A 57671-nucleotide genomic window follows, 5' to 3' on the forward strand; every position below is an offset into this window, starting at 1 on the left:
AATGAAGGGCTCGACATTCGAGCGTACGGACGGCTGGATCGTGTGGGGCATGTTCATTGGCGCGCTCATCATGATCCTGTTCAGTAACAATTTCAAAATTCGCATGCCGAAGCAGAAGCGCCGCTTGGTACAGGGCCTGATCGGCGGCATTATCGCAGGTGCGGGCGCACGGCTCGCGCTTGGCTGCAACTTGGCTGCCTTCTTCACAGGCGTGCCGCAATTCTCGTTCCATGCCTGGATCTTCATGGTCGCGACTGCCATAGGAACCTATGCCGGGGTAAAGATCGTAGGCACTAAATGGTGGAAAGGCAAGCCGATCCTGCAAAAAGGGAATGCCGCGCCTACCATTCAACAAACAAGAAAAGTTCAGCCTTATATCGGCGGGCTTGTTGCACTGGCTTATACTGGACTTATCGTGTACTTCTTCCTAGCAGGCCAAACAATGCTCGGCGTAGCTGCTATCTTCGGGGCTGCCTTCGGCATCTTGATCGAAAGAGGACAGATCTGCTTCACCTCCGCTTTCCGCGATCTGTGGATTAGTGGACGCGCAACGATGACCAAGGCTATTATCGGCGGGATGGCGATCAGCTCTGTCCTAACGCTTATCGTTATTATCGTGAACGGCGTCGAGCCGATTACGAAAATGGCAGCACCAAGCACATTCATCGGCGGCATCCTGTTCGGCATTGGTATCGTCCTTGCAGGCGGCTGTGAGACAGGGATGATGTACCGCCTCATGGAAGGACAAGTCATCTTCCTGCCTGTTTTCATCGGCAACATTATTGGCGCTACTGCTCTTGCGTACGCTTGGGATCATCTTGGCGTATTCGACCTGCTCGTGAAGAGTGGCGCGAAGATTAATCTGATTTCTGTGATGGGTCCAGCTTGGGCGATCATTGTCACACTTGTATTGCTTGCAATCGGTTATGCTATAGCTAGCTACTGGCAAAAAAATTACCGCTTCGGCGTTGGATTCAAAAAAGGAGATGCAAAACAATGACGATTGATTTCACATTGGATCTTAGAGGAGAACCTTGCCCATATCCCGTTATCTACACGTTAGAGACATTGCAGGATATGGAGAAAGGACAAGTATTGCAAGTAATTGCCGACTGTCCAGCCGCCTTCAAGAACGTACCGGAAGAAGTGGTGAAGCACGGCTATACGCTCGCGCAAGACCCTGTTAAGAATGGACAGGAACTTATTTTCTATATTCAAAAATAGTAAAGACATGACAAAGGAGCTGCTCTGCAAGTAGTTAACTACTTCGCCTAAGCAGCTCCTTTTGATTTCTTATCAGTTTCATCTTGCATGAATTCAGCATAATTCAGCCAGCTTGCCGCAGCAACTGTACCTAGGCCGGAATAACAAAAAAACCACTCTGTACTGCCGCTTTACGGATGACAGAGTGGTTCTATAGAATGCAGCAATCTCCAATATTACGCCTTGGACGGAGTCCACATATTCTCGATTTCCTCCAGCGATTTCCCCTTTGTTTCGGGTACAACACGCCAAGTAAAGAAGACGGTGAACAGCGCCAATATGCCGAATATCCAGAACGTAATGGCCGGCCCCGCAGAGCTAAGCATCGGCGGGAACGACTGGGATACGAGATAATCCGCCGCCCACAGCATCATAGACGCAATCGCCGTAGCCTTGCCGCGAATATGGTTCGGGAATATCTCGGACATGATCACCCATACAACCGGGCCAAGCGATATGGCAAAGGCTGCTACGTATACCAGAATGCAGACTAACACCAGCCAGCCGGATGAGTGCCCGGTCTGGAATGCAAGGCCGATAACGAACAAGCATATCGTCATTAAGGCAGATCCGACGAGGAGCAGCGCTTTGCGGCCGACTTTGTCAATCAACCACAGTGCCAAAATCGTGAACACGAAGTTGATGAACCCGACAAGAATCGTCTGTATGAGCGCTCCGTTCGTTCCTGCACCTGCTTGTTTGAAAATTTCAGGTGCGTAATACATGACCGCGTTAATGCCCGTTACCTGCTGAAGCACTGCCAACACGACGCCTACGATCAATGCCAGACGAAGCCCCGGCTTGAACAGATCCTTGATAGAACCTTTTTCCTGTTTGAATGATTCTTTAATATCCAACACTTCTTGGCGAGCCAATTCGTCGCCGTGAATTTTGCACAGAATTGGCAAGGATTCCGCTGCCCTGCCCTGCGTAATCAACCATCTAGGACTTTCTGGCACGAAGAACAACAGTACTAGGAACAGTACGCCTGGCACGGCTCCTACGCCGAACATCCAACGCCATGCATGTTCCACGCCCCAAGCATGATCGCCTGCGCCAGCAATACCCATATTGACGAAATAGACGACAAAAATACCCGTTACGACTGCCAACTGATTCAAGGCAACCAGACGCCCGCGGAACTTCGCCGGCGCAATCTCCGCATTATAGAGCGGGCAGAGCGTAGAAGTAATCCCAATTCCGAGACCGCCGACAATACGCGCTGCGATATAGCCTGAGAACGTTGCTGGAATCGCTGAACCCACTGTGCCGACAATAAACAGAAGCGCAGCTGCAAGAAGTACCTTTTTACGGCCGAACTTGTCCGCCAAAATACCTGTACTTGCTGCCCCGATAATACATCCCACAATTAAGCTGGAAACTGCCCAGCCAACCTGGAATTCGGACAGGCCGAACTTTTCTTTCATGAAACCGATTGCACCAGAGACAACGGCAGTGTCGAAACCGAACAGCAAACCACCGAGTGCGGCTACAATCGATACAAGCGTAACATACTTCATATTTATTTGATTGTGTTCGTCTTGTTGCGTACTCATAACCTTATACCCCTTTGAGTAGAATCAATGATGACTGGAGCTTCATTATAACATCCAGCCTGTCCGATCATGACAGTCAAACCCTTCACTTCCTTGCGGATCATCAGCATAATATCGTTCCCCATCAGAACGAATTCCAAACATTGCCCGCGAACTAGCACATTCTTGTCTGAAAGACAAAAAAGTCCATGCCAACATACGGGCATGAACTTAATTCTCTGTACTGCGATATTCAGTTGGCGTTACGCCTGTTACCTTCTTAAATACACGACTGAAGTAATTCGGGTCTTTATAGCCTACCATATAGCACACTTCCTTCAGACTGTATTGTCCGTCCAAAATAAGCGCCTTGGCCTTGTCAATCCGCAGTCTTGTGACGTAGTCAATAAAGGTTTCACCCGTCTGCTGCTTAAAGACTTTGCTAAAATAATGCGGATTCAAGTGGACATGCTCTGCTACCTCCTCCAAGGAAAGCTCTTCATCGTACCGATCAAGAATATAGGCCGCAGCTCGATCCACGACATTCCCTGTCTGTTGTTCCCGCTCCTCGCGAATCCGCTTGATTGCATGCTCCACATAAGCTCCTTCGGCAGCAGTTCCACGTTCGTACCTATCATCGGGCTGCCAAGAGGCATTGTCCGCAGCCAATTGCAAATCTTCAAATCGGCATAGACTTCCCCAAGAGTTTGGACAAGTCGAGGCAAACACCGCTTCATAATAAGAACGCCGTATCCCCTCGATATGATGCTGAATGGTTCCAACACCGATCATAACGTCCAACCCGCACTGTCTGCGCAGGGAATTTATAATCTCGGTTCCAATGCCGGACACATCCTCCTGCATTGGTTCTCCCTGTATTGTTTCTTTATCCAAGATAAAAATAGCCATATGCTCATGGATAATTGGGCTTGCAATCCAGTTGAATCGATCCTTTATCTGCTCCTTTACTGCACTCTTCACAGCATCGACCGCTAGCTGCCAATTCTCTGCTAATTGCAGCCCTGAAGCCGACTTCATATCCTTTATAGCAACGACAATTGCATATCCCCGATCAAGCGAAAGCTCCAAAATATCCGCTAGCTGCAAGGCATCTGCCATATAAGCCTGATCAGCCATTAAGGCAAGAGAGAGCTCGGTTTCGGCTAATGGGAGCAGCTGAAAGAATTTATCCCGAATGGCAAGCTGCTCATCCCGCTTTCTACGCTCATCCTTGATCTCATCAACGAGCCGCTGAAGAATTGACACAATTTGCTCCCGCTTGGCAGGCTTGACCAAGTATTCCTTCACCCCAAGGGAAAGAGCCTGCTTGGCATAGTCAAAATATTCATAGGCCGTAATCAACACCATTTTCACGAGTGGATTGCGTTCCTTAATCTCCTTCAAGGCATCCAAGCCCTGAATACCGGGCATCCGCACATCCATCAGCACAATATGCGGACGATGCTCATCCGCCTTCTGGATGGCAACACGGCCATTATCCGCATGGATAATCTCGAAGGTGTCGGGCATCATCCTCGTAATAATCCACTCTAGGCCTTCTCGTTCCAATGCCTCATCGTCGGCAATCAGCAAACGATACATCTTCCCCCTCCTTTCTCATCACGACAACTCTCACCGGTCTTTTTCGGATTGCACCACGATGTTCGGAATTCGTATCATTACCGTCGTACCTTGGCCCGGCTCGCTATAAATATCGACCAGATCCGCTCTGCCATAGTACAGCTCCAGTCGCCGAAACACATTATATGTCCCTATCCCTGTAGATTGCCCGCCTCCACCGGAACGAGAATCAGTTACTCCCTCATCCATTTGGAGTAAGGAATTGCGCGTCTCCTCCGACATTCCCATGCCATTGTCCGCGATCGATACCCGCACCCCATCCAGCACATGTTCGATAGTCAAGGTTACGACCGCTCCCGCCTCCATTCCCTCAATACCGTGCACAAATACATTTTCGAGAATCGGCTGCAGGGTGAGCACCGGAACAAGCACATCCAAGGCTGTCTCATCGATTTGCGTTACAAATTGGATGCGGTCACGGAACCGAGCCTGCTGAATCGTAAAGTATTCCTTCGCCTGCTCAACCTCGTCCCGAAGCGGCACGGGTTGATCGAGTTTGCGCAGATTATACCGGAGCAAATTGGACATAGACACTGTCAAATCGCTTGTACGTTCAGCGCCCTCCAGCAAAGCAAGCTTTGCAAGCACATTAAGCGAATTGAACAGGAAGTGCGGGTTCATTTGATTTTGCAGCGCCTTGAGCTCCAGCTCCTTCACAAGTCGATCCTTCTCTAAGCTCGCTTTATCTTTCTCGATCATTTGCAGAAGATCAGCCTGCATACGTCCGAAGGCTTCTGCAAGCGTGCGAAGCTCGTTGTTGCCCTCCACCTGCGGGGGCTTGCTCTGCAAATTACCGCGGGATATCGCTCTCGCCACATTTACCAGCCGCTTGATAGGCTCGGTAATACCTAGAGAAAGCCAATAAGCAAGCGCGATGCTGAGCAGCGTATTAAAGATAAAAATGCCGATTCCCCATTGATTCATCGCTTCTGTATGAGTGAAAATTTGCCGGTAGAACGGCTGATAAAAGCGCAGCTCTTCATCAATGAGCTGATGTCCCTCTTCCCGAATAAAGCCGGCTGTTGCCTCCAACTCCTCATAAAGAGGAACATAACGCAAGGAACTAGGCTCCTCTCGCGCTTGAAGCACAGCGGCCTCCTCCTCGATATAAGTGTCCAACAGATTCCGATAATTGCGGACTGCCGCTCCTGAGGATGGAGGGTTAGAAACCTGCTCTGTTAATTTTGATCGGAGCACAATCAGCCTATCTCGTTCCCGAAGGTATTCCTTGCGCGCACTGTCGCTTTGATCAAGCAGGTATATATTTAAGGCACGCAGGTTGTTATCGGCTTGGCCTGCAATCTGTTTGTACATCAATACCCGTTCCAGCATCACATTATAGCTGTGCTGTACGGTTGTCCCGCTTTGGAAAATAAAAAAGGAAACGCCATTGCTCATAATGAGCAGTGCTGGAATGAAGATCAATAACTTTTTCCGTATATTCATCGTTTGTCTAATACCTTAGTACCTGTATAGTGTGTGTTCGGATATGGATTATGCTCAAAAATACGGTGCAGGACAGATACAGCTTCGAATCCAATGTCTTTCGGCTGCTGCACAAGGGATGCAGCGATATCGCCACGCGCAATTGCACGCTGGGTTGCCTCCACATCATCGAAGCCAAATACAGTGACCCCGCTCTTATGCAGGGCTTGAAGGCCTTCGACAATGCCAACTGCGTCCCATGCACTGAATCCAATCATCGTTCGAATATCAGGATGTTCACTTAGCATGAGCTCGGCTTGTCTCGCGGCTTCGATTCGTGAAATATTCGATGACTGTACCGCTACTATTTCAAAGCCTGGAGTTTGCTCGATAATCGTTCGGAATCCCTCCAGCCGCATCTGCTGATTGTCGGCATGCTCGCTGCCTAGAATAACGCCAATCTTCCCTTGGTGGGCTGAATCACGAACGACCAACTGTCCCATTTGCACCCCTGCCGCTCGATTATCAGTCCCGATATAGGCTAATCTCTTACTGCTCGGGGCGTCTGAATCGACGGTTACAATGGGAATGCCCTGCTCGATTGCTTTGCTCACCAGCTCGTTATATTGTGGTTCGTCGATCCCTTGTGTCAGAATCGCGTCCGGCTTGGATGCAATCGCTTTAGACAGCAGCTTCATCTGTTCGGATGGATTAATGCGTATTGGGCCGGCGTATTCGATATTCATGCCGAACTGTGTGGCCGCCTCCTTTGCCCCCTGCTCCACCGTGCGCCAGAAGGGATTATCCAGCTCCTGAGCAATAAGCACGATATGTTTGAGCGATTGATGCCGTTCCGTATCCTGACCCGATTCAAGCTGCTGCACCAAGCGTTCAACCGCAAATGTGGAGGACAAAAATCGAACAGCTACATAACCGAATATAGCGAATAGGACGATCAGGCCTATCATCCACTTTCGTTTCGCCATGATGCCCCCCTTAATTCTTTTCTGAAATATAGGCTTTATTATACTAATCTGATCGCGAAAATGAAAACTAAGACCATTATGGCATTATTTGTTGTCCTTCGTTTGGCTTTCAGCAATTATTCAGCTAACGCTCAGTTCATGCTCAGTGAGCTTTAATGGATCATTCATCTAAGACAAGTACCCTATGTTTATCGGGAACATCGAATGAGGTGCAGCCCCTTAGAACCGGTAAAGGTGGATTAGAATGATGAGGAAATGGGTGTATGTGACAGCGATATTAATTGCAGCAGGCGCGGCCATCGCAATATATCTGACCCGGCAGCCGGCAGAGCAGACTTCTGCTTCAAATCCGGCAGCTCGAACCGTACAGGCGGTCAAGGGAAATATCGAAACCAAAGTATCTGGTTCCGGACTTGTTGACGTAGCAGAGGTGACCAACGTCAAGGCAGGCTATAAAGGAACCATCAGCAAAATCAACTTCAAGGTCGGCGATCAAGTAAAAAAAGGACAGACGCTCGTTGCGTTTAAGAAGACAGACAATTCCGAGCGAATCAAGCAGACGGAGTTGTCTATCAAGAAGCAGCAGCTGCAAATGCAGCAGTTCCAGAAGCAATACAAAGAAGCGCCTGAGGAAAACCGGGATTCCATTCAGATAAACATGGAATCACTCACCTTAGAAATCGAGCAAAATGAGTCCACGCTTGCAAGTCTACAGGCAGAGGAAGCGGAAAATCATGATGTAGTCGCTCCAGCTTCAGGAACTATTAAGGAAAGCCAGATCGAAGATGGGAATGATGTGAACGAAAATACGGTGGTAGCTGTCATTGCAAACTATGAGAACTTGAAATTTGTAATGTCGGCTGACGAATTAGATATCCCATCCATTAAAACTGGACAGACAGCCAAAGTGACGCTTAATGCCTTCCCGAATAAAGAATTTACCGGAAAGATCACTTCGATTGGAAAAGAAGGCAATAGCTCAAATGGCGTAGCGACTTACGATGTAAATATCGGATTAACCAAGGCAGAAGGGGTGCTTGCGGGCATGTCGGGTCAAGCTGATATCGTTACGCAAGCGAAGCAGGATGTCGTGCTTGTTCCGGTCGATGCAGTCATTACCATGGGCAGTAAACATTATGTGCGTGTACCTGATGAAGATGGGAGTGCTACTTCCCCAGAGAGAGATGCTAAGGAGACCGATAACCAACCAGCCAATGCAAGCAGCTCGTCACAGCAGGACAGCAATGAAACCCCTCGCCTAAATGGAGACAATGAACGCTCTAGTAAAGGATGGTCCAAAGCCAACCGCAGCGGATCTGGCGCCGCTGCTGGTGATGCAGGGCAAGGATATACGAGAAATGGGGGATACCTCGGACAGGCAGCAGGCACAGGAGGTGGTGGTAAGCTCATGGAGGTCGCCATCGGTATCAGCAATGATACGTATGCCGAAATTACGTCAGGCCTCCATGCTGGAGATTCTGTCTTAGTGGCTATCCCGCAAGGCAAAGTTGGTGGAAGCAGCGGTACAGAGCAGAGACAACGCCAGGGCGGCATAAGCTTCGGCGGCGGATTCCCTGGAGGGTCTAGCTTCCCTAACGGGTCTTCAGGAGGTAGAGGTGGTCGCCAATGAAGCAGAATGTATCAGGCAATCCTTGCATCATTACTATATGCGATGTGAAAAAGTCATATCAAATGGGGCCGGAGGAGGTTCAAATCCTCAAAGGGGTTCATCTCGATATTCAACAAGGGGATTTTGTAGCTATTATCGGCCCTTCGGGTTCCGGTAAGTCCACTCTGATGAATGTCATCGGCTGTCTGGATACGCCAAGCTCCGGCAGCTATATGCTGGATGGAGTGGAAGTGAGCCGATTGAGCGACAACAAGCTGGCGGATATTCGCAATCGCAAGATCGGATTTATCTTTCAAAGTTTCCACTTGCTCCCCAAGCTTACCGCCATTGAAAATGTAGAGCTTCCGCTTATCTATCGCGGATTAGGAGCAAAAGATAGACAGGAAATGGCTGTACAGGCACTGCGTCAGGTCGGATTGGAGGACAGGATGGGACACCGGCCAAGCGAATTGTCAGGCGGGCAGCAGCAGCGGGTAGCCATTGCCCGGGCACTGGCTGCGCATCCTCCAATCCTGCTTGCTGACGAGCCTACCGGTGCCTTAGATACGAAAACAGGACAAGAAGTAATGGAACTAATCAAGAAACTCAATCACGAGGGGCATACGATCATCCTTATCACCCATGACATGGAGGTGGCCGCCCACGCAAAACGAGTCGTCTTCATGAACGACGGCGTCCTGACAGAGGAAAGGGGGAATGGACGTGAAGCTGTCGCAAGGATTCAAAATGTCATGGCACAGTATACGCTCCAATAAACTGCGAACCTTCCTTTCGATGCTCGGCATCTTAATTGGAGTCGCTACGGTTATTTCCTTGATGGCCATGGGTCAAGGTTCCTCCAATGCAGTTGAGCAATCGCTGCAAAGCCTTGGCACGAATCAGCTGTCTGTCAATATTATGGGACGGGGCAGCCAAACGACACTAACGTTGGACGATGCGGTTCATTTGGCTGACGATATTCCGGATATCGAGGGACTGGCCCCCACAGTATCCGGAAATGCGACCGTTAAAAATGGCACGACTGAAGCCTCATCCGTATCTGTGGAAGGCATTACGCCAGACTATGAACGGGTCAAGGATTTCAAAAACCAAAGCGGCCGCTATATCGTACCCCTCGATATTACAGGTTATTCCCGAGTTGCCCTGCTTGGCGTAGATACAGCAGCTGAATTATTCAAGGGAGCAGATCCAACCGGACAAACGATATTGCTGAACGGTGTACGGTTTAAAGTAATCGGCTTGCTGGAGCCGAAAGGCAGCTCGCTCGGCGGATCGAATGACGAGAAAGTTCTCATCCCTATCACAACAGCACAGCGCTTGTTCCAGTCGGCTGGCGTGCGCTCTGTTGGCGTTAAGGTCGCACAAGAGGAGAAAATGGGCGAGGTCTCGGCACAACTGGAAGCGAAGCTGACGAACCTGTTCCGTGGCAATACGGACAGCTTCAACATTTTCAACCAGCAAGATGTAAAGGATACGATGAGCTCAATCACGAAGACGCTGTCCACGATGATGGCGGGCGTCGCTTGCATCTCCCTAATTATTGGGGGAATCGGAATTATGAATATTATGCTGGTGTCCGTTACGGAGCGGACACGGGAAATCGGCATCCGCAAATCGCTGGGCGCCAAGAAACGCGATATTCTGCTGCAATTTCTGATTGAGTCCGTCGTTTTAAGCGGAATGGGCGGCTTGGCCGGTATCGGATTGGCTTATGCCGCCTGCTATGCCATGACTCATTTCATGTCCGTCGCAACCGCCATCCAAATAGATATTGTCATATATTCGTTTGCCTTTTCAGCCGTAATTGGAATTGTATTCGGGATATTTCCTGCCAACAAAGCAGCTTCTCTGAAGCCGGTAGATGCACTGCGTCATGATTAGAGAAGGCTTCCTTTCGCAATTGATAAGTAAAAACAGCCTGATTATCCGTTATCGGATATCAGGCTGTTTTTATGTTGATGCTATTTAAGAGAAATTCAAACCGAATAATATCATGCCTCTTAGCATGTCCATTCGCAGGAGCAGCGCTTCCGATTGACATCCGACTTGCCCTGCCGCTTGTTCCAAAGCATTTGCTTGTCCGCAATGTCCACCAGTTCATTCAAGCTCCGGCCTTGATTTGGGAAAGTTGAGCATCCGACGGAAATCGTCAAAGGGGTCTGTTCATCAATGGCTGGAAGCTGTATATGAGATAACAACGCATGCTGCACAACATGTGCTTCCTGATCGTTCGCGCATGGCACCATAATGACGAATTCATCCCCTCCCCAGCGCGCAACCTGCTTGTCTCGAATCTTGAGCTGCAGTAGCTGGCTGCTTATTTTCTTCAGCATCGTGTCTCCGACATGATGACCGTAATTATCGTTAACCGTCTTGAAGTTGTCCACATCAACAAAATAGACTGCCAACTTGCGGTTGGCGCTGACAGCTCTTTTAGAGAGCTTACGGAAGATGCGCTGGGCCGCGCGACGAGTATAGGCCTTTGTTAGCGGATCCGTATCTCGCTCATATCGCAGCTTATCAATATATTTGCCAACTTGCCAAGAAACCACAATAGCAAATGTTGACATAATCATAATAAACAAATGGTTTACGTCATGAATGGATAAATACACATGCAGTGATCCAATTGGAATCAATGACATAATAAACAGCAGTGCCCTGCCCTTACATTTCTTCATGCTCCACCTCGGAATATCGTTAATCAACATTATATTCCAACTCACTGAACATTTACTGAAACCAAGCCTACTACATTTTCTTTCTAAATAAAAGACCATCCACATAGGGTGAATGGTCATCGCGAAGCGTTAACTGCCGCAAAACCTTAGCAGCTTTTATACATCGTACTCCATCTGTCTTCTAGCTTGCGATATGAATTCCAACGGTGTGGGTACCGTCTCAGGAGAATATTCCAAAGCACCTACGATAAGACTCAACTCGATTTTGTACTTACCCGCAAATTCTACATTATTAAAGGAAGCAACCTTCTCCTTCAACCTCTCGATAACGACATTGGCTCCGTCACGGTCGGTGAACAGCAGCAGGCCCCATGTCGGATTCTCTGTATTCAGCATGTATAGCGAGTCGTTCATACGTATGCTTGTCTCACTCAGCTTAGACACATCATAGATCATTTTTGACATTTGTTCTTCACTAACCATTCGCTTCAGTTCGTCCCAATATCTCACCTGTATGACAAGCAGTGTCAGCGGAATATGATATCGCGTGGACAAAGCCATGAACACTTTGGCATCTTTTTGGAATGAGCGGCTATTTTTCAAGTCTGTGCTTTCATCCATCGTCGCCAGAGATGCATTTTTACGTTCCAATTGTTCGTTATCCGCTTGCAATTTTCGATTTCCATGGGTAAGCATAGCACTAACCACGGTAAAGGCCGGCGTCATGATAAGCCAGAAATAATTGTGGGCTCCAACGACTCCTCCCTCCACGACAGTCTGATACAATGTAAACGTCCCATATCCGAATAGAAACACAATATTTAGGACTAACCCTGTCGTCACACTCGTGAAGTACGTAACGATGGCGATGAGGAAGGCTACATTAAGCAGGATCATGTTCATGATGTAGCGGCTCGGCTCACCCACCGTAAATGCAATGCATACAAAGCTCAGCAAAAACCATAGCAAGAAGGCACCATCTGACAGAAGACTACTTTGATTTCGTTTCATCGTCAGCCCCCCGTTTCTTGCGGTATTTGCGAATGATGAAAATGAGAGATACGAGCACGAGCAAACCGATAAGCATAGTAGCTACCATAAAGCCCAGAACGTCTCCACGCTGCAGTACCTGATCCATAATCGAGGTAGCTTGCTGCTCTGCCTGCTTCTTGAAGCGGAAGGCGTGGATGTCGCCGTCCTTGTTCGTGGCTACGCCATCTCCGTATATTCTCCACTTCGCGTTATCACTGGCCAGCAGCTTGGAGGCCAAATAATCATATTCGGTGCTCGGGCCACTAATAGCCAGCAAGCCTCGGCCTTCCTCATACGGAGACTCGATCAATTGAAGCGTGCCTAATCGCTTGCCGTAATCCGCGTCCACGCTCATCTTCTCGTTGGAGACAAACCCTTCGCCATTCGCTCCGTATTTAAAATACAATTTATCATTGTTATCCCGGATAATTTTATTATTGTTATAGCTGCCAATAGCAATCACATTATGTGCCTTCAGGTCGGAAGCAGATGCTTGATCCGCGAAGAAGCGAACTTCTCCTGCATTGCCTTCGGCATATTGGCCAAGAAGATTGAATACATTCCCTAACGACTGGTACGTATACATATCTGGATTTTTCGGCATCACAACCGCAACTTGATTGAAGCTGCCGTCACGAAGGAATGGATTCGGATAACTGTCGAACAACAGCTCTGTCTTATCCTTCGTTTTCAACTGCAGTACTGAATCCTTCGTAATAAATGCCCAAGGCATCTCATCCTGAGGTTCCATGCACACGACATTTTGAAGCTCCAAGTCAAATGCAACCGTGACCGTAAAGCTACCTGTTACATCTAAATTGTTTGGAATCGGCAAAGTTAATGTATCCTTGTTGGCTAGATCCATACTCAGTTTCTTGCTGCCGATCGGCGTGTTGTTAATGAGCACCGTAACCATGGAGCGATCAAAATCGAGATTAGTCGCATATCGCATATCCAGATGGATTTTGCTCGCCTCGGCAATCGTGCGGTTGGCTGGAAGCGAAATGAAGTATGATTTCTCTTGATGCATCCAGCCTTTCAGCTTGTCGCCATTGTCGGTAAGCTTCATGTCCCTGCTAATGCTGACTTCAGGCGTCGCAACATCCGTATCCCCCGATACAATTTTCGTATCCCCGTCCAACTGCTTGACCAGTTCTTGATTTGCCAGCAATCGTCCTGCCTTCACCAGCATAGCAGGATCCTGAGAAGTAACGACAAGAGTCGGCTGTGTATCGGTTCGAATCACACGGATCACCGCAGCTTGTGCGACATCTACTTTGCCCAGTTCACTCTTCCAAGCCGCTGGCAGCTGATTGTACAAGGCCACAGCCACAACTGCTTTTTTCCCCTTTAAGGCGTCAGTGTCGAATGCATACATCGGAATTTGTTTTTGCTTCAGCCTATTTTGCTTCGCAAAGCCTGAAAGTGCATATACGGCCGACTCCAGCTCAGCAGAGCTGCTGTTCCTAGGTATCGCAATCGCGTTAAGCCCTGTGCTGATCGTATCCATGCCCGTAAAATGGCGGCTAAAATCGCGAATGCTTGGCTTAATCGCCTCACTCGTATATCGAATGGAAGCGCCTGACGTCGCAAACAGCTGCAGCCAGTTGTCACGCTTCTCCGACGGCATACAAATTTGATTTGCGTCAGTAGTGACAATATAGCCTTCGATCGTTAATGTATTATTTCCTTTTACCAGCAGTTCCTTCGGGACGGATACCGTAAGCCGACGTTTTGGATCATCGCTGACTTCGGGACGGAAGGAATGAAACTTCTTTCCATTCAATGCCAGCGTTACGCTGGATCGTTCTCTTTTCGTCAAAGGCGATGCCTTATAATCGACATGGATCTTAACTTCGTCAACCTTCCAATACTCTTCAGTTTGAAAGTTGAACTGTCTAGAGGACATAATTCCGGACAAAGAGGTGTCCGCACTTGAAAATGTCTCTTCATACGTATTCAGTTGAGCAGAGCCCATTGTGGGAGCCACAGCTGCCGAGGCCTGTCCAAGCTGTCCCAATAACAAGGACAAGCAAGTCATGCCGACTACGATCCACCGTTTATTCACAAGCTTCTCTCTCCTGTCTTTTCTTCATATAATGAGTATTCCGTCATCGAACGAGTTCCTTATACATGCGGGTCAAAATGGTCAACTTGCTGCGTGATCAAAAGAGTTACTTCCTAAAATACTACGTGTTCAAAATCAACTTTCTAAAAGCGTTCTGTTTTGTACCACTTGACCTCCCGCTTGAATAATAAGTCCTTCACATAGTTATAGAGCCCATAAGCGGCTACGACCATCCACATCTGGCAATACGATACATACATCAGCATAATGATCCACAGATTGGAGAGCACCATCTCCCCCTTTTCCGTGATTAGCGTAATATAAGTCCCTAAGATGAACAACGTGATGGCCAGCAGCCATAAGAAGGAGCTAAAGCCGGCTATCGTCGTATGCACGTAACCTAAGGCATGCAGAATGAGCAAAATATCGGACATGACTAATGAGGTAAGCAGCAAAAAGTAAATCGATAAAAAATAGAGAATGTCGAAGCGAATATTTCGTGCCTTTCGGTCAAAAAGCAGTGGAATGTTTTTGATAATGACGTAAATATTGCCCTTTGCCCAGCGCGTTCGCTGTTTGAACCACACCTTTACCGTCTGTGGCTCCTGTTCCCATGTTACAGACTTCGGCTGAAACTTAATTCGATACCCCATCATGTAAATGCGAAAGCTAATTTCCGTATCCTCAGCAATCGCCTTTACATCCCAGCCGCCTATGCTTTCCACGATACTGCGCCGCATAATGAAGTTCGTCCCCGGAATCGTACACAGCTTGAATAGTTTCCATCGCCCAGCCTGAGCCATCCATTGGAACGACAGCGTCTCGATGTTAATAAAGCGCGTAAGCAGGTTCGTGTTGCGGTTGCGGGTACGGAACTTGCCGATTACCGCACCAAGCGTATCGTCATTCGTAATCTCTGCTACCAGATAGCGAAGAGCTGTCTTCTCCGGCGTATTGTCTGCGTCATAGATAGCAATCAGTTCGCCTCGACTCCGCTTGAATCCGATATTGAGCGCGTTGGACTTGCCTTTGCCCCCCGTCACCGCATCCGTGTTAATGACTATCAGATTGCGACCCTCATGCTTGTGCTGCAAATTGCCCAGCAGTTCGCTGCTGTTATCTGATGAATTATCATTGATAACAATAATCTCGTATCGATCATGAGGATAATCCAGCGCCAATAGTGACTCTACCGTCTTCGTGATGACCTTTCCTTCATTATGGGCAGGCACCATGATAGAGACGAATGGAGCCTCACCCTTAATTTCCGGCACTTCCTCGTTCTCGATTTTGATGTAGTACAAGTAACCTGCAATGATAAGAACGACGTTGACAAGCAAGAGCGACCAAATACAGATAACCGCTATGAGCATTAAAATATCTGCAGTCGTCATGGCTATCTCCTTATTTGTAATATTTGCGCTTGTACAGCCGCTTCCCCACGATGAGGAACCCTGTGAACGCAATAAGCGTCAGAATAATAATGACAATAAAAATTTTGTTCTGTACATTAAACAAGGTCTCGAAGCTCTTCACTTCTTTTTCCTTATATACAAAATCCGAGCTTACCTTCTTGATCACGACATCTAAGTTTACACCCTGTCCGTTAATGGTCACACTGCCGCCTCGGGACATAATGATGCTGTTAGGCGTACGAACGGTATGGGGGGCTTGTTTATAATCAGAAAACGATATCCAACTGCTCTCCAATTGCTCTACGATGTCGTTCATCTTCTCCTCTGTATTGGGAAGATCAAAGGTTAATGCTGTATTCATAGGCATCGCAGGCACTAAAGTCCCGGAATGACCGAATTGCTTCAAAAATTCAGGCTGCATGCTGTATGCGGAGAACGAAAACGCCTTAGACTCATTCGTCTTGACTCTGTACTTCAACGTCTTATTTGGAAACAACACGACCGAGTCCGTAAAGCTCATGCCCTCTTCTGCGTACCTTTGGTCATATGTCCAGTAGAAATCTGCTCCAAGTCCCAAAGGTGCAACACCATAGTCTGCAAGCACATCAACGAACCCTTCCATCTTTCCCTTCAATGTCGTATCGCGTAGGTTGACCGTCGAGGCTACGACTGGGGCATTCGCAATAATGCTTCCCTTGCGGGATTGGACATACTTCAGCGTCTCCATATATCGCTTCATGGCCGGATAGTCGGTATTCATGAACACGGGCTGCACACTTGCGATGAACGGGATTCCCGCCTCATACATCCGGTCGGCAAGCCGCTCCAGCAGCCGCAAGTCTGAGAACGGATAGATTTCCTTAAAAATAACGTAGCTGCGAGCCTCTCCTGCAATGCCCAGCCAGTCCCGCAACAAGTGCGACATTGCCAGCTCACTGATGTTGCCCCCCTCGAAGTAAGCGGCATAGCCGTAGCGGCCGTTTCGCACACCATAAGGGTGTTCGGACGGGGCGCCTGCTGAGCTGAGGCTCCCGTAATGAGTGCCCGCAGCATGCTCGATAATGCTCACTTGCTCGGTACGGATTGCGTCTTGTACAAAGCGGTTAATCGTGATTCGAATTGGGCCAGGGACTCCGCTGCGGACGCGAAGCTCCAAGCTTGCAGTTACCACTTCCGGGACTCTCGCACCGATATGCAAATATTTACCTCGATACTGTTCGACATCTTGAAGAAAATCCTGACTTGATTCCTTCAAATCAGTTAAGTTATGAATCCCTATCACCTTTGCATAAGCGTCCATCTGCCCCCGCTGATAATGGTCAGAACGAACAAGCGTAACTTGGATGCCATAGGAAGCCAGCAGGCGCTGCATTGCCTCGACATTCCCCTCTCGCGTTGTTCCTTTGTCCAAGCTGTCGTAGATGAGCAGCACCTTGGAGGCAGCTTGCTCTGCCGCTCGGATAGGCAATGGCATCCCACACCCAAGCATCACTACAAGCATCCATATTATGAATTTTTTTTGGATCACGCGTTACATCACCACCTTGGCTCCCTCATGAACATGAGTGCCGGTATCAGAAGTAAGCAGTGCAGAATCTTCATCCTGTCTGCTCCATAAGCGTCTGCGTATCGCGTCAGACACCGTTACAAACGTGACAAGGTCAAAAACCGCCGTAAAGACAAATTCATGCTTCGCTAAATCGGCATCCCCTGCACCAATAATGGATACTGCGATTCCCGACAACCCCATCAAAATCATAATAAAAATGAAGGTAAATCGGATCATGCGCCGTATTTGCTTGGCCCTTATCGCAGCGATAAAGGAAGGCATATACAGTCCAGTGACAAGCACAATCCATAAAGTCACGAAACCGAATGTTTTCGGCGCCATCTTGGCCTTCAGAATGCTGTAGCCAGAAAAAAACGACGTCTGCGCGCGAAATGGCTTTCCAACTGATAGCTCGTAATTGCCCATTGCAGGGGGACGAATCTTGAATGCACTCTTGGCGGCCAAATCCAGCATATCGATAGCTTTAGAAGGATGGGTAAGGTAATAGCCAAGTATCGATACAAATCCGTATTTGCTGTAGAATTGATTTTCTAAAATTTCAGAATCTACATCTACAGTTGTGTAAAGCTCGTAATAAATACTTTTGTTCAGTATGGCGTACTGCTTGTCCATATTGAATTTTTCCAATGTCGATTCCGGATCATCGGAACCCATCAATATTCCCCGCGTCATCGCGTGGTATTGGTTAATGTTCACGAACTCCTTCGGTATGAGCGTGTAGGTGCCGATGCCGGCCAAAAGCAGAAGTACGAGCGTTGAAGACATCAATGCCCGGTATGTTCTTTTTTTCCGAATAAAGATAAGGAAGATGCCAAATATGCCGAGAATGATGCCAAGTGGCGCGTTCTGTTGTTTACTTGTTGTCAACAGCAATCCGCTGGCCAACAGTACCCCCATCATGACATAGTCATTGTATCGATTCCGATAGATGAGCAGCCCTGAGGCAAACACAAATATCAGCATAATGAAAACAACGCTCTCCCCAAAGAAGGAGTTGAAGTAAGCGGTATATGCGGTATCACCGAATAAAAATATCGCGATGATCGATATCGGATATGCGTACTTGGAAGCAACCTTCCACGTTAAGCTCTCCACAAGCAAATATACGGCAATGGTATACAACACCAGAAAAATAGCCGCTTGGAAGCGGATATCGAATATCTCATGGCTGTACAATAATTGATTAAGCCAAATCGCTGCTTTAATAAATACCGATTGAGAAGAGAACAATGTTGCCGCATTCTCGTTGTAGTATTGGAATATTCCATATTGCTTAATAAAATATCCAAAATACTGGCTGTCATAATCAGGCGCATTAAAGTATAGGCCATTGCTGTATAGGATGCGGAAATAGTCGCCGTTATCTGCCATGCCGATATAGGGGGGAACAAATAATGCCATGCAGGTAATTATAAATACTCCCGCGGCAGCTAGCAGTGCTGGCGTGACATAGCGGCGCAGGGACTCCAGTCTCTGCTCAATTTTCATTTTGGACCATATGCCCGCCATCGGGTCGGCCTCCTTTCCCTATCTATAACGCCCCATAATATGAGACGTTGGTCTTATTTTTAACACCCTGGAATCAGTCTGAAAGAAGTATAATCGCTATTACATTCGACGAATTCCTGTATGATCCTTGGAGAATCAAGGAAAATTTTTGTATTTTCTGAAAACTCCCTTTCATTGCAGATCCTATTATACATGCCTGCATACATCCTGTCAGTGGTTTCAACTTTCCAGTTATGGCTCCACTGAGCTCATGCGGGTAACAAGCCTATACGATTTACTTTGACTCCCATCTTACCAATCGGCACTGAATATATTCTTAATTTCGACTATAATCACGTAGTCCCAAAGTCCTATTGTTTCTTTTTAATTGCTTTCTGTTATCATATAGCTATCGACACACACGAACATGCGTTCACTATATATCTCGTCTCACATACAGAAAGGAGAATCGTTACTATGAATATGGAATCGGGGGATGATCAGCTAGCCCAGCGAATACTCGGTTTATTTGACGATACTCCGCTCAAATCAAGCCGCGTCCGCCCCTTATTCGACACCAGGCTGCCGCTGGAATTAGAAATCACTTGCTTCCCGGTTTCATCAGGCAGCGAGCAAGCCTTTTTGGCCGTTGAAATGAGAGTCGGGCCGCAGCGACTGTATATCGTCAAGCATATTCGGGAACTGCTGCACTGTATCGATCGTGGGGAATGCTATGTTTTTTCAAAACACTTCTCCTATGACCCCGCACTGCACTGCTTTCATCCCGAGCATTTTGCCGTTATCCAGCAGTTGATCTCGATATACCGCAACGAAAATGTATATCGGCACATGCCGCATTCCGCCGTTCTTGCCAAGCAGGGCAACGATGAACGAATGCTGCTCATTCCCCCTTACTCGTGGGATGCCCTGCTTCCTGTTCTTCAACAGGCTCCATCTGTACTTCTGTCGCATGATGGAGCGATTTTTGAGGGACTGTCTGTTATAGATGAGCCCCTCCCGATACAATTCAGGCTGGATGAGGCGGATAAGGAGTCGTTCTGCATTGATGTACATGGATTAGAGCAAGTGACAGTGCTGGAAAGCTACGGAGCAGTCATTGCTAATGGAGCCTTTATTCCGACCCCGATTGAGCAATGCAAGCGGCTCGTCGACCTCAAGAAGACGTTGGGCAGTGGTCGCCAGCAACGGATTCTTATATCGCCTAATCAGATTGGGCCAATCATGGACAAAGTGATCCCGGGACTGCAGAAGCTCGGCAATGTTCGCATTGCGCAAGCAATAGCTGATCGCGTCGTACAGCCGGAACTGCAGGCGAAGCTGTATCTCGATCGCATACGGGATCGCCTGCTTGCAGGGCTGGAATTTCACTACGGGGATGTCTCCATTAATCCGCTGGAACCCAATCGGCAAAAGCACACAGAGAACCGAATTCTGATGCGAAATACGGAGAAAGAGCAGCGGATACTGGAAATTATGGAGCAGTCGCCGTTTGTGAAGACGGAAGGCGGATATTTCTTGGAAGACGAGGATGCAGAATATGAATTCATGTATCACGTTGTTCCCCAGTTGCAGCGAATCCTGCACATCTATGCGACTTCTGCCGTGAAGGAAAGGCTGTTCATTCCAAATTCTCCTCCCAAAATCTCAGTCAATGTGGACGAACGTACCGATTGGCTTGAATTCAAGTTCGAAATGGATGGAATATCAGAGGCAGAGATCCGCAAGCTGCTAAAGGCAATTGAAGAAAAAAGACGCTACTATCGAATGGCAAACGGCTCGCTCATGCCGCTTGAAAGCGAACAGTTTCAAGAGATTATTCGCTTCATGAACGAGGTGGGGATACGTCAGGGAGAGGCTTCAGGAGCAGAATTCCGGATCCCTGTCATACGAGGACTGCATCTTGTCGATTCCCAAGGAGAACGGCAGGTTGTACGGTTTGGCAAAACCTTGCGCAAGCTGTTGGAGAATTTGCGCAACCCGGATCATTTGGAATTTCCCGTACCGGACAGTCTCGTTCCTGTGCTGCGGGAATATCAAGCATACGGGTTCCAGTGGCTGAAGACGCTGGCGCACTATCACTTCGGCGGCATATTGGCGGACGATATGGGTCTCGGCAAGACATTGCAAAGCATTGCCTTCATCATGTCTGTTCTGCCGGACATTCAGAAAAAGGAGCTCCCTGCGCTCGTCGTCTGTCCAGCGTCGCTCATGTACAATTGGCGCAATGAATTCATGCGCTTCGCTCCTTCGGTTCGCACTGTCATTGCTGACGGGAACAAGACGGAACGCATCCGCAAGCTGAATCATCTTGAGCAAGCCGATGTTATCATCACATCCTATCCGCTGCTGCGCAGAGATATTGAATGGTATGCCAAGCGCTCATTCCACACGCTCATTCTGGATGAAGCGCAAGCGTTCAAAAATTACACGACTCAAACGGCACAGGCTGTGAAGGCACTTCAAGCTGTGTACCGTTTCGCGCTTACCGGAACACCAGTAGAGAATTCGCTAGATGAGCTGTGGTCGATTTACGATGCTGTATTTCCGGGCTTGTTCCCAGAGAGAAAGGAGTTCAGCGACCTTCCGCGCGACGTTGTAGCGAAGCGCTCCCGTCCGTTCCTGCTGCGAAGATTAAAAACAGATGTATTGCAGGAGCTGCCGGAGAAAATCGAATCCCTGCAAGCATCAGAATTGCTGCCTGAGCAGAAGAAGCTGTATCTTGCTTACTTAGCCAAGTTGCAGAAGGATACTCTAAAGCATCTGGATGAGGACGGGTTCCAGAAGAGTCGTATTAAGATACTCGCTGGCATTACAAGGCTGCGCCAGCTCTGCTGCCATCCTGCCCTGTTCGTCGAGGATTACGCGGGAAGCTCCGCGAAGTTCGAACAGCTGCTGGAGATAATCGCAGAAGCAAGAGAGGCTGGGCGAAGACCGCTCATTTTCTCACAGTTCACGGAAATGCTCGCCATTATAAAGCGAGAGCTGGCGGAACAAGGCGTGTCCTACTTCTACTTGGACGGTCAGACGCCAAGCGCTGAGCGAGTGGAGCTGTGCAGCCGATTCAATGCGGGTGAGCGCGAGCTGTTCTTAGCCTCCTTGAAGGCAGGCGGAACGGGGTTGAATTTGACCGGGGCGGATACCGTCATTCTGTATGACCTATGGTGGAACCCTGCTGTGGAACAGCAAGCGGCTGATCGCGCACACCGAATCGGGCAGAAAAATGTCGTACAAGTACTGCGCCTCGTTGCACAAGGCACTGTCGAGGACAAAATGTACGATATTCAACAAAGAAAGAAACATTTAATTGAAGAAGTAATTCAGCCCGGAGAGGATGCTCTTGCTTCTCTTTCTGAACAAGATATACGTGACATTTTGAGTTTATAAGCCCCGTACAGGTGCCAACTACAAAAACCCCCAGCCGTTTGGCCGCTGGGGGTTTCGGTTTTCTGCAATTCTGTTATAAGAGAGTCTCTATTGACTTTGCTTATCCGCGAACACAGCCATTGCGTCTCGCATGAATGCTGCTAAGCCTTCACCGAACTTATCAATATTTTTTGTGAATCGCTCATCATCCACATACATTTGGCCCAGGCCCTTGAATGCTTCAGGGGTGTATTTCCCCATCGAATTCAAGAAATCGAACCATTCTTTGATTCCCGCTTGCGCCTCTTCCGACTCTGGCGCACTATTGCGCAGTGCTGCCAAGCGAGTGTAAATCTCATTCATCTTCTCCGACAAGGAAGATTGCTGCTCCATCGTCATGCTACTGATCTTCGCATTCGCTTCATCCACTGCCTTGCTGCCCCATCTTTCGCGGGCCTCCTGCTCGTAGGGATTGTGACTGAAGTCAAAACCTTGGAACTTCTCTTTATTTGTCATTTCGATTTCTCCTTTCATATGCCGAATCGTTCTATCTAATGTTTCCAGCATGACATCAAGCTGCCTGCGCTTCTCCAGCAGCATGCTGCGATGCAGCTCAAGCGCCTCTGCCTGATTGAAGTTCGGACTATAAATAATCTCTTTAATTTGTTTCAAAGGGAAATTCAGCTCTCGAAAAAATAAAATTTGCTGCAGCAAAGCGAGATCGTCTTCTGAATACTGTCGGTAACCCGCTTCGGTAATATGGGCTGGCGTCAACAACCCAATCTCATCATAATGATGCAGCGTGCGCACACTAACTCCCGTAATATCCGCTACTTCCTTAACTCTCATGAACTTGCGCAACCTCCCTTCAACACCACTATAAAGTATCACGTAACGTGAGAGTCAATTGACATTTATTATTATTCCAGCTTAATTTCCTCTTTTCGCCATTCCAACCTATTGTATCGTTGAACATACAATTGCATAAAATAATATTTTTGAAAAATGGAGCTGGAAGTTTGGAGTGCTTGAAGAGGGTACATATCCAAAATGGCCAGATTAAGGTACATGCACTTTCCTTTAGCCACACAAAAAAAGTAATTAAAAAAGGATACTTTCCCTATCATATACTAAAAAAATGACCTAATAATACAAAAGGTCGAGTCAGGACTCTTTGTCCTAACTCGACCTTCTTGCTTTATGCTAACCCTCTAAGTTCACTGAATGAAGCGGCATCGTAAAACTGCCCGTTATGGTTCGTCGATGTCTCCGGTTATTTTTTACGTACCGTAATCGTCCATGATGCATCATCGATTTGTTCATAGTTGGTTATCGTATGCCCCGCTTCGGCGGCCCAACGAGGAATGCTCTCTGTAGCTTGCGTGCAGTCGAAATCAATGACCAGCTCATCGCCGCTGTTCAATGACTGGATCGCCTCCTTCGCCTCGATTAATGGAAATGGACATACCATGCCAAGTACGGCTAATTTCGTTTTCATGTCATTTTCCTCCTATACGGTCTTTGCATGATAAGAAGCGCCTAGCTTGCGACTTGCCTTGGTACGCGGCCGTACATATACGAAATACGAAGCCGTCCATGTACCTAAAATCATGAAAATGAGCGACACCCATCCTTGCCACGTCATCATGGCCGTCATAACGAGCCCATTGCCAATCGAACACCCTCCTGCCCAACTCGCTCCGAAGCCCATGAGAAGCCCCCCGCCGAAGCTGGATACAGCTGTCTTTGCATCCGGTGCCCGAAAGCGGAATTCGCGGCTTCCCTTCGCTGCCAGGAAGGAGCCTGCAAAGATGCCAAGCACCAAGAAAACGCCCCAGTTCACATACTTGGTACTATCGCCCGTCACCAAGTACTGCAGGAGATTGGCTGACGGCGTTGTAATGCCAAGACCGGACATCCGACCTGTCGCTTCGCTCAGCGGCCATGCGAGCAGCGCAATGATTCCTACAAGAGCAGCTGTAGCAAACGGATGCCAGCGCTTTTCGAACAATAGATGGTTGAGTCCTTTCCGTTTCGCCGGCAAAGCTGGAATCGCGACGGCTGGTTTGCGCAGTTGCTTGCTAACAAGCCATAATGTCACGAGCGCGAGCACGACGATGAACGGCCATACGGACAATCCGAATGTATCCGGGATGGAATTATTCGGAGCTGCATACGCCTTCAGGCCGTGGTTGACAGGCAGCAACGCGCCTGACTTCATAATGGCGCTCATCGCCATATATCCGAATAAGGCAATCCAACTTCCAATCAAGCCTTCCCCGGCACGATACCATGTCCCTGTCGCACAACCTCCCGCCAAAATAATGCCGATTCCAAATATGAAAGAGCCTACGATCGTGCTCAGCCATTGAAACGAGCCTGCCGTGAACTCCACCAATCCGAGCTGAATGAGTGCAAATACGCCGATGCTTTGAACCGTGATGGCGATGAGCAGCGCATAGAACATCCGATTATCCTTTGCCAAATACATATCACGGAATCCACCAGTCAGGCAGAATCGGCCGCGCTGCATGACAAACCCGAGCAGTATCCCACATAACAATCCAGTAATGATCATTTGTGCCAAATCGTATATCCCCCTCATTTATACCTAGTAATACAATAGGATTTATAAGTGATAATGATTCTATCATAATGTATGGCAGAGTCAATACCAAATATGACACAGACGCAAAAAAGAGAGGTATTTTCTCCTCTCTTATCTAAAAGCAATATGCGATTCTTGGCTATTTCCCTACATTTCGCCCCAGTATATTTCAGTTTCGTAATCAAAGGATACAACGCCATTCTGCTGATTGCGTTCGAATACACGGGCGAGCTCAGCCATCATGGGCTCATGATTCGGATGGCCCTTCTCAGGCGCGTACGAGGAGGAAAGCAATCTCCCGCCAAGTTCCTCTTTGTTAAGCAATTGCCGCATCGTGAATGTAGCCACCGTCATCTTGTTAGGGGAGAAAAAGGCTGCTAATGCTTCCTCTGATATATTTTTATGGCGCAGCTTCTCATAATCCGTTCCATACTGCCGGAGCAGTTGCTCATATTCCTCCAGAAACGGGGTTCCGTGAAGCTTTCGGGCATTCCATATGAGGACTACTTTCCCTCCCGGCTTCAGGATGCGGTGAAATTCTGCACGGGTTGCTGTGCGATCGAACCAGTGAAATGCCTGCGCACATACGATATGATCGACGGAGTGATCGGGCAGCCCTGTCGCCTCTGCCGCTCCTGAAATGGCGCGATAATTCGGATTGCCCCCAAGTTCTCGCTCAGCCGCCTCCCGCATGGGCTGATTAGGTTCTACCGCGGTAACGCGGCTTCCTTTGCCAAGGAGAAGCTTCGAGAATTTCCCGGTTCCCGCGCCTATATCGGCAATTATATCCTCGGGACGCAAACCTACGACATCGTACAAATACGCCAGTGCCTCTGTCGGATAACTCGGTCGATATTTCACGTACGCATCCACCCGACTTGAAAATCGTTCTTTACTATCCACAACATTCACGCTCCCATCGTATGAAGAATAATACATACACCGACCTTTAGTCACCGAACACTATCGTTCCACTTAATGGAACTACGTTCCATTTTATTCACATTTTCATTATAGCGCAACAGCTTGATGCATGCACTCCTATTTTTACTTTTTATTTCAACAAAAAAGGAGCCTCTTCCGGACAGCTCCTCGCTCATCTACCTTACTTTTTCGGCAAATAATTGCTTATCAGCCGCACCTTACGCAGCCTGCTTCACTTGCTTCTGCTTTTTCATTCTGCCCAATGCCAACACAGCGACGATGATGACAACGATAAGGCACCACTTTAGAACCGGGTTCGCTGTAAAGAACCCCTTCACCAGCGGCTCATCTACAATCATCTTTGCCGCCGTCCAAGCCAGGACACCCGCACCAATATAGATAATGACCGGGAAGCGCTCTACCCACTTAATAATAAGCGTGCTGCCCCATACCACGATAGGTACACTGATTAGCAAGCCGAGTACAACGAGTATAAAATCACCATGCGCCGCCCCTGCTACCGCAAGCACGTTATCGAGCCCCATGACCGTATCCGCGATAATGATCGTCTTGATCGCCGCCCACAGGCTAGCAGCAGATCCAACATCATGGCCCTTCTCTTCTACAAGCAGCTTATACGCAATCCATACGAGCAGTACGCCGCCAATGAGCAGCAAGCCCGGAATTTTCAACAGCCATACTACAGCAAGCGTCAACAAGGAACGAAGCGCAATAGCACCAAATGTGCCCCAGAATATGACTTTCTTCTGCTGCTCCTTAGGCAGGTTGCGCGCTGTCAAACCGATTACTATTGCATTGTCTCCCGCCAAGACTAAATCAATGACTACGATTGCCATTAGCGCGGACCAGAACTCTGCTGTAAAGAAATCCATAGTACCCTCTCCTCTTATCATGTCATGTATATCTTTTCTTCAATTGCGCACAATTATGAGAAGTTTCCCGAGCAACACCCCTTAAAAAACAAAAATGACCTTTACCGATCACGGTAAAGGCCATAAATAAAGACCTTTACCCTGTCGGTAAAGGTCTCGCTAACAATCGAAGTTGCCAACAAAGCCGGAGGATTATCCTCGTAATGACGACTTTATTGTAACAGCTACTCCCCTTTATAGATCTTATGTTAATCGAAGAGGGTACACAGGGTCAAGATACAATTGTCCGATTTCCTGCCGCTCAATGCCCCTTTTTTCTACCACGGTTTACGTTGATGCATGCGTGTTTTCTTTCTTAATCTGCTTACTGCGAAGCTGGCCGCAGGCGGCATCGATGTCTGTGCCATGCTCCAAGCGTACGCTGCAGCTGATGTTATTTTTCTTCATCACGTCATAGAAGCCGCGGATCGACTCCTGCTCGCTGCGCTGATATTGGCTGTGTTCATCAACAGGGTTGTACGGGATCAGGTTCACATTGACCTCGTCCTGCATGTTCCACTCCTGTATCAGCTTCACCAATTCAAGCGCATGCTCCTGCTGATCGTTTACGTCCCTCAACAAGATATATTCCAGTGTCACCCGTTGGTTCGTTGTATTGATGAAGTACTGAATCGCCTCCATCACCTTCGCAATCGGAATCGCACGGTTGATCTTCATAATGCGCGTGCGAAGCTCATCATTCGGTGCATGCAAGGAAAGAGCCAGATTCACCCGCAGGTTAATATCCGCGAAATCTTTAATCTTATTCGCCAAGCCGCTTGTTGAAACCGTAATTCGTCTCGCACCGATAGCCAGACCTTTATGATCAGTCACGACCCGCAAGAAGTTAATAATATTCTCGAAGTTATCGAACGGCTCTCCGATGCCCATCACGACGATATGACTGACCAGATCACCTTGGCCCATTTCATCCAAATGGTGCTGAACCTTCATAATCTGTTCTACAATCTCGCCGCTCGACAAGTCGCGGCTCTTTGCCAGCAGTCCGCTCGCACAAAAGCTGCAGCCAATATTGCAGCCAACCTGTGTCGTCACACAAACCGACAGTCCGAATTTATGTTTCATCAATACTGTCTCGATCAGGTTGCCATCCTGCAGCTTGAACAAGAACTTAATCGTGCCATCAGCCGATTGCTGCTTCACATGCTCGCTAAGCGAATGGATGACGAAGTGCTCGGACAGCAGCGCTGCGCTATCCTCATTTACTTCTGCCATATCAGCGAAATCCTTAACCCGCTTGCGATATAGATAATCCCAGACTTGGGATGCACGTGACTTCTTATGTCCCCGCTCCTCCAACCAAGCGGCTAGTTGATCCAATGTTAATCCATAGATGGATTGCTTATTCATCTAGTGCCCTCTTTTCAACACGTCAAAATTCTGTCTTACTTCCTAAAGTACTTTACCTACAGATGTGTTAATACGTATAAATAACTGTAACTCTATAATCTGATTATTATTGTCCCAGAACTTCTGAAATATAACAAGAGTCTTTCCCGCACATTCTAAAACGGGAAAAGGGCGCCGGTTTCGGCGCCCTCCTATGATTATAAAATGATGATGGCATAACTCTGTTCCGTTCGTAATAACTCCTAAATCTTTATTTTCTCAATGGATCCAGGCTGATGTTCACAAGATTCCCAAACTCATTGATTCTAGCCACAATTGAGGGCTTTCCATTGCTGCTAAAAATGTAGTCTCTCCAAGCTTCATCAATCCTTAGTGTGCAAGAAGACACGTCTGCGCCCCACAATTTCTTTGCGACAGGCTTAATCAGTGCGACCCTCTACAACGTAAGTTTTATAGGGACTGCGTTCCCCCTTAACCTCAATTCTCCGACTCAATTCCCACACTTCTTTTTCTGAACCAATATTAATACTTTAACGCGCAAAGTTTGTAAATGGCTGTACCTTACTTGCCCCCATACTCTTTACCGCCTCTTCGGCAGCCGCAATTATCTTGCGATCCACATCCGCTGCTCTGTAATTGATGCGGTACTGGAGCAGCTTTTTCGTCTTTGTATCAAGTACAATGCTTTGCTCTTCTTTTGCTCTGAAGTGAATCGTCCCTTCGTGATTTAGCAACCTATAACTATGTTATTTTTTACATGTAATCTATTATTTCATTTACGCTCCATGCGAACCAGATTGCCAAAGTTATCGAACTTGGCTACGATAGCCGCTTTGCCTTTTCTGCTAAACGTGTAGTCGCCCCAGTCCTTATTAACCTTCACCTCGTAGGAAGATAAGTCTACGTCCCACAATTTCTTCGCGACAGGCTTAGCAATCGCAATGCCTTGTTCCTTCGACAATGATTTGCGCTTCTGATCATTCGTATTTGGCTTAACATTTATAGAGGTAAGCTTGCCCGTCTTTGCTTCGATTGTGGCAACGGCCTCGACAACGAACGCACGGTTATTCTCGTCTATCCTCACAGCCCCATTTTTCCTGAGATCGCCTTTAACTTCTATTTTTCTTGTTAGCCTCCACTCTTCTCTTCCTTCATATTTTTCGTACACAAAGCTCGTAAATGGTTGAACCTTGTCGATCCCCATACTTTTTACTGCCTGTTCAGCCACGCCTATGATTTTACGATCCATATCCACTGCCTTGTATATAAAACGGTAGTTTAATGGCTTACTTGTCTTCGTATCGATTTGTATAAATTGATCGTCTTTCGCACCGAAAGTCATTACTTCTGATATATTTGCCGCGTTATTGTTTTTGAAAAAGTGAGCTTCCGTAAAGACAAGCTCCGCATTTTTATGTAACTGCTTCACTGCTGACTGTGCTACCTTCAGGTACGAAGCATATTCACCAGTTACCTCCTCCATCTTGAAGCTCAATGACACGGTAAGTACCTTGCCGGAAACTGCATCGACCGATACAACGGCGCTCCGATCCTTAGATTGGATGATCCAACTCTCTTTTTGCTCTTTATCTACAAAATAACTGTCCTTGAACGCTTCCTCTAATTGAAATGCTTTTCCGTTTCCATATTGCTCAATTGCTTTCTCTGCCGACTCTGCCAGCTTTCGATCTACATCGCTATACTGAACAATTCCCGTCCCTCCGTTAGCCACTCCGGCCCGTTCTGCCATAGCCGGAGTTGCAGCAAACAAGCTGCATGCGAATGTTAGCGCCAATAATGTATTCATTTTCATAAAAGATGCCCTCCTCATAGCAAGTCCGTCTAATCTTGTATTCCCTCTATCGGAATAAGCTCCAGCTTCCAGAACTCACCCTTTGCATTGACGGTTCCTTTCATCGTCATCGAACCCTTTTTCGTGAACGTATATTCATTGAGCTTGACGCTCGCTTCGTAGCCTTCCATATCGATGCCGAATACCTGCTTAACGGTCGAATTGACCTTACGAATAGCCTGCTCTGGCGAATAAAGCGAAGTTGCGTACTTCTTGCGTGCTGCCTGCTCATCGCCAGGATGATCATCTTTATAGCTCTGCTGAACCGACCAGACTCGGTTCGTTCGCACTCCCACTCTGGCAAAGAGACTCATCTCGCGTCCAATCTCCCATACATGTTCCGTTGGCGCCATTCTCTGCGTCATGGTTGTAAATCGCAATTCCTTGCCTTCCGCAAAAAGTGGATACGCCTTCTCCGCAGCAGCTTTGGCCTTTTCATTAAAGAATCCATGTTCATACCGCAGCTCTGCCGTTTCCATCTGGCCCGTTACCGCATCAATCGTTATTGCAGCTTGGTCATTATGGAACGACCAGCTATTAAGTTCCTTAGATCTCACGCGAACAGCTTCTGCGAATGCAATCGGTTGTTCAGGCTTCATCCGCCGCAAGGTATCCTCCACCGTCTGTTGCAGCTTGCCATTCAATTCATGGTATGGAATGGCCCGTCGTACAATAATGGGCTCTTCCGCTTCTTTGAGCACAATGACAAAACTCTCGCTGTTATCCTTGGCATATAGGAACCACCGGTCGCTGTAATCTGCTACGCCATACAGTTCTGAAGGCTTATTTGGAGCGAGATCATGCATGGCCTGTTCCGCCTTGCTTACGATCTCGGGCTTTAATTCCACTACTGTCCTCTCATATATCGGTTCATCGTGACCTGGAGGGAGCGGTTCGGTCGACGGCACGAGCGGAATGCTCCAACTGATTGGCGTCTTCTTTGTCCAACTTTCCAAGGTTACACTCAGGCTGCTGGGAATCTTGGACTGGCCTTCGAAAAAGAACAGCGTACGATTGCGATACTTCCCTTGCGAATCCTGCTCCAGCTCTGTCGCCGACTCCGCTCTAATCTCCTTCCCCTGCTTGTCCATCATGTGCCATTCCAGATCAAGCGTATCGAAACCAAGCTGCTGGTCAATCTCCAGTATCCACCCTTTTCCTTTAAAAGCTTTGTTACCGCTCTTCAACTGCTCAGGAGCATCTTCCGTCTTCGATCGTGCGTTGAAAACAATGCTCTTTCCCCTCACCTCCTTCCTTAACGGCTCCTTCGTCAATGCCGCTGGATCGAGTGCTATAGAATCCCCTTTAGAGAAACGTTCCTGCGTATAGATTGCAGTCATTTCCAAGGTCAGATCCTTTGTCTCCTCAAAAGGCACGAACGCATGGCGGTATCTCATATGCCCCAACGTTCCTTGACCATGCAAGGAATGTTGAAGAACATTCTTATTTCCGATGGCTAATTCTCTGCGCATCAGACCATCATATGCAGCCACTATATTTTCTTTCCCATCTTTAATTTCATACCGGAACATCGGATCTGTTTTCTGAGCGCTTCTCCATGCCTGCGTCTCATCGACTTGCAGCAATAGCTCTGATTTACTCGGCCCATGACGAAGCTGGTTAAAGTCTACGCTGAACCCCATCTGTGATTCATATCGCTTGTTAAGAGGCACGATAGTTGTAGAGGCCTTCGCCTTCATCAGATCGATAGGTACTTCCAAGTACCATTTTCCCCGCATCTTGCCGATCTGATTAATATCGAAGCGCACCGTAATCTGGTTTGGCAGATCTGACATATCTGAAATCTCTTGGCCGGGCACAAGATCGTCTAGCGACAGGATTAGAATTCGATCGTTCCCTGCATGGGTCTGCTGCAACCGAAGCGGAAGTACGTTCCCTTCACTGTCCACGATCTCGTATCGGTTCACGTACGGATCATCACTGTTTCCGTTCGGGATAAACGTATCGAACAACCGATCCGAATCCATGGATTTTCCATCCTGTTCTATACCGTACAGGATCGAAATGCGCAATACATCGTGAATCGCTTCTTTCACCTTCAACGTAATTCCCTGATCGGTTACCTGCTTGTTAATCGGCACCGCAAATCCTTCGTCAGCCGCCTTCTTCAAGCCTTCATCCGTCTTGTTTAACGAGAACCATGATTTCACGACTTCAGCGAATGTCGGAGAGGCTGCCGCCCCCAGCGCGACGGCGAGAACAAGTCCTGCAGCGGTTATGCCCGCCACCTTCGCGATCTTCATGATGCCGCCCGTTTGCCGAAGCTCCCGCTTCGCTTGCTGCACGCCCATGACGCTTCGCTCATGCAGTTCCTTTGGTATATCAATTTTCTCTATTTCATCTATAATTCGATTGCGCTGGCTCATGAGATTTCACCTCTCTTCAAACTCTTCCGCAGCTTGCTTAATCCCCGGTATAGTATTGTTTTTGCGGAACTCAAGGGCATCTCAAGAATGTCCGAAATCGCCTGAAACGTATACCCTTGATAAAACTTGAGCAGGATGACGCTTTTCTCATGAGCATCCAATTCGTCTAGCAATTCCTGCAGCGTTACGGCTAAGGGAATATCCTCCTCACAAGAGCTTTCTACTTGCTGATCGGCATACTCGGGCGGAAACGGAATGATTTTATTGCGCTGTTTTAATGTATAAAGAGCACGATTAATCGTGATTCTGAGAATCCAAGTTTTAAAATATTGCGGTTCCCGCAGGCTGTCGATCGATTTAAAAGCTTGATACGCTGTATCCTGTACAATATCGAGCGCATCGTCCTTATTCTTCACGTACATGTAGGCCATCCGGTAGATAGCTTCCTCGTGCTGCTGGAACAGTTCCAAGAACGCCCTATCGCTTCCCTTTTGCGCTTTCTTCACGAGCTTATGTATATCCATGTGGCATCGTTATCTCCCTTCCCTCTCATATCATTAGAGCACGGAAGGGGAATTTTGGCTTTGAAGTTACAAAAAATCATTCCAAGGATGAACGGAACGAAACCTAAAATGTACAATTATGATTAATTCGAGAAAACAAATAAAATAACCTAACAATGGAATATAACTGCTTTTAAAGAGGGATATGGCACCATAGTAGCTGAGTGGAATAGTGGCACAAGAGTAGTCTATTCTGTTACGGTGACAAAATAATACGTAACTGAAACGAAGAGGATCCGCGCTTGCGGAGCCTCTTCGTTATTAATCAAACTGTAGAATTGATTCTTCGCTAATTAATGTACCATTATTTTCTCCTTCACATATGTCGCGCATCGTCCCCGGCCGGTCGAAGTTGAACACATGAATCGGAAGATGAAAGTCCCTCGCCAAAATAAATGCGGATTGATCCATCACCCTCAAATTATGCTGGATCACATCGTTGTAATGGAGAGAGGCGAATTTCCTCGCATCTTTGTTCGTTCTCGGATCCGCCTCAAGCACACCGTCAACGCCTTGCTTCGCCACGAGCAGCGCGTCGCAATTGACCTCGATCGCCCGCTGCACAGAGGGATAATCGGTAGTGACATACGGCTGGCCGTTGCCCCCGGCAAATATGACGATATATCCTTTTTCCAAGTGGTGAATCGCTCGCAAGCGAATATAAGGCTCCGCAACAGAAGTAACCGGCACGGCAGTCATGACGCGAACCTCCTTATCAGTCTTCGCCTTTAGAACGCCTCGCAGCATAAGGCTGTTGATGACAGTCGCCAGCGTCCCGATATTATCGGCCTCTGCGCGCTCAATCCCCCAACTCTCCGCCATATTTCCACGAAATATATTTCCTCCCCCAATGACGATCGACACCTCGACACCCAGCTTTACGACGGACATCACTTCACTAGCGATATGCTCTAGTCTGTCAGGAGCAAAGCCGAATTCACTGCTTCCCGCTACAGCACCGCCGCTAAGTTTAATCATGACCCGCTTATATCTCGTCATCCCCACACCTCCGTAGAAATTAGCAAAATAAAAAAACACTAAAGCAGCGAATGCCTTAGTGTTCTTATGGAATGGACATATGAAAATGAAATATCGAATGAACGGTTCGCCTTCGGCTTCCAGCTCATACCCCCACTCCTTCTTAACATGATTTCCACCTATTGTAAAGAAACCATATAGAAAAATCAACATGATCTAGATCACACTTGCTGCCTCACGACAACAAGGCCGTTATCCTGCCCAACTGCGCCGTTACTTACACGACTGAGTGTCAGTCTTCGTCCTTGATCCCCAGTCCCTGCTTGATCTGATTCATTCGCATTTTTCCCCACTCATACATCATTTCCACGAGAGGCAGGAGCGTCATGCCAAGCTCTGTCATAGAATACTCAACCTTGGGCGGCACCTCGGGATACACCTCCCGATGCACAATTCCATCCTCCATCAGCTCACGCAGTTGGTTGGTCAGTATTTTATGAGATACCTTCGGGAACAAGCGCTGAAGATCACTGAAGCGATGAGGGCCTTCAACACCCAAGTGCCAGAGAATGACGACCTTCCACTTCCCACTGATAATGGACAGCGTTAATTCCTTCTCACAGTTAAAATCACCGTTCACAATTTTCTTTTTTATTTCTTCTCGCAATGTATCTGACATCGATTCCTTAACTCCTTATTTCTTCAATAAGTAACCTATAGGTAACCTCCGCACAAAAAAGTGCATTCTTCACAGGATGGGAGAGCGCCGGTACAATAAGACACATCTTACAGCGATGATCGCAACATCAAGTTCACTTTATCTTCAGAAGTGATTCAGCACGTGCTGCAGCACGAAGCCTGACACCAACTCAACTGTGTACCACAAATAGGAGGCCATATTTTATGAATAAAAAAGCTTTATTTATTATACCACCTGAACGATTCAATGAAGATGAGCTGTTCCAGCCAAAAGCTGCCTTAGAGCAGGCAGGAGTGAACGTCACGATTGCCAGCACCACAACCGGCGAGATCACAGGAGACTTCCAAGGCAAAGCCACGGCAGAAGTTATCTTCTCCGATGTGTCCGCAACTGATTATGACGTTGTTGCTGTAATCGGCGGCTCTGGCACGAACGATTATCTATGGGATAACCAAGAGCTGCAGCAATACTTGAAGCAAGCTCATCAAGATCGCGTGCTTGTATCCGGCATTTGCGCAGGCGCTGTTACAGTTGCCCGTACTGGACTGCTTGCAGGCAGAGAAGCGACATGCTACCCGCTTGATATCCAAATTGACCAATTGAAAGATAACAATGTCACGTATATCGCCCAGCATGTGGTGGCCCATGATGACATTGTTACCGCTGACGGCCCGGATGGCGCCGCACAATTCGGTGCAAGCTTGGTACAAGCGCTCGACTAATCAACTACCTGTATCCTGTATGCAAAAATAAGAAGCCTTCGGATCAGCTTGAGCTGCCGAAGGCTTCCCTAAACAAAAGACGATCCTCAACTTATCATAACGGCAAGCGGTGGAGCGTCTTCCTATTTATTTATGAATTCATCATCTGCTTCACCAGTTCGCGGTTGCGTTCCTTAAACACATCGTTGTGGGAAGAGACCATTCCCCAGCTTTTAGCATCCGGCTGAATGAATTGCTTCGCCTTGTTCACCGCGTTGGCCGCATCCTGGAAGGCGCCTGCGATTAAGTGCAGCTTCCCATCATGATGCAAAATATCCCCTGCTGCATACAGACCCGGAATCGAAGATTCACTGCTGGCATTGCCCGCTACATAGAAGTCCTCTACCTGCTCAATCTTCAATGCACTGTTGCCAATCAGGCTCGAATCCCGCTCATAGCCATGGTTAATAATCACTTCATCAATCGGCAATATCGCAGTCTCGCCTGTTGCTTGATTCGTCAGTTCTACTCGTTCGATCGTCTCATGGTTGTCTGCTGCAATCAGCTTCGTAATAGAAGTATTAAAGAAGCACTCTATGGAGCTGTTCATCAACTGCGTAATCGTTGCCTCGTGACCGGACAAAGACTCCTTATCCTTCCGGTACGTCAAATACACCTTCTTCGCAACCGGCTCCAGCTCGTTCGCCCAGTCAATTGCCGAATTGCCGCCACCTGAAATGACCACAACCTTATCCTTAAACTTTCGGAGCGATTTCACCGTATAATTCAAATTCGTAACTTCGAAGCGCTCCGCACCCTCAATATCAAGCTTGGTTGGGTTCAAAATTCCGCCGCCAACTGCCACGATGACCGTCTTGGAGTAATGTTTTCGGCCAGAGGTTGCTTCCAGAACAAAAATGCCATCCTCATTGCGAGCAATCGAATCGATTTTCTCATTAAGCACAACCTCAGGGTCGAACGTCAACCCCTGCGCCACCATTTGCTTAATTAGCTGCGCTCCTGTGACCGGTGTTAGTCCGCCAACATCCCAGATCATTTTCTCTGGATATACATGCACCTTGCCGCCAAGCTGAGGCTGATACTCAATCAGCTTTGTTTTCATTTCACGAAGTCCACTATAAAAAGCAGAGTACAGCCCTGCTGGGCCCCCTCCAATTACCGTTACATCAAATAATTGTTCCTGATCCATTTCCCCTTCACTCCTCAGAAACCTATTGGTATTGATTATCATTATCAATGATATCCGATTCATCACCCTTTTACAACAAAAATTACTATTGACATCCGATATGCAGGAATTTATATTATGGAAAGATATGATCTTGATAATCATTATCAATTAATGTCGATAACGCTCGTTCGTTTCCATAAATGGAGGTTGAAGCATGGCTCGCCTATATACAGATGATTTAAGCATTGGTTATGGTGAACGCTTAATTGTCAAAAATCTCAGTGTCCCTATCCCCGATAAAAAGATCACAACGATCATTGGCTCCAATGGATGCGGTAAATCTACACTGCTGAAAGCAATTACTCGCATTATCCCTCACCAATCCGGGAATGTCATTCTCGACGGAGGGAATATTGCGAAAGAAAATACAAAGCTGCTGGCGAAGAAGATGGCTATTCTGCCCCAAACCCCGGAAAGTGCAAGCGGGTTAACGGTTGGCGAGCTCGTTTCTTATGGCCGATTCCCATATCAGCGCGGCTTCGGACGCTTAACGAAGAGGGATATCGAGGTCATCGACTGGGCATTGGAAATGACCGGGACGATTGATTTTAAATATCGCCCTGTAGACGCCCTCTCCGGCGGTCAGCGCCAGCGCGTCTGGATCGCAATGGCCCTCGCTCAAGAGACTGAGATCATCTTCCTCGATGAGCCGACAACGTATTTGGACATGGCTCATCAGCTTGAAGTATTAGAGCTGCTGCAGCGCCTGAATGAAGAGCAGGAACGCACCATTGTCATGGTTCTCCATGATCTGAACCAAGCGGCTCGATTCGCTGACTACATCATCGCAATGAAGAATGGCGAAATCGTTAAGGCAGGCGATTGTGAAGAGGTTATGACCTCAGACGTACTGAAAAAGGTGTTTCAAATCGACGCTGAAATCGGACGGGATCCCCGAACGAACAAGCCGATGTGTATCACATATAACTTAATTAAAGGAGCAACAGCATCATGAAAAAGTGGTTCATCCCCTTTATGCTCATATTTGTGCTCGCAATTAGCGCCTGCGCAAGCCCTGCTGCCGAGCCAAAGAAAGATGCGGCAGAGAACAAAGAAAGCAAATCTGACACGATTACGTATCAGTCAGAAAATGGACCAGTGAAAGTGCCTGCTGATCCGAAGCGCGTTATCGTATTATCTTCCTTTGCAGGGAATGTCATGGCACTGAACGTAAATCTAGTCGGCGTAGATACATGGGCGAAGCAGAACCCTCGCTTTGAGTCGAAATTGAAAGATGTAGCAGAAGTGTCTGATGAGAACCTGGAGAAAATTATTGAACTAAATCCGGATTTGATCATCGGATTGTCGGGCATTAAAAATATTGACAAGCTGAACCAAATCGCTCCTACCGTTACATACACTTACGGCAAGGTCGATTATTTAACACAGCATCTGGAGATCGGCAAGCTTTTGAACAAAGAAGCCGAAGCGAAAGCTTGGATCGACGACTTCAAGAAGCGTGCTGAACAAGCTGGCAAAGACATTAAAGCCAAAATCGGTGAAAATGCTACTGTTTCGGTTATCGAGAACTTCAATAAGCAATTGTATGTGTACGGCAACAACTGGGGCCGTGGAACGGAGATTCTGTACCAAGAGATGAAGCTGAACATGCCGGAGAAAGTCAAGGAAAAAGCGTTGGGACCTGGCTACTTCGCACTCTCTACTGAGGTTCTTCCGCAATTCGCAGGCGATTATGTCATTCTCAGTAAGAACAAAACTGGCGACAATTCATTCCAAGAAACGGAATCGTATAAAAATATCCCTGCCGTGAAGAACAATCGCGTGTTCGAGGTTAATATGAATGAATTCTATTTCAATGACCCGCTCACATTGGACTTCCAATTGGAGACATTCAGTAAAGATTTCGCGGCAAGCAAGTAACGTCTGGTAAAGGAATTCTTATTTTTAAGAATTCCTTTTCCTGTATTCTAAGCGCCATTACTAGAAAGGGACATTATGCATGGTCAACTCGAATCAACATACGATTCCATTTGTGGTCAAGTTAATCGTGGGAATCCTCATATGTGCAGGAACGTTTGTCGTGGCTATGGTATTTGGAGCCGCTGACACTTCGTTGCGCGATGTGTGGCTTGCCCTTACGTCAAATGAGACAAGCGACAACATTGCCGTTTTACGGGATATTCGCCTTCCCCGCGAAGTCGGTGCGATGGTCATCGGTGCCGCCCTGGCTGTTGCTGGTGCGATTATGCAGGGCATGACGCGCAACCCGCTTGCTGATCCTGGCTTGCTGGGGCTTACAGCCGGTGCCAACGCAGCGCTGGCCATTACATTGGCATGGATTCCTTCCGCCAATTATTATGCAATTACGATTGCCTGCTTCATAGGTGCAGCGGTTGGCGCATTTATCGTATTCGGCATCGGTGCGATGAAGAAAGGCGGGTTCTCCCCGCTTCGAATCGTGCTGGCCGGTGCAGCCGTCACAGCATTTCTTGTTGCAATAGCGGAAGGAACAGGGCTTTATTTTAAGCTATCCCGGGAAATTTCCTTATGGACAGCAGGCGGCCTCATTGGCACCAATTGGAGTCAGCTTCAAATTATCGTTCCCGTCATCCTCATCGGCATATTGATCGCTATCGGTTTTTCCAGACAACTGACGATTTTAAGCTTGAATGAAGAGGTCGCTGTGGGATTAGGTCAAAAAACACTAATGGTAAAGATCATCCTATTTATCGTGATTGTTCTGCTTGCCGGAGCATCTGTAGCACTTGTCGGCAATATGGCCTTTATTGGACTTATGATTCCTCACATTGTACGTACTATGGTCGGCACTGATTATCGATTTATTTTGCCAATGTCCGTCTTTACGGGCGCTGCCTTCATGCTGCTTGCCGATACGCTTGGACGGACGATCAATGCTCCATACGAAACACCTGTTGCAGCCATCGTTGCGATGCTTGGCCTGCCATTCTTCCTGTTCATTGTACATAAAGGAGGCAAAGCATTCTCATGATCTTACCCTCTCTGTTGAGAAAACAGCGGCTTATACTCGCATTGCTATTCGGGCTCATACTCGTAACTGTCATTGTTGGAATGGGCCTCGGATATTCATCACTGTCCTATGATCGGCTGCTCCCTACTTTGCTTGGGCAGGGGACATTCAAGGAGGACTTCGTGCTGTTTTCCATTCGGCTACCGCGCATCCTGATTACGCTGCTGGCCGGCATGGCTTTAGCTTTATCAGGTGCCATCCTGCAGGGCGTGACTCGCAACGATCTAGCCGATCCCGGCATACTTGGAATTAATGCTGGCGCCGGTGTAGCAATCTCGGTGTTCTTCCTGTACATCCCCATAGATATGGGCTCATTCGCATATATGCTGCCTCTTATCGCCTTTGTCGGGGCTATGTTTACGGCAGCTATTATCTATCTATTTTCGTATCAACGAACTTCAGGGCTACAGCCTGTACGGCTAGTGCTGACTGGTGTCGGCTTCTCCATGGCGCTGTCAGGAACAATGATTGTGCTTATCTCCTCGTCGGAACGGGCCAAAGTGGATTTCATCTCCAGATGGCTTGCGGGGAATATATGGGGAGCGGACTGGCCATTCATCTGGGCAATACTGCCTTGGTTGGTTATTTTGATCCCCTATACGTTATATAAGGCCAACCGCCTGAACCTGCTGGCGCTTAATGAGCCTGTAGCTATTGGCGTAGGGGTATCCATCGAGAAGGAAAGACTGACCCTGCTGCTTGCTGCCGTTGCACTTGCTGGCGCGGCTGTCTCCGTGGCTGGAGGAATCGCCTTTATTGGATTAATGGCTCCGCATATTGCCAGAGCATTGGTTGGTCCAAGGCACCAGTTGTTCCTCCCCGTAGCGATTTTGCTCGGGGGCTGGATGCTGCTGCTCGCGGATACGATCGGGCGCAATATTCTTGAGCCTGACGGCATTCCGGTCGGAATCGTTGTCGCCTTAATCGGTGCGCCATACTTTGTCTATTTATTATTGAAAAAGTAGTTTAGCATGATGACCCTCCTACTCTTGCATAGAGTTGAAGGGTCTTTTTATATGCTCACGAACTGGCGCAACGAACTGGACGTCTAATCTGCTGTCGTGGCTTTTTCCTATTGATGATCTATTAGGTGAATATATCGAACAGAACGGTTTCATAGCTGCTCCATGTACTTTTTAGGCGTAAACGTACTGAATTCCTTGAACTCCTTAATGAAATGATTCTGATCATAATACCCCAGCTCTATCATCTCTTCCATAGCGCCTTCATAATTCGCATGCAGCAATGCGTCCAATACATGCTGGAAACGAACGATACGGCTGAATAACTTCGGCGACATGCCTACATATTCATGGAATACCTTTGCAATGTACCGCGACGAATAACCTGTATTCTGCGATAAGCCGGACATGCTTCGTGAACCGCTGCTGCTAATGATTTGCTTCGTCACATGCTTGAGCCAAGGCGGTGTTTTGTCCTCTCCTTGGGTAAGCTGACGATAAAACGCTTCGAATATCGCGATTCTTGCTGGCATATTGTTCGCTGCCGCAATCTGCTCCAAAAGGTTGGAGGAATTACTCATCACTTCGCCTAAGGGAATTTCGCGATCAGTGAACTCATAAGCCGGGTAGCGCAGCACATGTCTGCCATAGCCTGGGAAGAAGCGAATCGCGAACACATCACAGTTCCCTTGACGAAACCCTCCTGGCTTGCCCGAAGTAACCGATCCACAGACATTCGCGCTTGGATGATCCTGATCACAGCAAATCATAATATCAATACTGCCATCAGGCAATATCATCATCGGATAGTGGTTTGCTTCGTTTAGGGAGAACGTATAATACTGAACCCCCATTGGTTTAGGATAAGCGGATAGCCGATTGTCGAAATAGTTCATCTGCTCCCGCTCAAAGGATGGCTGGTGAGGGAAATATCCCAAATTGTTGCGCAGTGCATTCATGACACCGATCCCCCTAATTTAATTTTTATATTTCCTATCGGATTAATTTAATTAAAATCAAATCTTCTGTGTGCTGTCAATCCTCAACTCCTCTTTCTCCCTGACAGCCGAAGGCTCTCCCCTCATAAACAATGTAAGGGCAGTTCCGATTTTTACTATAATTACGGGCCAATATCCTTTATGATGGCAAACAAATAACCGTATAGGATTACTCGGATATAAAGATCGAGGGAGGAACGCCGAATATGAACAAAAAGAAAAGAGTGCTTTGGGCACTAACATTAACAACATTGGCACTTGCCGTGATCGCAGCAGGATGCGGCAAGGCGCCTGACCAAGCGTTATCAACTGGCGACGCAAAGGTGAAGACACTGCTGGTCGGTACAAGCGGCGGACCGAAGCCTTATGTATATGTGGATCAAAACAATAACCTTGATGGCTATGACATTGCTGTTCTGAAGGAAATTGATAAGCTGCTTCCTCAATATGACATTCAATTCGAAAAAACCGAATTCCCAAGCATATTTGCAGGCATCGACTCCGGACGCTATCAAATTGGCGCCAATAATATCACTAAGAAACCGGAACGCGAAGAGAAGTATCTGTTCGGCAACGAATATTACTATTTCAATCGCACCGTGGTTGTTGTAAAGAAAGGTCGTACAGACATTGCATCAATCGATGATCTTGCCGGCAAAACGATCCCAGTCAGTCCTGGCGGCGGGTTCGAGCAGCTGTTCGTTGAACAATTCAACAAGGAGCATCCGGGCAAAGAAATTAAGGCAGCATATACCGATCAAGATCAAATGAAGACCTATCAAGACATTGCTAACGGAACTGCCGATTTCACCTTTGCCGAAAAGGTTATGCTGAAGGACATTGAGAAGGAATATGGCATTGCTCTTGATACTGTAGAGCTTCCTAAGGAAGAAATCGAAAAGATCCAAAACCCGAAAGCCTACTTCATATTCAGCAAAACGGGCGACGGCCCTGCCATTCGCGATGCATTCGACGGCGCGCTGCGCACACTGCTGGACAATGGCAAGCTAAAGGAACTGTCCATTCAATATTTAGGGGCCGACTATACGAGGTAACAAAGAAGCACAGTTCCATTCCAAATATCCATAAAGAAGTGATGCGCGATGCCCAATTTATTTGATGTAAAGCTTGTATTCAGTCAGATCCCTGAACTTCTCAAGTATTTGCCGATCACGCTAGGGATTGCCTTTGCATCCATGATCCTTAGCCTGCTTATCGGTCTTGCAACGGCGCTGATTAAGATTAAGCAAATTCCCGTACTCCGATCTCTGTCAGCATTCTATGTCTCCTTCATGAGAGGGACGCCGATTATCGTTCAGCTCTACCTGGCCTTCTATGCTGTTCCGATAGCCATGCAGTATATCAATTATTACTACGGGACGAACTACAATACGAATCATATACCGCCGATGATCTTCGTGCTCATTACCTTCGCTTTAAATGAAGGGGCCTACAATTCAGAGAGCATTCGGGCAGCCATACAATCTGTCGATAAAGGCGGCATTGAAGCCGGATATTCCATGGGCATGACGACAACGCAGGTTCTGCGCCGAATCATTTTGCCGGAGGCGATCGTCGTTGCGCTGCCGACACTCGGCAACTCTCTAATCGGATTAATTAAGGGCACCTCGCTTGCCTTTGTATGCTCAGTCGTAGAAATGACTGCCGCAGGCAAGCTGATGGCTTCCCGCAATTTCCGCTTCTTCGAGGTGTATGTGTCGCTCGCGATCATTTACTGGGTCGTGACGATTGTACTGGAGCGCCTGATTGCCCGTTGGGAGAAGCGGCTGAAGGTCAATGAAAGGAGGGTGGCGGCAGATGATCCGGATTCAAGGCTTACACAAAACATTCGGTAAACACGTCGTGCTGCACAATGTGGATCTGACGGTTGAGGAAGGTCAGGTTGTCGCCATCATTGGCCCCTCAGGCTCAGGAAAATCTACGCTGCTTCGCTGCCTGAACTTCCTGGAGACGCCGCAGGCAGGCACAATTGCACTAGGTGACTATGAGCTGAATATGTCCAAGGCGACGAAGCGCGACATTCTTTATTTGCGCCGCAATACCGCGATGGTATTTCAACAGTTCCATTTGCTGAAGTACAAGACGGCTCTTGAGAATGTAATGGAGGGTCTCGTGACGGTACAAGGAATGAAGGCGCAACAAGCCCAAGACATCGCAAGCACCTACTTGGATCGAGTTGGTCTTCAGGATCGGAAAGATTACTACCCTCGCGAGCTGTCAGGCGGGCAACAGCAGCGTGTCGGCATTGCCCGGGCACTCGCCCTTCAACCGAAGGTTATGCTGCTCGATGAGCCTACATCCGCGCTTGATCCTGAGATGGTCGGGGAAGTGCTTGCCGTCATTCGAACAGCTGCGAAGGAAGGACGGACAATGATTATTGTCTCCCATGAGATGGGGTTCGTTCAGGAAATTGCAGATAAAGTGATCTTCTTCGATCAGGGTTCGATCGTAGAAGAAGGAACACCGAAAGAAATATTCAGATCAGCGAAGCACGAGCGGACGAAGCAGTTCCTATCTCGTGTCAGCCGGCCTGCTGACTATGTTATTTAATGCTAATCGAAATGTAAAAGGAAGGTGCGTGAATCATGTCAACCGCTACAACGACTTCGGCGCCAGTATTATTTCTTGCACATGGATCGCCGCTCATCGCTATTCAGGAGAATGAATATACCCGCTTTTTAGCCCAATTCGCCAAGGATTTGTCTGCCAAGCCAACTGCCTTCGTCGTATTCACTGCGCACTGGGAGGTTGAGTCCAGTACGCGGATTACGTATACGGATGATACCTACCACACCATTCATGACTTCGGTCCATGGTGGATGGATGAGATGTTCGCTGTGCAATATCCCGCAAAGGGAAATCGGGAGCTCGCCCTCCGCATTCACAATCTGCTGCAGCAGCACCAAATCGCGAGTGAGCTGGATGCGGAACGAGGACTTGATCATGGCACATGGTCGCTGCTCAAGCAGTTCGATCCAGACGCCTCCACCCCTGTTGTGCAGTTGTCGGTCAATCCGAACCTAAGCGCCAAGGAGCAGTTCCTGATTGGCCGTGCCATACGAGAGCTGCAGCATGAAGGGGTGCTTATCATCGGGAGCGGCGTGACCGTTCACAATTTGAGCTTGCATAGTGACGTGACGGAGGATTGGGCGCTGGAATTTGATGATTGGCTAATCAATAATATTGAACACAAAAATTATGAAGCACTGTTCAACTACACGGAGCAAGCACCCCATGTGGAGCTCGCTGTACCGACCCCGGAGCATTTCGTTCCGCTCCTTATCGCACTAGGCAGTGGAGAGCCAGAGCGTGAGGCTAAGGTCATTTATCGTGACTATGCGGGACTGCTCAGCTACCTGTGCTACCAATTCTAATTTCAGCTTGTCACTTGCAGGCGAAAATGAAACATGAGAGATAGAGATGCCTTGTCCTATATTCAATGAAAAATGGAGGTGCTGGGAATGGCGGATTGGTCACGAGTTCTGCCGTTTACACCCGAATCGGCAGAACTCATTCCTGAAGAAATCGGCATATTTGTATTCCTTACGAAGCAGTTGGACAACCGGATGTACAAGGTTATTTACGTGGAGCAAGCCTCAAATTTGCGAGCGCGATATCTGGATTACGTTCACGGGGAAGAGCCTTATTTACTTGAACACGCCGTGAATTATCGGTACGTGGTTGAGCCTAACCAAGAAGCGCGCGATGCAGAAGAAAAGCTCGTTCTTACCGAGGGGGCTCCTACATTAAACTTGATTCGCAGTCGCAGTGGAGCAATATCTCTAAACTAGCCTGCACATAATCACAAAAATCCAAATATCCAGCGAGGCCTACCTTAAAGGTAGGCTTTTTGTGCGCAAGGGCTGTCCCTCCTACATTGCAATTCGTTCAAGCACATGATAATCCTTTCACAGTAAAACACATCCATGTCGTTCAATCACTTGCAAATGCATGCAACAAAGGCTGTCCTCTACAAGCGGAGAACAGCCCAGTCTCTAGTGACTGATCCATTGTTCTTAAATCGTTTCGTTTATCCCTTTACACTTCCTGCTGTGACCCCTTCAATAATCTGCTTTTGCAAAATTCCGTAAATGACGACGACCGGAACAACACTAATCGTAATGGCCGCAGTAAGCGCCCCATAGTTCATATTGAACTTGTCGGCAAAGGAAACAACCGCAACCGGCAGCGTGCGCAGCTCCTGATCGGACAGGAACAGGTTCGCCATAATGTACTCGTTCCAGTGGCCGATGAAATTCAAAATAAATACGGTAACAAGGGTTGGCATCGTTAACGGGATAATAATACGGCCCAGCAATCCGTATGTGGATAAGCCGTCCATAACCCCTGCTTCTTCAAGCTCTGTCGGGATCGATTTTAGAAAGGCAGCAATAACGAATGTAGTTAACGGGATGCCGAAGGCCGCGTACGGAATCATCAAGGCGAACGGCGTGTTGTAAATACCGAAGTCCTTGATCATGATATACAACGGAACAAGCAGCGACGCAGGCGGTATTAGGATCGACAAGAGCAGGAGCCCCATGACCAGCTTGCTCAAGGACGGGAACCTCATTCGTATAACTGCATACGCAATAGCTGTAGAGAGGAGTATGGTTGCTGTTGTCGCGATCACACTAATATATAAGCTGTTCACGAAATACCGTCCGATGTGCGCACTTGACAAGGCATTATCATAATTGTCCCAGCTTAACCTTGCCGGAAATCCCCAGGGGTTATTAAATATCTCTGTATTGTCTTTAAAGGAGGAAAGCATAACGAACAATAAAGGGAATATAACGATAACCACATAGATAAGAAGCACGACATGGGACAGAATACGCTTGGATCGATAAGCCTTCATTAGTATTCCGCCTCCTTCGACGTCTTCTTGTTAATGATATGGTAAATAAGCGAGAGAATTGCAGTAAATACCGTAATGATGATCGCAATGGCATTCGCATAACCGAAATCGCCAAGCGCATAAGCCTGCTGATACATGTACGTCGCCATAACCTCAGAGCTGCCGAACGGCCCGCCGTTGGTCATAATGAGTACAATATCAAGCGCCTTCATGGCACCCGTGATGGAGAGCAGCATGGTTACCACAATGACCGGACGAATCAATGGGATCGTCAGCAGCCATGCCTTGCGCCAGCCGACTGCTCCGTCAATTTCCCCGGCCTCCAGCATTTCCTTCGGTATCGCGAAAATGCCTGCCAGCACAAGGACAATGTAAAATCCCGTCCACTGCCAAGCATTGGTCACGAGCACAGCCAGCATCGCGGTATTATCATCGCCCAGCCACAACCTCGTCCACGATTCGAGACCGACTGCTTTCAAAATTTGATTCAGCAGCCCCGCATCCGGAGAATAAATAAATTGCCAAATAACCGCAATTGAGGCGGTTGAGAGAATACTCGGCATAAAAACCGTCAGCTTATAAAAATCAAGCATCCTTCTCACGCCGCTGACCAATATGGACACGAATACAATAATCGGTACTTGAATGCATACCGAGAACAGAACAAAATAAATATTGTTCTTGAACGCGATCCAGAACTTTTCATCTGATAATGCCTTGGCGAAGTTGTCGAATCCGTTATAGACAGGCTCTGTAATGCCGTCCCAACTCGTTACGGAATATTGAAGAGACTTGAATAAAGGCACTAAATAGAACGTAATGTAGAGTGCCAGCGCCGGCACAACAAATAGAAAGAAAGCGACACGATTCCGGAATATCTTGTTCATGATTCACATCTCCCATTGTCCGGTGAGCGTGGGGCCATAACCGGGACAAAATGTAAGGAAAATCCTGCCCAACAAGCATGTACGCATCTACCCTATGAAAGGGGAACCACAGCGATGCTGCGGCTCCCAGCTATGCAATACGACGAGACTATTTCCCTTCCTGATTGCCCTTTTCTTGTGCTTGCTGCATACGCTCGGCTGCCTTCTCAGGCGCGAGCTTGCCGCCAAGCACCTCTTGTACGGTTTGCTCCAGCGTTACCTTTACACTCTTCTGCACAAGTGCATCGAATGCCGGGAATGCCCCTTTCGCAGATCCTTGCGCTTCGCCAAGCGCCTTCACCAGTTCAGAAGTGCCCTCTACGCCGCTCACCCCCTTCATTGCAGGAATGCGGCTGGATTCAACGAGGCTGCGTTTTTGTTCCTCGATCGTATATAAATTTTTAATGAATGCTTTAACGGCTTTCAGCTCATTGTCCTTCAGTGTAGCGGAGAAGCCATAGCCATTCGACCAGCCGCCATTGATCAAGCCGTCGCCAGGGCCGCCTACATCAGGCATACGGAAGAATCCAGCCACATCCTTTACTGTAGAGGTTTCCCCTGTAATTGCATTCGCTGCCCAACTGCCATCGAACAGCATCGCAGCCTTGCCCGTGTAGAAGTTTGCTTGACCTTGTGGATACTTGAGGCCAAGCACGTTCGGATCAATGTAGCCGTTATTTTTCAAATCTTGAATGCGCTTAAAAGTTTCGACAATCGCTGGATCCGTCCATTTTGTTTTCCCGGATATGAAGCCTTCTTGTAGCTCTGGCCCACCCAAGCCGACGAACAAAGAGTTTACAAGCATGTTGGCTGACCAGCCATCGCCTGCTCCTGAACCCATAGCGATTGGTGTAATGCCTTTAGCTTTCAATGCATCACATACCTTCAACAGATCGTCCCATGTCTTAGGAACTTCAACACCTGCATCCTTGAACAGCTTTTGATTATAGAAAAAGCCTTCGATAAATCCGGCTTCAGGAAGTCCATAAATTTTGCCATCCACTGTAAATTCTCTTAAGTTGAAAAATGCATCCTTCAAACCAAGCTCATCCAAAATTCCATTAAGTTCGAGCAAACGGCCAGCTTTGGCGTATTTCACTGTATCATCACCGCCGAACAGATTGAAGATCGGAGGCTGTGTGCCTGCGGACATTTCCGCCTTCAGCTTCACGTCACGGTTTACTGTGTCCTCTACCCCATCCAACTTGAATTTCAAACCTGGTACTTCCTGTTCCGTCTTTGCTGCAACATCCTCCAACTGCTTCAACGTTGCTTTGGCAGTGTCACGAACGTTGATGTGGCGAATAACCATGGAGAATTCTTCGGCCTTCTCCTCTTTGGCAGGCTCCTGCGGTGTTGCTGTCTGTGTCTGATCCTTCGCCGGCTCAGCAGGCTTATCTGCTTCTTTGCTGACGCAGCCAGCCAAGGCCAGCATACCCATCAGGGCGATAATCAATAACAACATTAAGCTTTTTTTCATTTCATAACACTCCCGCATGTTCAAATTTGTCCAAACCTAAAAAAATGGCATAACCCCACCATTCGAGCTTCTGCGTGTCTTGGAGCCAGCGAAATGAGGCATTGGATTGTTGTCTGGTATAACTCTCTTTTGAATGATCACAAATACCTATTTCATAGCCGTTGGAGCAGCGCTCACCTCCTTGCCATAATCAAAAAATAAACGTGCAATGTTACGGAGTCACCGCTCTGAGAAATGTGAAAGGGATAGAATCTCTGTAATTAAAGCGCTTACGGAATGTTGAGAAGGAAATACGTCTCAGAATCATGGGGATATCATGTCAGATGTAGTTAGTAGGAATGAATATGCGAAAGCATCGGATATATTCGTGTGGTTAATGTTGTAGATTCGATACCACTATGGGATATTCCATTTTACGCTTAGAAAAAGGGTACAATACCCCTTATATATTTTTCTGAATGAAGAAGATGCTTGAGCCGCCAAGCTCAAAAAGCGTCTTCGATCTTACGGATAGTTCTATCTGTCTTTAAATCTAGTAAATTGAAATCCAAGACAAAAAGGATTACAAACCGACTTCCGTTAGGTAAGGGACTGTATGGCTACAAATACATAGTTTGGGATTCACATCCCCGGTTGGTTTTACTTCTAAATTTAGGTTTTATACTTCCAAATTCTACTTTTTTATGGTATTATTTAACACGGAAACTAGGGCTATGATCTAGAAAGGGAAGTGGAAAATGAAAAAAATAATGCGTACTACCTCGATGGTTCTTGCGTTTTTGCTATTTTTCATTACAACATCACAAACCTATGCTTTGAGTGCACACCCAGACCATTTCATGCAAGTGCAGCAAACTCAATCAACGTATCATCAATCACAATTTTTTGATGATGCTAGTAACGATGTGTTTCAAAGACAAAAAAGATTTGTACCGGCACTTCCTTGGATAGGATTAGGAATTGGAGAGCTTTTAAAATGGCTTGGTGCAGCAGCTGCTCTTGCCTACATAGGTAACGAGGCTTATACTCTTGTTACAGATATAGCAGATGCATTAAGCTCGAGCAAAAAGAAAGATAAACCGCTTTACTTTACTGCTGTAGCTCAATCGAAGCTTTATATTGGAAAACCGCTAACATTGGAAGAAGCTAAGAAATGGTTAAAGGCAAAGAAGTATCACAATGTTTGGACTCCAAGCAAAGAAGCTGCCAGAAAATTAGCTGAATCTTTTAGTGGAAGAGCTACTGCAGCCGAAGAACACAGTAAAACCGGATATAAAGGAACTTTCTACTATTGGCATTACCATGATTATGAAAGAACAGTCGGTCATATCTTCTATGGTACAGAATCTAAAGAAGGAAAACATATTGATGCTAGCGGTGGAATACGGACGTAAACTTGTAGTCAGCGCTTGTATTCATTTTTGAGCTTTCCCCCTTGAAAAGGGTTTTTACAAAATTTATGGACAGAACCAGTTTTTAAATAAAAAAGGCTCTAGTTTCCTAATTTAAAACAAGAGGGAGATTCTATATGCAACCCGATATGAATCAACTATATGAAAAATACCTAACCCTAAATATCCCCAATCCTTTTACACTGGAACAGATCAATGAAAGATTAATTAAACAATACACAGCAACACAAGTAGACGTAAATCGATTTGCTGACTTAAAAAACGACCCCTGTGCAGATTTTCATACTGCCGTTACAGCCTATCAATTCCGTAACAGTGACGGCGTAGAAAAGCTTCTTACCCTTGAGTCTCCAGATGAAAAAATAGAATTTTACAAAGATTGTACATACTCAGATGGATGTAATCTTATTCTTAATTCAGAAGATCAAATATATATGTCGGGTGGAACCGTACAAGTAGGAACAAAACTGTTATTAATTGAACTGGATATTTTTTGGGGAATAGATAAAGAAGATATGATTCCAGGCAAGGAAGAATTTAATGACTATTTAAAGGCATTATACTTAGCTGGATATATACATTTTGAAAATGATTCATTTATCGAAAAAGCCCGCCAACGATATAGAGAAGGTTATAGATTGCGGTGGTTTGGGTCTGGAACTTCTGGAGAAACAACATTTTAAAAACCCAAACATTGAAATATACGCTAAGGCCCTCACCTTTCTTGCTACCTTAGAGGTTGTAATGGACTGATTAACGGTATACTGATTACCGATAATGATGCCTGACTAAAATAAAACAAGCCCTCCTCAGAAGAGGGCGGGCTTGAAATGATGCCATCATTTGATTCTTAATCTCGGTTAGCGATTTTGGCAAGCAAACGGATAATCTCAATGTACAGCCATACAAGTGTGACGAGTAAGCCGAATGCGCCATACCACTCCATATATTTCGGAGCGCCATGCTCTGCGCCTTCTTCAATTAAGTTGAAGTCAAGAATGAAATTCAATGCTGCAATGATAATGATGACGACCGAAATTCCAATACCTATCGGCGTGCTGTCATGCAAATACGGCACGGTAATGCCGAAAAATCCTAAAACAAAGCTAAACAAGTAAACAAGGGCAACCCCTGCAGTCGCTGTAATGATGCCCCGGCGGAATCCCGATGTCGCCTTGATCAGACCCAGTCTGTACACCAGCAGCATGCCCATAAATATGCACATCGTCAGCAGAACTGCCTGAATAGTAATTCCTTCTGTCTTTGCCTCGAACATTGCCGAAATCGCGCCTAGGAAAAGCCCCTTCGCAATCGCGTAAATAGGTGTCAAGAATGGAGCCGTTGTCGGAACAAAGCTGATAATGAGCGCTAAAATCGCACCTCCAATTACTCCGCCTATCATATAAGGATTCATATTGTATCCATTCGTGAACATTGTCCATGATACGACTGCCGCTCCTACGAGCAGCGCCAGCGCCATGAACGATTTATTGACGGTACCGCCAATCGTCATTCTTTCTTGACCTTCATAATGACCCTGATTTGCAAATGTTTCTTCGTTAAGCGTTGGATTTCCACTGCGACCGATCAATGAATAGCCCCCTCCAATTATTGGTTTTGTACATTGTATCATATGCATGTCATTCAGCCTATATTGACAACTGGTTTATTTATGTAAACAGCTTAACGTCCTAACTACGAAAGGTGATTCTCCCCATTTTTCCATACGTATGGCTGTACAAAAAAAGGGCAGGGATGATCCCTGCACCTTGTATCTGAACCACACTACTTGCTGGCCACTGCTTCCATCGTATTCGTTTCCTGTGTTTTTGTAATTCGCTCAAGCAGTTCCATAATCGCATTGCCCAGCACTTTTGCCAGACGGACAGGCACCGCATTGCCAATCTGTGTATACTTCTGAGACAAGGTTCCTGCTACTTGGTATTCACTCGGGAACTGCTGCAGGGCAATATATTCTTCAATGCTTATCGGACGATCCTCATACGGGTGACCGAGGTTCGTGCTCTTCTGAATGGGGGAGGTCAGCAGCGTTGGGGCTGGCCGATCGACCCATAGGCGCCGATAAAAGCCTACCTTTCCTCCGCCTGACTCATAGGCTCCCCCCATCGCCAGTTCGACGAATTGCTCAGGCAAGCTCCGCCAGTTCCCTCCACCCTGCGGAATCATGCGCATATAATACAATCTTTCCGGTGAATACCGAGGATAATGATGCTCCTCCACTTCCATGTCGCGCAACACATCTCCAAGCGTTACCCATCTTGGCAGTCCATCTCGGCCTTCAGCATCATGTGTCTTGGCAGGAAACGCGAACGAAGCATTCAAGTCCTTGCGCACGCCAACGAAGAATACCCGCTCCCTAGACTGAGGAACGCCATAATCAGCCGCTTTCAGCAGCTCATAGGTCACATGATATTCATGAAAATATTGGAGCAAATGTGCAAGCGCGCTGCCTGGCATCTCTTCCGGCTCAAGCGGGGAATGCTCCTCTCTCCGCTGACGCAGCGGTCTATGCTTTAAGGAAGCAGACAGCAGTCCGCGCACATTTTCCAATAGGAATACCTTGGGACGGGCTTCCTCCACCAGTTGCGCGAACTTCAGCATTGCATGGCCGCGGGGATCCTCGAATGCCTGCCTTTTGCCTGCTGTGCTGAATGATTGACAAGGACTGCCGCCGAACATGAGATCAATGTCCTGCCCCTCATCCAAACCCGCCTCTCGATAGATGCGCTCCCGAGAATAGTCCGAGATATCGCCTTCAACCACATTCATATCCGGATAGTTCGCCCGAAGCGTCTCGCAAAATATAGGTTCTATTTCAAGTGATAATCGAATATCGAAGCCTGCCTGATGGATGCCTGTATCGAGTCCACCAGCACCTGCAAAGAAGGAAATTGCCGTTGCCATAATTGCCACCTCAACCTGTTGTTCTACATAGCATTATAGCATTTCCTTTCCTGACAGGCCCATGAAGGCCCCCTTTTGGGCATATCCATTATTTGAAAGTTTCCGTTTTTTCCGTGTTCTTGCTCTAATCAACACCAAATTCCCCTTCCAGCCCTTCACCTTGCCGAAAGGTCACCAATCTGGGAGTAGGCGAATATCCTGCCTGTAAGCTTACAAAGTCACAGGAGGATCTTGTCATGATTCCCATGATTCCTTATTACAGCTATGAAACGCAATGCCGCCAATTGCCACTTCCCTTCCCACCCCAGCATCAGAATGTGCAGCCAGGACTTGAATATTTGATGTGCCCGCAGCCGATATCCGATAATCCAGGCTATAAGGGCAGCGGCAAGTTGGCGGGCAAGATAGCGATTATTACTGGTGGTGACAGCGGCATCGGACGTGCCGTTGCCATCGGCTTCGCCAAGGAAGGGGCAAATGTTGCGATCGCCTATCTATACGAGCGTTCAGATGCGGAAGCAACCCGTCAAATGGTGGAAAGCTATGGAGCGCGATGCCTGCTGCTCGAAGTCGATCTCCGTCAACCAGCATACTGCAAGGAGGTCATTCGCAGAACAATTGAACACTACGGTCGGCTCGATGTGCTCGTGCTGAACCAGGGCGTTCAGTTCCCTCAGGAGAGTTTGCTCTGCATTTCGGACGAACAGCTAGAAAATACGTTCCGCACGAACATATTCCCGATGTTCTATTTAACCAGGGCCGCCCTGCCTTACCTACAGCCGGGAAGCTCCATCATCTCTACCGCTTCCGTAACCGCATATGCCGGCGCCCCGCTGCTTGTTGACTACTCCTCCACGAAAGGAGCCGTCGTATCCTTTACACGTTCATTGTCATTACAGCTTGTCGATAAAGGCATACGCGTCAACGCTGTCGCTCCAGGACCGATATGGACGCCGCTTACCGTATCCAGCTACTCAGCCGATTACGTCTCGACCTTTGGACGCGACACCCCGATGAAACGCGCAGGCCAGCCATTCGAACTGGCGCCGACTTATATTTATTTGGCTTCCGATGACTCCTCTTATGTCACAGGTCAGGTTCTCCATGTCAATGGCGGTGTCATGACGGAAAGCTAACACAGCCAGAACAACGGTTCCAGCATGAACATACCATTCGCTATGCAAGACTGGACTGGGCCTCTAACCCGAAGCTGCAATAAAACCCACCTTCGACACACGGTCTAGGTGGGTTTTAACTTGGGCTAGCTTATATTTTTTTGACGAATTCAGACTTCAGCTTCATCGCGCCAAAGCCATCAATTTTACAATCAATATCATGGTCGCCATCCACAAGGCGGATATTCTTCACTTTAGTTCCGATTTTAATAACGGACGAGCTGCCCTTTACCTTCAAATCCTTAATGACGGATACGGAATCGCCATCGTTCAATATGTTGCCGTTCGCATCCTTTACGACTTTCTGATCCTCGCTGCTGCCCGCTCCTTCATTTGCAGACCATTCATGCCCGCATTCCGGGCACACCAACATATTGCGATCCTCATACGTATATTCCGACTGGCAGGCAGGACATTTAGGCAAATTAGACATTTTCCATATCTCCATTTCTTCTATTTTTTATGCAGGTAAGCTCTAAGTATATGGGATAACCTCCATAGATTCCACTATATATGGGATTTGTTCGTAATTTGTAAAATATGCGAATTGTTTGGGTTGAGGCATGAGCTTGCATGGCTATCCTTTGTTCATCCCCTACCCAAAATGCCTGCCGCCCCCTTCCATCCGCACTCAAAAATCGAACAATAATCCCAATTTTATATACGAAAGTCAAATTAATTAAAGCGCATACATGCTACCATGAGGGTACTTGTTACCGAAGCACCATACTGAATTGGAAACTGGCTCTGTCCTATACAGACCCTAATCATTGGAGGGATTGAAATGAGTAAAACGATTGTCGCCGTTATCGGCTGCGGAACGATTGCAAATAGTGCCCACATCCCATCTTACATGGCGAATCCAGAAGTCGAAATTAAGTACTTCTGCGATATTCGCAAGGAGCGTGCAGAGCAGGCTGTTGAGAAATACGAATGCGGAGAAGCCATTGAGGACTATCATCTCATTTTGAATGATCCTGAAGTCGCAGCCGTGTCCATCTGTACCCCGAACGATTGCCACGCCTCCATCGCGATCGATTGCATGCGTGCAGGCAAGCACGTGCTCTGTGAGAAACCGGCTGCCAGAACGTACACAGAAGCACTGGAGATGCAGAAGGTTCAGCATGAGACAGGCGTGACGCTGAATATTGGGGTCGTCAACCGCTTCAACACAGGAGTAAATATTATAAAGAAAATGATCGCTGACGGCGATTTGGGCGATTTGTACCACGTCTATGTCAGCTTCCGTTCACAGCGCTCAATCCCGGGCTTGGGCGGGGACTTCACCAATAAGTCTGTCGCAGGCGGCGGTGCGCTTATTGACTGGGGCGTACATTTTCTTGATATCGTCATGTACTGCACAGGCGATCCGGAGCCGCAGACGGTAACTGGGCAAACGTATTGCAAGCTGGGCAAGGATATGGAGAACTACTCCTATCTCAATATGTGGGCAGGGCCACCTAACTATAACGGAAAGTATGATGTCGATGACTTCGTAACCGCAATGATCAGAACCACTGGCCCATCCATTACCGTCAATGGCGCATGGGCGCAAAATATCGGCGTGGACGAGATGTACATCGACTTCCTCGGCGACAAGGCCGGCATCCGTTTGCAGTACGGTGCAGACTTCACGATTTACAGCGCAAAGCACGGCGCCTTACTGGAGAGCACACCGAAGTTCACTAAGACAGATATGTTCCAGAACGAAATTGACAGCTTTATTTCCTGTATCAAGTCTGGTGAGAAGCTGTCATCCCACATCGATACCGTCATCGTGACGGCAAAAATGCTGCAAGCAATTTATGATTCGTCCGAACAAGGCAAGGAAATCTCATTCGCCAAGGAAGGAACATTCGCATGAAGAAAATCGGATTTATCGATTTTTATTTAGATGAATGGCACGCCAACAACTATCCAGCGTGGATTCGCAATGCATCCGGCGGAAACATGGAAGTGGCATATGCCTATGGCGTGAAGGATTCTGAGCATGGACTGAGCAACAGTGCATGGGCCGACAAGCATGGCGTGCAACTGCTCGATTCCATAGAAGAAGTCGTTGAGAAAAGCGACTGCTTGATTGTGCTCTCCCCTGATAACCCAGAGCAGCATGAAGCGCTGGCTCAGTTGCCGCTGGCTTCGGGCAAGCCGACTTACATTGACAAGACATTCACTCCTGACCAAGCAGCAGCGCAGCGTCTATTCAAACGGGCGGCTCAGCATGGAACACCACTGTATTCCTCATCCGCACTGCGTTATGCAACGGAATATGCCGATGCCGAGCGTGAAGGCATTGAGGTTATTTCCAGCTTGGGGCCAGGCGCGTTCGAGAACTATTCCATTCACCAGATCGAACCGATCGTATCGCTTATGGGTGCGGATGCGAAGCGAGTAATGTCGATCGGAACTGAAACAGCTCCTGCCCTGCTTATCGAGTTTGGGGGCGGCAGACAAGCGACGATTCGCCACCTTGGCGACGAATGCCCATTTACGCTGGCAGTGAAGTACCGCTCCGGAAGCTGCCGCATTTTGAAACCGGAATCGGATTTTTTCCAGCTGTTTATGCGCGATTTAGTAGCTTTTTTCGAATCAGGCCATGCAACGGTACCGTCTGAGCACACTATCGCCATTATTTCTATTATTGAAAATGGTATGAAAGCGATGCAGCGGCCGTATGAATGGATTGAGCTGCCGTGCGCTGCCGTTCATTCGTAATCAGCAGATGGGAAGAGCGAACCATTTGCATTTCTAAGGCCGATTCGGTATAACAATTCCTAACTGAACCCATTCTTTATGGGAACTCGATCACAATGAAACAGAGGCAGCAAGAAGCGGCACATATAGGAGGTATTGCTATGTTTTCATTTCGTACATTTCGCTTATTCGGTTCGCCCGGATCTCGTGAGGTTCACATATCTCCTCCCTTCTTGCTGTCTTCCGCGGAATCTAGCACAACCAAGCATCATAAGCATTTGTGCAAAAACAACGCCAATAAACACCACGCTTCCGCGCTTGCGGGTCCCACCATACAGGTCGATCCGACATTCCGTTATTATCAGGATCGCTCAACGGCCAGCATCGCTGATGAAATGGTTCAGAATGGCTATGTGGGCGTCCATTATTTCGTCGTAAACGAAAATAACGTTAACCGCGAGCTGATTGAGGCTTTCCAGCAAAGGGGCTTGTACGTATGGGCACTCGTACTCGGCAATGGCTCCTACTCCGTAGAAGGCTTCCCTCCGGAATGGCCGAGCTGGCAAATGGAGCTGCTGAAGCCAGTGAACGATGGTTATTACCGCTTCTCGCCGCATAACAAGGATTATGTCCAGTGGAAAAAGCAAAAGCTTGCTCAATTGGTACGCGACTATCCATTTGACGGGATCGAGGTAGCAGAGCCGTATTTCCCTGAATGGGACGGAATCCGAAGAGGCGTGTACGGGGATGTCGGCCCGCTGGCGCAAGCGGCGTTCAAGGAACAGTACGGACACCCGCGTATTCCGAACTTCACCGACCCG

Annotated in this window: 51 protein-coding genes and 1 pseudogene (2 of these 52 only partly in view); 22 read left to right on the forward strand and 30 right to left on the reverse strand. The window is 47.6% G+C overall.

All coding sequences use genetic code 11. The features are described from left to right. Together yedE and yedF are read left to right on the forward strand one after the other, a co-directional pair. On the forward strand, window positions 1–1000 hold the 3' portion of the coding sequence (gene yedE / locus NO352_RS21035; protein ID WP_289356697.1) for a selenium metabolism membrane protein YedE/FdhT. Its footprint begins 203 nt before the window's first position; 1000 of the gene's 1203 nt are visible here — the last part of the coding sequence; its start codon lies beyond the left edge, outside the window; its stop codon occupies window positions 998–1000. Further along, window positions 997–1224 (forward strand): sulfurtransferase-like selenium metabolism protein YedF, encoded by a 228-nt coding sequence (yedF, locus tag NO352_RS21040; RefSeq protein ID WP_021260862.1) that lies wholly within the window; start codon window positions 997–999, stop codon window positions 1222–1224. Before yedE ends, yedF begins: the two co-directional genes overlap by 4 nt. Window positions 1225–1439: 215 nt before the next feature. On the opposite strand, the gene NO352_RS21045 is transcribed toward yedF, so the two are convergent. The 4 genes from NO352_RS21045 to NO352_RS21060 form a co-directional block, all read right to left on the reverse strand. Next, the gene (locus NO352_RS21045; RefSeq protein WP_268620310.1) at window positions 1440–2819 is read right to left on the reverse strand and encodes a sugar porter family MFS transporter; all 1380 of its coding nucleotides are present in this window, start codon (window positions 2817–2819) and stop codon (window positions 1440–1442) included. 210 nt (window positions 2820–3029) lie between these two features. Beyond that, complete coding sequence (locus NO352_RS21050; protein WP_005545183.1) at window positions 3030–4400, reverse strand: AraC family transcriptional regulator; 1371 nt, start codon at window positions 4398–4400, stop codon at window positions 3030–3032. A 30-nt stretch (window positions 4401–4430) separates the two neighbouring features. Then, window positions 4431–5885 carry a sensor histidine kinase gene (locus NO352_RS21055; RefSeq protein WP_289356698.1) on the reverse strand — a complete coding sequence of 485 codons (1455 nt, stop codon included), beginning with the start codon at window positions 5883–5885 and terminating at the stop codon, window positions 4431–4433. Then, entirely contained in the window at window positions 5882–6850 is a 969-nt protein-coding gene (locus NO352_RS21060) for a sugar-binding protein (protein WP_289356699.1), read from the reverse strand. Before NO352_RS21060 ends, NO352_RS21055 begins: the two co-directional genes overlap by 4 nt. Window positions 6851–7094: 244 nt before the next feature. Here NO352_RS21060 and NO352_RS21065 point away from each other — a divergent pair, with 244 nt between their 5' ends. The 3 genes from NO352_RS21065 to NO352_RS21075 are packed head-to-tail and all read left to right on the forward strand — an operon-like array spanning window position 7095 to window position 10361. Further along, complete coding sequence (locus NO352_RS21065) at window positions 7095–8480, forward strand: efflux RND transporter periplasmic adaptor subunit (protein ID WP_289356700.1); 1386 nt, start codon at window positions 7095–7097, stop codon at window positions 8478–8480. Then, window positions 8477–9235 (forward strand): ABC transporter ATP-binding protein, encoded by a 759-nt coding sequence (locus NO352_RS21070; RefSeq protein WP_005545191.1) that lies wholly within the window; start codon window positions 8477–8479, stop codon window positions 9233–9235. Before NO352_RS21065 ends, NO352_RS21070 begins: the two co-directional genes overlap by 4 nt. Beyond that, window positions 9177–10361, forward strand: coding sequence for an ABC transporter permease (locus tag NO352_RS21075; RefSeq protein WP_268620307.1), 1185 nt, complete (start codon window positions 9177–9179; stop codon window positions 10359–10361). The genes NO352_RS21070 and NO352_RS21075 overlap by 59 nt, the downstream gene beginning before the upstream one ends. A 119-nt stretch (window positions 10362–10480) precedes the next feature. Here the strand turns inward: NO352_RS21075 and NO352_RS21080 are convergent, their stop codons facing one another. From NO352_RS21080 to wsfD, 6 genes are all read right to left on the reverse strand, one after another. Next, window positions 10481–11161 (reverse strand): GGDEF domain-containing protein, encoded by a 681-nt coding sequence (locus NO352_RS21080; protein WP_289356701.1) that lies wholly within the window; start codon window positions 11159–11161, stop codon window positions 10481–10483. A gap of 156 nt (window positions 11162–11317) precedes the next feature. Beyond that, complete coding sequence (locus NO352_RS21085) at window positions 11318–12172, reverse strand: diguanylate cyclase domain-containing protein (protein WP_289356702.1); 855 nt, start codon at window positions 12170–12172, stop codon at window positions 11318–11320. Continuing rightward, window positions 12153–14261, reverse strand: coding sequence for a cellulose biosynthesis cyclic di-GMP-binding regulatory protein BcsB (locus NO352_RS21090; RefSeq protein WP_289356703.1), 2109 nt, complete (start codon window positions 14259–14261; stop codon window positions 12153–12155). The genes NO352_RS21085 and NO352_RS21090 overlap by 20 nt, the downstream gene beginning before the upstream one ends. 143 nt (window positions 14262–14404) lie before the next feature. Continuing rightward, window positions 14405–15655, reverse strand: coding sequence for a glycosyltransferase family 2 protein (locus NO352_RS21095; RefSeq protein ID WP_005545196.1), 1251 nt, complete (start codon window positions 15653–15655; stop codon window positions 14405–14407). Window positions 15656–15665: 10 nt separating this feature from the next. Continuing rightward, a complete protein-coding gene (locus NO352_RS21100) occupies window positions 15666–17204 on the reverse strand; it encodes a hypothetical protein (RefSeq protein ID WP_268620303.1) in 1539 nt (512 codons plus the stop codon). Window positions 17205–17207: 3 nt separating this feature from the next. Beyond that, a complete protein-coding gene (gene wsfD, locus NO352_RS21105) occupies window positions 17208–18755 on the reverse strand; it encodes a glycan biosynthesis hexose transferase WsfD (RefSeq protein WP_268599221.1) in 1548 nt (515 codons plus the stop codon). Window positions 18756–19232: 477 nt separating this feature from the next. Here wsfD and NO352_RS21110 point away from each other — a divergent pair. Next, a pseudogene (locus NO352_RS21110) lies at window positions 19233–22139 on the forward strand (DEAD/DEAH box helicase); the annotation flags it as partial. Window positions 22140–22226: 87 nt separating this feature from the next. Here NO352_RS21110 and NO352_RS21115 read toward each other — a convergent pair. The 12 genes from NO352_RS21115 to NO352_RS21170 all read right to left on the reverse strand — a co-directional run bounded on the left by NO352_RS21115 (window position 22227) and on the right by NO352_RS21170 (window position 34412). Beyond that, window positions 22227–22967 carry a MerR family transcriptional regulator gene (locus NO352_RS21115; RefSeq protein WP_289356705.1) on the reverse strand — a complete coding sequence of 247 codons (741 nt, stop codon included), beginning with the start codon at window positions 22965–22967 and terminating at the stop codon, window positions 22227–22229. Between the two features lie 424 nt (window positions 22968–23391). Next, the gene (locus NO352_RS21120; protein ID WP_021257395.1) at window positions 23392–23616 is read right to left on the reverse strand and encodes a sulfurtransferase TusA family protein; all 225 of its coding nucleotides are present in this window, start codon (window positions 23614–23616) and stop codon (window positions 23392–23394) included. A 12-nt stretch (window positions 23617–23628) separates the two neighbouring features. Beyond that, window positions 23629–24696 (reverse strand): YeeE/YedE family protein, encoded by a 1068-nt coding sequence (locus NO352_RS21125; protein ID WP_040735730.1) that lies wholly within the window; start codon window positions 24694–24696, stop codon window positions 23629–23631. A gap of 177 nt (window positions 24697–24873) precedes the next feature. Next, window positions 24874–25665, reverse strand: a complete 792-nt coding sequence (locus tag NO352_RS21130; protein WP_289356706.1) for a class I SAM-dependent methyltransferase — start codon at window positions 25663–25665, stop codon at window positions 24874–24876. 203 nt (window positions 25666–25868) lie between these two features. Next, a complete protein-coding gene (locus tag NO352_RS21135) occupies window positions 25869–26543 on the reverse strand; it encodes a TerC family protein (protein ID WP_171417460.1) in 675 nt (224 codons plus the stop codon). Between the two features lie 327 nt (window positions 26544–26870). After that, on the reverse strand, window positions 26871–27953 hold the full coding sequence (gene rlmN, locus NO352_RS21140) for a dual-specificity RNA methyltransferase RlmN (RefSeq protein WP_289356707.1): 1083 nt from the start codon (window positions 27951–27953) through the stop codon (window positions 26871–26873). A gap of 530 nt (window positions 27954–28483) precedes the next feature. After that, complete coding sequence (locus tag NO352_RS21145; protein ID WP_289356708.1) at window positions 28484–28687, reverse strand: hypothetical protein; 204 nt, start codon at window positions 28685–28687, stop codon at window positions 28484–28486. Window positions 28688–28725: 38 nt separating this feature from the next. Next, a complete protein-coding gene (locus NO352_RS21150; protein WP_289356709.1) occupies window positions 28726–29766 on the reverse strand; it encodes a hypothetical protein in 1041 nt (346 codons plus the stop codon). 29 nt (window positions 29767–29795) lie between these two features. After that, the gene (locus NO352_RS21155; RefSeq protein ID WP_289356710.1) at window positions 29796–32192 is read right to left on the reverse strand and encodes a DUF4179 domain-containing protein; all 2397 of its coding nucleotides are present in this window, start codon (window positions 32190–32192) and stop codon (window positions 29796–29798) included. Further along, window positions 32189–32716: a sigma-70 family RNA polymerase sigma factor gene (locus NO352_RS21160; protein WP_268599217.1), complete on the reverse strand. Its 528-nt coding sequence runs from the start codon at window positions 32714–32716 to the stop codon at window positions 32189–32191. Before NO352_RS21160 ends, NO352_RS21155 begins: the two co-directional genes overlap by 4 nt. A gap of 300 nt (window positions 32717–33016) precedes the next feature. Further along, a complete protein-coding gene (pyrH, locus tag NO352_RS21165) occupies window positions 33017–33754 on the reverse strand; it encodes a UMP kinase (RefSeq protein WP_005545219.1) in 738 nt (245 codons plus the stop codon). 271 nt (window positions 33755–34025) lie between these two features. Then, window positions 34026–34412, reverse strand: a complete 387-nt coding sequence (locus tag NO352_RS21170) for a winged helix-turn-helix transcriptional regulator (protein WP_289356711.1) — start codon at window positions 34410–34412, stop codon at window positions 34026–34028. 224 nt (window positions 34413–34636) lie between these two features. Here NO352_RS21170 and NO352_RS21175 point away from each other — a divergent pair, with 224 nt between their 5' ends. Continuing rightward, a complete protein-coding gene (locus NO352_RS21175) occupies window positions 34637–35155 on the forward strand; it encodes a DJ-1/PfpI family protein (protein ID WP_268599216.1) in 519 nt (172 codons plus the stop codon). Between the two features lie 130 nt (window positions 35156–35285). Here the strand turns inward: NO352_RS21175 and NO352_RS21180 are convergent, their stop codons facing one another. Further along, window positions 35286–36344: an NAD(P)/FAD-dependent oxidoreductase gene (locus NO352_RS21180; protein WP_289356712.1), complete on the reverse strand. Its 1059-nt coding sequence runs from the start codon at window positions 36342–36344 to the stop codon at window positions 35286–35288. Window positions 36345–36540: 196 nt separating this feature from the next. On the opposite strand from NO352_RS21180, the gene NO352_RS21185 reads away from it, so the two are divergent. The 4 genes from NO352_RS21185 (at window position 36541) to NO352_RS21200 (ending at window position 40361) form a co-directional block, all read left to right on the forward strand. Then, window positions 36541–37341, forward strand: a complete 801-nt coding sequence (locus tag NO352_RS21185; RefSeq protein WP_005545227.1) for an ABC transporter ATP-binding protein — start codon at window positions 36541–36543, stop codon at window positions 37339–37341. Next, the gene (locus NO352_RS21190) at window positions 37338–38267 is read left to right on the forward strand and encodes an iron-hydroxamate ABC transporter substrate-binding protein (protein WP_289356713.1); all 930 of its coding nucleotides are present in this window, start codon (window positions 37338–37340) and stop codon (window positions 38265–38267) included. Before NO352_RS21185 ends, NO352_RS21190 begins: the two co-directional genes overlap by 4 nt. Window positions 38268–38346: 79 nt before the next feature. Next, window positions 38347–39357 (forward strand): FecCD family ABC transporter permease, encoded by a 1011-nt coding sequence (locus tag NO352_RS21195; protein WP_289356714.1) that lies wholly within the window; start codon window positions 38347–38349, stop codon window positions 39355–39357. Further along, window positions 39354–40361 (forward strand): FecCD family ABC transporter permease, encoded by a 1008-nt coding sequence (locus NO352_RS21200; protein WP_268599212.1) that lies wholly within the window; start codon window positions 39354–39356, stop codon window positions 40359–40361. The genes NO352_RS21195 and NO352_RS21200 overlap by 4 nt, the downstream gene beginning before the upstream one ends. Window positions 40362–40510: 149 nt before the next feature. Here NO352_RS21200 and NO352_RS21205 read toward each other — a convergent pair whose 3' ends face one another. After that, entirely contained in the window at window positions 40511–41317 is an 807-nt protein-coding gene (locus tag NO352_RS21205; RefSeq protein ID WP_289356715.1) for a helix-turn-helix domain-containing protein, read from the reverse strand. 245 nt (window positions 41318–41562) lie between these two features. On the opposite strand from NO352_RS21205, the gene NO352_RS21210 reads away from it, so the two are divergent. From NO352_RS21210 to NO352_RS21230, 5 genes are all read left to right on the forward strand, one after another. Beyond that, the gene (locus NO352_RS21210; protein WP_197266926.1) at window positions 41563–42411 is read left to right on the forward strand and encodes a transporter substrate-binding domain-containing protein; all 849 of its coding nucleotides are present in this window, start codon (window positions 41563–41565) and stop codon (window positions 42409–42411) included. Window positions 42412–42459: 48 nt separating this feature from the next. Continuing rightward, window positions 42460–43212: an amino acid ABC transporter permease gene (locus NO352_RS21215; protein WP_005545238.1), complete on the forward strand. Its 753-nt coding sequence runs from the start codon at window positions 42460–42462 to the stop codon at window positions 43210–43212. Continuing rightward, window positions 43175–43927: an amino acid ABC transporter ATP-binding protein gene (locus tag NO352_RS21220; protein WP_005545240.1), complete on the forward strand. Its 753-nt coding sequence runs from the start codon at window positions 43175–43177 to the stop codon at window positions 43925–43927. Before NO352_RS21215 ends, NO352_RS21220 begins: the two co-directional genes overlap by 38 nt. A gap of 35 nt (window positions 43928–43962) precedes the next feature. Beyond that, window positions 43963–44751, forward strand: coding sequence for a DODA-type extradiol aromatic ring-opening family dioxygenase (locus NO352_RS21225; protein WP_197266928.1), 789 nt, complete (start codon window positions 43963–43965; stop codon window positions 44749–44751). 87 nt (window positions 44752–44838) lie between these two features. Further along, a complete protein-coding gene (locus tag NO352_RS21230; protein ID WP_197266929.1) occupies window positions 44839–45168 on the forward strand; it encodes a hypothetical protein in 330 nt (109 codons plus the stop codon). 239 nt (window positions 45169–45407) lie between these two features. Here the strand turns inward: NO352_RS21230 and NO352_RS21235 are convergent, their stop codons facing one another. The 3 genes from NO352_RS21235 to NO352_RS21245 form a co-directional block, all read right to left on the reverse strand. Then, window positions 45408–46238, reverse strand: coding sequence for a carbohydrate ABC transporter permease (locus tag NO352_RS21235; RefSeq protein ID WP_005545246.1), 831 nt, complete (start codon window positions 46236–46238; stop codon window positions 45408–45410). After that, complete coding sequence (locus NO352_RS21240; RefSeq protein ID WP_163977702.1) at window positions 46238–47125, reverse strand: carbohydrate ABC transporter permease; 888 nt, start codon at window positions 47123–47125, stop codon at window positions 46238–46240. Before NO352_RS21240 ends, NO352_RS21235 begins: the two co-directional genes overlap by 1 nt. Before the next feature lie 148 nt (window positions 47126–47273). Continuing rightward, a complete protein-coding gene (locus NO352_RS21245) occupies window positions 47274–48644 on the reverse strand; it encodes an extracellular solute-binding protein (RefSeq protein ID WP_289356716.1) in 1371 nt (456 codons plus the stop codon). A 737-nt stretch (window positions 48645–49381) separates the two neighbouring features. Between NO352_RS21245 and NO352_RS21250 the strand changes: the two genes are divergently transcribed. Both NO352_RS21250 and NO352_RS21255 read left to right on the forward strand, forming a co-directional pair. Then, window positions 49382–50038 (forward strand): hypothetical protein, encoded by a 657-nt coding sequence (locus tag NO352_RS21250; protein ID WP_268599206.1) that lies wholly within the window; start codon window positions 49382–49384, stop codon window positions 50036–50038. 134 nt (window positions 50039–50172) lie between these two features. After that, window positions 50173–50739, forward strand: a complete 567-nt coding sequence (locus NO352_RS21255) for a hypothetical protein (protein ID WP_005545254.1) — start codon at window positions 50173–50175, stop codon at window positions 50737–50739. Window positions 50740–50906: 167 nt separating this feature from the next. Here NO352_RS21255 and NO352_RS21260 read toward each other — a convergent pair whose 3' ends face one another. Both NO352_RS21260 and NO352_RS21265 read right to left on the reverse strand, forming a co-directional pair. Beyond that, the gene (locus NO352_RS21260) at window positions 50907–51647 is read right to left on the reverse strand and encodes a Bax inhibitor-1/YccA family protein (protein WP_005545256.1); all 741 of its coding nucleotides are present in this window, start codon (window positions 51645–51647) and stop codon (window positions 50907–50909) included. Between the two features lie 194 nt (window positions 51648–51841). Further along, window positions 51842–52981 carry a DNA cytosine methyltransferase gene (locus tag NO352_RS21265; RefSeq protein ID WP_289356717.1) on the reverse strand — a complete coding sequence of 380 codons (1140 nt, stop codon included), beginning with the start codon at window positions 52979–52981 and terminating at the stop codon, window positions 51842–51844. Window positions 52982–53217: 236 nt separating this feature from the next. Between NO352_RS21265 and NO352_RS21270 the strand changes: the two genes are divergently transcribed. Continuing rightward, window positions 53218–54117, forward strand: a complete 900-nt coding sequence (locus NO352_RS21270; protein ID WP_005545258.1) for an SDR family oxidoreductase — start codon at window positions 53218–53220, stop codon at window positions 54115–54117. A gap of 130 nt (window positions 54118–54247) precedes the next feature. Here NO352_RS21270 and NO352_RS21275 read toward each other — a convergent pair whose 3' ends face one another. Further along, window positions 54248–54589 carry a zinc ribbon domain-containing protein YjdM gene (locus NO352_RS21275; protein ID WP_289356718.1) on the reverse strand — a complete coding sequence of 114 codons (342 nt, stop codon included), beginning with the start codon at window positions 54587–54589 and terminating at the stop codon, window positions 54248–54250. Between the two features lie 351 nt (window positions 54590–54940). On the opposite strand from NO352_RS21275, the gene NO352_RS21280 reads away from it, so the two are divergent. The 3 genes from NO352_RS21280 to NO352_RS21290 form a co-directional block, all read left to right on the forward strand. Next, window positions 54941–56020: a Gfo/Idh/MocA family protein gene (locus tag NO352_RS21280; RefSeq protein WP_289356719.1), complete on the forward strand. Its 1080-nt coding sequence runs from the start codon at window positions 54941–54943 to the stop codon at window positions 56018–56020. Next, window positions 56017–56871, forward strand: a complete 855-nt coding sequence (locus NO352_RS21285) for a Gfo/Idh/MocA family oxidoreductase (RefSeq protein WP_289356720.1) — start codon at window positions 56017–56019, stop codon at window positions 56869–56871. The genes NO352_RS21280 and NO352_RS21285 overlap by 4 nt, the downstream gene beginning before the upstream one ends. A 140-nt stretch (window positions 56872–57011) precedes the next feature. Beyond that, a protein-coding gene (locus NO352_RS21290; protein WP_005545264.1) for a hypothetical protein crosses the window boundary here: on the forward strand, window positions 57012–57671 show its start. The gene runs 831 nt beyond the window's last position; 660 of the gene's 1491 nt are visible here — the first part of the coding sequence; the start codon lies at window positions 57012–57014; the stop codon falls past the right edge of the window.

Origin of the sequence: Paenibacillus sp. S-12 (genome assembly GCF_030363895.1) — a bacterium.
Classification (GTDB): domain Bacteria; phylum Bacillota; class Bacilli; order Paenibacillales; family Paenibacillaceae; genus Paenibacillus_B; species Paenibacillus_B alvei.

Bases quoted from the DNA above. Each gene is read 5' to 3' on its own strand.
- yedF (WP_021260862.1), top strand. From the start codon at position 997: ATGACGATTGATTTCACATTGGATCTTAGAGGAGAACCTTGCCCATAT.
- NO352_RS21045 (WP_268620310.1), bottom strand. From the start codon at position 2,819: ATGAGTACGCAACAAGACGAACACAATCAAATAAATATGAAGTATGTT.
- NO352_RS21050 (WP_005545183.1), bottom strand. From the start codon at position 4,400: ATGTATCGTTTGCTGATTGCCGACGATGAGGCATTGGAACGAGAAGGC.
- NO352_RS21055 (WP_289356698.1), bottom strand. From the start codon at position 5,885: ATGAATATACGGAAAAAGTTATTGATCTTCATTCCAGCACTGCTCATT.
- NO352_RS21060 (WP_289356699.1), bottom strand. From the start codon at position 6,850: ATGGCGAAACGAAAGTGGATGATAGGCCTGATCGTCCTATTCGCTATA.
- NO352_RS21065 (WP_289356700.1), top strand. From the start codon at position 7,095: ATGATGAGGAAATGGGTGTATGTGACAGCGATATTAATTGCAGCAGGC.
- NO352_RS21070 (WP_005545191.1), top strand. From the start codon at position 8,477: ATGAAGCAGAATGTATCAGGCAATCCTTGCATCATTACTATATGCGAT.
- NO352_RS21075 (WP_268620307.1), top strand. From the start codon at position 9,177: ATGGACGTGAAGCTGTCGCAAGGATTCAAAATGTCATGGCACAGTATA.
- NO352_RS21080 (WP_289356701.1), bottom strand. From the start codon at position 11,161: ATGAAGAAATGTAAGGGCAGGGCACTGCTGTTTATTATGTCATTGATT.
- NO352_RS21085 (WP_289356702.1), bottom strand. From the start codon at position 12,172: ATGAAACGAAATCAAAGTAGTCTTCTGTCAGATGGTGCCTTCTTGCTA.
- NO352_RS21095 (WP_005545196.1), bottom strand. From the start codon at position 15,655: ATGACGACTGCAGATATTTTAATGCTCATAGCGGTTATCTGTATTTGG.
- wsfD (WP_268599221.1), bottom strand. From the start codon at position 18,755: ATGGCGGGCATATGGTCCAAAATGAAAATTGAGCAGAGACTGGAGTCC.
- NO352_RS21115 (WP_289356705.1), bottom strand. From the start codon at position 22,967: ATGAGAGTTAAGGAAGTAGCGGATATTACGGGAGTTAGTGTGCGCACG.
- NO352_RS21120 (WP_021257395.1), bottom strand. From the start codon at position 23,616: ATGAAAACGAAATTAGCCGTACTTGGCATGGTATGTCCATTTCCATTA.
- NO352_RS21125 (WP_040735730.1), bottom strand. From the start codon at position 24,696: ATGATCATTACTGGATTGTTATGTGGGATACTGCTCGGGTTTGTCATG.
- NO352_RS21130 (WP_289356706.1), bottom strand. From the start codon at position 25,665: ATGTATTATTCTTCATACGATGGGAGCGTGAATGTTGTGGATAGTAAA.
- NO352_RS21135 (WP_171417460.1), bottom strand. From the start codon at position 26,543: ATGGATTTCTTTACAGCAGAGTTCTGGTCCGCGCTAATGGCAATCGTA.
- rlmN (WP_289356707.1), bottom strand. From the start codon at position 27,953: ATGAATAAGCAATCCATCTATGGATTAACATTGGATCAACTAGCCGCT.
- NO352_RS21150 (WP_289356709.1), bottom strand. From the start codon at position 29,766: ATGAAAATGAATACATTATTGGCGCTAACATTCGCATGCAGCTTGTTT.
- NO352_RS21155 (WP_289356710.1), bottom strand. From the start codon at position 32,192: ATGAGCCAGCGCAATCGAATTATAGATGAAATAGAGAAAATTGATATA.
- NO352_RS21160 (WP_268599217.1), bottom strand. From the start codon at position 32,716: ATGGATATACATAAGCTCGTGAAGAAAGCGCAAAAGGGAAGCGATAGG.
- pyrH (WP_005545219.1), bottom strand. From the start codon at position 33,754: ATGACGAGATATAAGCGGGTCATGATTAAACTTAGCGGCGGTGCTGTA.
- NO352_RS21170 (WP_289356711.1), bottom strand. From the start codon at position 34,412: ATGTCAGATACATTGCGAGAAGAAATAAAAAAGAAAATTGTGAACGGT.
- NO352_RS21175 (WP_268599216.1), top strand. From the start codon at position 34,637: ATGAATAAAAAAGCTTTATTTATTATACCACCTGAACGATTCAATGAA.
- NO352_RS21180 (WP_289356712.1), bottom strand. From the start codon at position 36,344: ATGGATCAGGAACAATTATTTGATGTAACGGTAATTGGAGGGGGCCCA.
- NO352_RS21185 (WP_005545227.1), top strand. From the start codon at position 36,541: ATGGCTCGCCTATATACAGATGATTTAAGCATTGGTTATGGTGAACGC.
- NO352_RS21190 (WP_289356713.1), top strand. From the start codon at position 37,338: ATGAAAAAGTGGTTCATCCCCTTTATGCTCATATTTGTGCTCGCAATT.
- NO352_RS21195 (WP_289356714.1), top strand. From the start codon at position 38,347: ATGGTCAACTCGAATCAACATACGATTCCATTTGTGGTCAAGTTAATC.
- NO352_RS21200 (WP_268599212.1), top strand. From the start codon at position 39,354: ATGATCTTACCCTCTCTGTTGAGAAAACAGCGGCTTATACTCGCATTG.
- NO352_RS21205 (WP_289356715.1), bottom strand. From the start codon at position 41,317: ATGAATGCACTGCGCAACAATTTGGGATATTTCCCTCACCAGCCATCC.
- NO352_RS21210 (WP_197266926.1), top strand. From the start codon at position 41,563: ATGAACAAAAAGAAAAGAGTGCTTTGGGCACTAACATTAACAACATTG.
- NO352_RS21215 (WP_005545238.1), top strand. From the start codon at position 42,460: ATGCCCAATTTATTTGATGTAAAGCTTGTATTCAGTCAGATCCCTGAA.
- NO352_RS21220 (WP_005545240.1), top strand. From the start codon at position 43,175: ATGATCCGGATTCAAGGCTTACACAAAACATTCGGTAAACACGTCGTG.
- NO352_RS21225 (WP_197266928.1), top strand. From the start codon at position 43,963: ATGTCAACCGCTACAACGACTTCGGCGCCAGTATTATTTCTTGCACAT.
- NO352_RS21230 (WP_197266929.1), top strand. From the start codon at position 44,839: ATGGCGGATTGGTCACGAGTTCTGCCGTTTACACCCGAATCGGCAGAA.
- NO352_RS21235 (WP_005545246.1), bottom strand. From the start codon at position 46,238: ATGAAGGCTTATCGATCCAAGCGTATTCTGTCCCATGTCGTGCTTCTT.
- NO352_RS21240 (WP_163977702.1), bottom strand. From the start codon at position 47,125: ATGAACAAGATATTCCGGAATCGTGTCGCTTTCTTTCTATTTGTTGTG.
- NO352_RS21245 (WP_289356716.1), bottom strand. From the start codon at position 48,644: ATGAAAAAAAGCTTAATGTTGTTATTGATTATCGCCCTGATGGGTATG.
- NO352_RS21250 (WP_268599206.1), top strand. From the start codon at position 49,382: ATGAAAAAAATAATGCGTACTACCTCGATGGTTCTTGCGTTTTTGCTA.
- NO352_RS21255 (WP_005545254.1), top strand. From the start codon at position 50,173: ATGCAACCCGATATGAATCAACTATATGAAAAATACCTAACCCTAAAT.
- NO352_RS21265 (WP_289356717.1), bottom strand. From the start codon at position 52,981: ATGGCAACGGCAATTTCCTTCTTTGCAGGTGCTGGTGGACTCGATACA.
- NO352_RS21270 (WP_005545258.1), top strand. From the start codon at position 53,218: ATGATTCCCATGATTCCTTATTACAGCTATGAAACGCAATGCCGCCAA.
- NO352_RS21275 (WP_289356718.1), bottom strand. From the start codon at position 54,589: ATGTCTAATTTGCCTAAATGTCCTGCCTGCCAGTCGGAATATACGTAT.
- NO352_RS21280 (WP_289356719.1), top strand. From the start codon at position 54,941: ATGAGTAAAACGATTGTCGCCGTTATCGGCTGCGGAACGATTGCAAAT.
- NO352_RS21285 (WP_289356720.1), top strand. From the start codon at position 56,017: ATGAAGAAAATCGGATTTATCGATTTTTATTTAGATGAATGGCACGCC.